55 protein-coding genes (2 of these 55 running past the window's edge) are annotated in these 56,335 nt (G+C 68.1%); 19 read left to right on the plus strand and 36 right to left on the minus strand.

Going from position 1 to position 56,335, the window contains the following annotated elements; genetic code table 11:
- Window positions 1–6,747, minus strand: partial view of a DUF2341 domain-containing protein gene (locus CLV54_RS07230; RefSeq protein ID WP_100344245.1) — the 5' portion only. 639 nt of this gene lie to the left of the window's left edge; only the first 6,747 of its 7,386 coding nucleotides appear in the window; it begins with the start codon at window positions 6,745–6,747; the stop codon falls past the left edge of the window.
- 665 nt (window positions 6,748–7,412) lie between these two features.
- Here CLV54_RS07230 and CLV54_RS07240 point away from each other — a divergent pair.
- The 3 genes from CLV54_RS07240 to CLV54_RS07250 all read left to right on the plus strand — a co-directional run bounded on the left by CLV54_RS07240 (window position 7,413) and on the right by CLV54_RS07250 (window position 10,289).
- The gene (locus CLV54_RS07240; protein ID WP_100344247.1) at window positions 7,413–7,661 is read left to right on the plus strand and encodes a hypothetical protein; all 249 of its coding nucleotides are present in this window, start codon (window positions 7,413–7,415) and stop codon (window positions 7,659–7,661) included.
- Window positions 7,662–7,732: 71 nt separating this feature from the next.
- A complete protein-coding gene (locus CLV54_RS07245) occupies window positions 7,733–9,898 on the plus strand; it encodes a heavy metal translocating P-type ATPase (protein ID WP_100344248.1) in 2,166 nt (721 codons plus the stop codon).
- Window positions 9,899–9,953: 55 nt separating this feature from the next.
- Window positions 9,954–10,289 (plus strand): metal-sensitive transcriptional regulator, encoded by a 336-nt coding sequence (locus CLV54_RS07250; protein ID WP_100344249.1) that lies wholly within the window; start codon window positions 9,954–9,956, stop codon window positions 10,287–10,289.
- 69 nt (window positions 10,290–10,358) lie between these two features.
- Here CLV54_RS07250 and CLV54_RS07255 read toward each other — a convergent pair whose 3' ends face one another.
- The 4 genes from CLV54_RS07255 to CLV54_RS07270 form a co-directional block, all read right to left on the minus strand.
- Complete coding sequence (locus tag CLV54_RS07255; RefSeq protein ID WP_245861460.1) at window positions 10,359–10,805, minus strand: sigma-70 family RNA polymerase sigma factor family protein; 447 nt, start codon at window positions 10,803–10,805, stop codon at window positions 10,359–10,361.
- A gap of 450 nt (window positions 10,806–11,255) precedes the next feature.
- The gene (locus CLV54_RS07260) at window positions 11,256–11,834 is read right to left on the minus strand and encodes a DUF1697 domain-containing protein (RefSeq protein ID WP_100344250.1); all 579 of its coding nucleotides are present in this window, start codon (window positions 11,832–11,834) and stop codon (window positions 11,256–11,258) included.
- 77 nt (window positions 11,835–11,911) lie between these two features.
- On the minus strand, window positions 11,912–12,313 hold the full coding sequence (locus tag CLV54_RS07265) for a RidA family protein (RefSeq protein ID WP_100344251.1): 402 nt from the start codon (window positions 12,311–12,313) through the stop codon (window positions 11,912–11,914).
- A gap of 49 nt (window positions 12,314–12,362) precedes the next feature.
- Window positions 12,363–12,824 (minus strand): SRPBCC family protein, encoded by a 462-nt coding sequence (locus CLV54_RS07270; protein ID WP_100344252.1) that lies wholly within the window; start codon window positions 12,822–12,824, stop codon window positions 12,363–12,365.
- Window positions 12,825–12,862: 38 nt separating this feature from the next.
- Between CLV54_RS07270 and CLV54_RS07275 the strand changes: the two genes are divergently transcribed.
- A complete protein-coding gene (locus tag CLV54_RS07275) occupies window positions 12,863–13,336 on the plus strand; it encodes a GNAT family N-acetyltransferase (RefSeq protein ID WP_100344253.1) in 474 nt (157 codons plus the stop codon).
- 84 nt (window positions 13,337–13,420) lie between these two features.
- Here the strand turns inward: CLV54_RS07275 and CLV54_RS07280 are convergent, their stop codons facing one another.
- Entirely contained in the window at window positions 13,421–13,882 is a 462-nt protein-coding gene (locus CLV54_RS07280; RefSeq protein WP_100344254.1) for a MarR family winged helix-turn-helix transcriptional regulator, read from the minus strand.
- Between the two features lie 48 nt (window positions 13,883–13,930).
- Here CLV54_RS07280 and CLV54_RS07285 point away from each other — a divergent pair, with 48 nt between their 5' ends.
- The gene (locus CLV54_RS07285; protein ID WP_100344255.1) at window positions 13,931–14,467 is read left to right on the plus strand and encodes a VOC family protein; all 537 of its coding nucleotides are present in this window, start codon (window positions 13,931–13,933) and stop codon (window positions 14,465–14,467) included.
- Between the two features lie 37 nt (window positions 14,468–14,504).
- Here the strand turns inward: CLV54_RS07285 and CLV54_RS07290 are convergent, their stop codons facing one another.
- Complete coding sequence (locus CLV54_RS07290; RefSeq protein WP_100344256.1) at window positions 14,505–15,047, minus strand: MarR family winged helix-turn-helix transcriptional regulator; 543 nt, start codon at window positions 15,045–15,047, stop codon at window positions 14,505–14,507.
- 75 nt (window positions 15,048–15,122) lie between these two features.
- Here CLV54_RS07290 and CLV54_RS07295 point away from each other — a divergent pair, with 75 nt between their 5' ends.
- Window positions 15,123–15,539 (plus strand): cupin domain-containing protein, encoded by a 417-nt coding sequence (locus tag CLV54_RS07295; protein WP_100344257.1) that lies wholly within the window; start codon window positions 15,123–15,125, stop codon window positions 15,537–15,539.
- 12 nt (window positions 15,540–15,551) lie between these two features.
- Here CLV54_RS07295 and CLV54_RS07300 read toward each other — a convergent pair whose 3' ends face one another.
- The 23 genes from CLV54_RS07300 to CLV54_RS07410 form a co-directional block, all read right to left on the minus strand.
- The gene (locus CLV54_RS07300; RefSeq protein ID WP_100344258.1) at window positions 15,552–16,502 is read right to left on the minus strand and encodes a diacylglycerol/lipid kinase family protein; all 951 of its coding nucleotides are present in this window, start codon (window positions 16,500–16,502) and stop codon (window positions 15,552–15,554) included.
- Window positions 16,499–16,882 (minus strand): hypothetical protein, encoded by a 384-nt coding sequence (locus CLV54_RS07305; protein WP_157802866.1) that lies wholly within the window; start codon window positions 16,880–16,882, stop codon window positions 16,499–16,501. The genes CLV54_RS07300 and CLV54_RS07305 overlap by 4 nt, the downstream gene beginning before the upstream one ends.
- Window positions 16,879–17,493, minus strand: coding sequence for an Asp23/Gls24 family envelope stress response protein (locus tag CLV54_RS07310; protein WP_100344260.1), 615 nt, complete (start codon window positions 17,491–17,493; stop codon window positions 16,879–16,881). Before CLV54_RS07310 ends, CLV54_RS07305 begins: the two co-directional genes overlap by 4 nt.
- Window positions 17,490–18,056, minus strand: coding sequence for an RNA polymerase sigma factor (locus CLV54_RS07315; protein ID WP_100344261.1), 567 nt, complete (start codon window positions 18,054–18,056; stop codon window positions 17,490–17,492). The genes CLV54_RS07310 and CLV54_RS07315 overlap by 4 nt, the downstream gene beginning before the upstream one ends.
- Window positions 18,057–18,179: 123 nt before the next feature.
- Window positions 18,180–18,446, minus strand: a complete 267-nt coding sequence (locus CLV54_RS07320; protein WP_100344262.1) for a GlsB/YeaQ/YmgE family stress response membrane protein — start codon at window positions 18,444–18,446, stop codon at window positions 18,180–18,182.
- Between the two features lie 70 nt (window positions 18,447–18,516).
- The gene (locus tag CLV54_RS07325) at window positions 18,517–18,690 is read right to left on the minus strand and encodes a CsbD family protein (RefSeq protein WP_100344263.1); all 174 of its coding nucleotides are present in this window, start codon (window positions 18,688–18,690) and stop codon (window positions 18,517–18,519) included.
- Window positions 18,691–18,750: 60 nt separating this feature from the next.
- Entirely contained in the window at window positions 18,751–18,972 is a 222-nt protein-coding gene (locus CLV54_RS07330) for a hypothetical protein (RefSeq protein WP_100344264.1), read from the minus strand.
- A gap of 131 nt (window positions 18,973–19,103) precedes the next feature.
- Entirely contained in the window at window positions 19,104–19,709 is a 606-nt protein-coding gene (locus CLV54_RS07335; protein WP_100344265.1) for a hypothetical protein, read from the minus strand.
- On the minus strand, window positions 19,706–20,284 hold the full coding sequence (locus tag CLV54_RS07340) for an Asp23/Gls24 family envelope stress response protein (protein ID WP_100344266.1): 579 nt from the start codon (window positions 20,282–20,284) through the stop codon (window positions 19,706–19,708). Before CLV54_RS07340 ends, CLV54_RS07335 begins: the two co-directional genes overlap by 4 nt.
- Complete coding sequence (locus CLV54_RS07345) at window positions 20,281–20,679, minus strand: hypothetical protein (protein WP_245861462.1); 399 nt, start codon at window positions 20,677–20,679, stop codon at window positions 20,281–20,283. The genes CLV54_RS07340 and CLV54_RS07345 overlap by 4 nt, the downstream gene beginning before the upstream one ends.
- Window positions 20,676–20,873: a DUF2273 domain-containing protein gene (locus CLV54_RS07350; RefSeq protein ID WP_100344267.1), complete on the minus strand. Its 198-nt coding sequence runs from the start codon at window positions 20,871–20,873 to the stop codon at window positions 20,676–20,678. Before CLV54_RS07350 ends, CLV54_RS07345 begins: the two co-directional genes overlap by 4 nt.
- Window positions 20,870–21,319, minus strand: coding sequence for an Asp23/Gls24 family envelope stress response protein (locus CLV54_RS07355; RefSeq protein ID WP_100344268.1), 450 nt, complete (start codon window positions 21,317–21,319; stop codon window positions 20,870–20,872). Before CLV54_RS07355 ends, CLV54_RS07350 begins: the two co-directional genes overlap by 4 nt.
- Before the next feature lie 180 nt (window positions 21,320–21,499).
- Window positions 21,500–22,069: a CbrC family protein gene (locus CLV54_RS07360; protein ID WP_100344269.1), complete on the minus strand. Its 570-nt coding sequence runs from the start codon at window positions 22,067–22,069 to the stop codon at window positions 21,500–21,502.
- 76 nt (window positions 22,070–22,145) lie between these two features.
- Window positions 22,146–22,853 (minus strand): SDR family oxidoreductase, encoded by a 708-nt coding sequence (locus CLV54_RS07365; RefSeq protein WP_100344270.1) that lies wholly within the window; start codon window positions 22,851–22,853, stop codon window positions 22,146–22,148.
- Window positions 22,850–24,109, minus strand: coding sequence for a M20 metallopeptidase family protein (locus CLV54_RS07370; RefSeq protein ID WP_245861463.1), 1,260 nt, complete (start codon window positions 24,107–24,109; stop codon window positions 22,850–22,852). Before CLV54_RS07370 ends, CLV54_RS07365 begins: the two co-directional genes overlap by 4 nt.
- Entirely contained in the window at window positions 24,106–24,819 is a 714-nt protein-coding gene (locus CLV54_RS07375) for a GntR family transcriptional regulator (RefSeq protein WP_170061962.1), read from the minus strand. The genes CLV54_RS07370 and CLV54_RS07375 overlap by 4 nt, the downstream gene beginning before the upstream one ends.
- A gap of 10 nt (window positions 24,820–24,829) precedes the next feature.
- Entirely contained in the window at window positions 24,830–26,029 is a 1,200-nt protein-coding gene (locus CLV54_RS07380; protein WP_100344272.1) for a dipeptidase, read from the minus strand.
- A gap of 53 nt (window positions 26,030–26,082) precedes the next feature.
- Window positions 26,083–27,126 carry an ABC transporter ATP-binding protein gene (locus tag CLV54_RS07385; protein ID WP_425430262.1) on the minus strand — a complete coding sequence of 348 codons (1,044 nt, stop codon included), beginning with the start codon at window positions 27,124–27,126 and terminating at the stop codon, window positions 26,083–26,085.
- Window positions 27,113–28,162, minus strand: a complete 1,050-nt coding sequence (locus CLV54_RS07390; protein ID WP_100344274.1) for an ABC transporter ATP-binding protein — start codon at window positions 28,160–28,162, stop codon at window positions 27,113–27,115. The genes CLV54_RS07385 and CLV54_RS07390 overlap by 14 nt, the downstream gene beginning before the upstream one ends.
- Entirely contained in the window at window positions 28,159–29,028 is an 870-nt protein-coding gene (locus CLV54_RS07395) for an alpha/beta fold hydrolase (protein WP_100344275.1), read from the minus strand. The genes CLV54_RS07390 and CLV54_RS07395 overlap by 4 nt, the downstream gene beginning before the upstream one ends.
- A gap of 4 nt (window positions 29,029–29,032) precedes the next feature.
- Complete coding sequence (locus tag CLV54_RS07400) at window positions 29,033–29,923, minus strand: ABC transporter permease (protein WP_100344276.1); 891 nt, start codon at window positions 29,921–29,923, stop codon at window positions 29,033–29,035.
- Complete coding sequence (locus tag CLV54_RS07405; RefSeq protein WP_100344277.1) at window positions 29,920–30,873, minus strand: ABC transporter permease; 954 nt, start codon at window positions 30,871–30,873, stop codon at window positions 29,920–29,922. Before CLV54_RS07405 ends, CLV54_RS07400 begins: the two co-directional genes overlap by 4 nt.
- Before the next feature lie 26 nt (window positions 30,874–30,899).
- Window positions 30,900–32,519 (minus strand): ABC transporter substrate-binding protein, encoded by a 1,620-nt coding sequence (locus tag CLV54_RS07410; RefSeq protein WP_100344278.1) that lies wholly within the window; start codon window positions 32,517–32,519, stop codon window positions 30,900–30,902.
- 422 nt (window positions 32,520–32,941) lie between these two features.
- On the opposite strand from CLV54_RS07410, the gene CLV54_RS07415 reads away from it, so the two are divergent.
- Window positions 32,942–33,724, plus strand: coding sequence for an SDR family oxidoreductase (locus CLV54_RS07415; RefSeq protein ID WP_100344279.1), 783 nt, complete (start codon window positions 32,942–32,944; stop codon window positions 33,722–33,724).
- A 31-nt stretch (window positions 33,725–33,755) separates the two neighbouring features.
- Here CLV54_RS07415 and CLV54_RS07420 read toward each other — a convergent pair whose 3' ends face one another.
- The gene (locus CLV54_RS07420; protein ID WP_100344280.1) at window positions 33,756–37,049 is read right to left on the minus strand and encodes a VWD domain-containing protein; all 3,294 of its coding nucleotides are present in this window, start codon (window positions 37,047–37,049) and stop codon (window positions 33,756–33,758) included.
- Window positions 37,050–37,261: 212 nt separating this feature from the next.
- Here CLV54_RS07420 and CLV54_RS07425 point away from each other — a divergent pair, with 212 nt between their 5' ends.
- The 4 genes from CLV54_RS07425 (at window position 37,262) to CLV54_RS07440 (ending at window position 40,612) form a co-directional block, all read left to right on the plus strand.
- A complete protein-coding gene (locus CLV54_RS07425) occupies window positions 37,262–37,723 on the plus strand; it encodes a hemerythrin domain-containing protein (protein ID WP_100344281.1) in 462 nt (153 codons plus the stop codon).
- A gap of 90 nt (window positions 37,724–37,813) precedes the next feature.
- Entirely contained in the window at window positions 37,814–38,359 is a 546-nt protein-coding gene (locus CLV54_RS07430; RefSeq protein ID WP_100344282.1) for a PadR family transcriptional regulator, read from the plus strand.
- Window positions 38,360–38,396: 37 nt separating this feature from the next.
- Entirely contained in the window at window positions 38,397–40,076 is a 1,680-nt protein-coding gene (locus CLV54_RS07435) for an ABC1 kinase family protein (RefSeq protein WP_100344424.1), read from the plus strand.
- 125 nt (window positions 40,077–40,201) lie between these two features.
- Window positions 40,202–40,612 (plus strand): hypothetical protein, encoded by a 411-nt coding sequence (locus CLV54_RS07440; protein WP_100344283.1) that lies wholly within the window; start codon window positions 40,202–40,204, stop codon window positions 40,610–40,612.
- Between the two features lie 20 nt (window positions 40,613–40,632).
- On the opposite strand, the gene CLV54_RS07445 is transcribed toward CLV54_RS07440, so the two are convergent.
- Complete coding sequence (locus tag CLV54_RS07445; protein ID WP_100344284.1) at window positions 40,633–41,661, minus strand: ROK family protein; 1,029 nt, start codon at window positions 41,659–41,661, stop codon at window positions 40,633–40,635.
- On the minus strand, window positions 41,658–42,962 hold the full coding sequence (locus CLV54_RS07450; protein WP_157802867.1) for an ROK family transcriptional regulator: 1,305 nt from the start codon (window positions 42,960–42,962) through the stop codon (window positions 41,658–41,660). Before CLV54_RS07450 ends, CLV54_RS07445 begins: the two co-directional genes overlap by 4 nt.
- Window positions 42,963–42,978: 16 nt before the next feature.
- Here CLV54_RS07450 and CLV54_RS07455 point away from each other — a divergent pair, with 16 nt between their 5' ends.
- The 6 genes from CLV54_RS07455 (at window position 42,979) to CLV54_RS07480 (ending at window position 50,035) form a co-directional block, all read left to right on the plus strand.
- The gene (locus CLV54_RS07455) at window positions 42,979–44,142 is read left to right on the plus strand and encodes an aldo/keto reductase (protein ID WP_211294467.1); all 1,164 of its coding nucleotides are present in this window, start codon (window positions 42,979–42,981) and stop codon (window positions 44,140–44,142) included.
- Between the two features lie 98 nt (window positions 44,143–44,240).
- A complete protein-coding gene (locus CLV54_RS07460) occupies window positions 44,241–45,218 on the plus strand; it encodes a substrate-binding domain-containing protein (protein WP_100344286.1) in 978 nt (325 codons plus the stop codon).
- Window positions 45,202–46,023 carry an ATP-binding cassette domain-containing protein gene (locus tag CLV54_RS07465; RefSeq protein ID WP_245861465.1) on the plus strand — a complete coding sequence of 274 codons (822 nt, stop codon included), beginning with the start codon at window positions 45,202–45,204 and terminating at the stop codon, window positions 46,021–46,023. The genes CLV54_RS07460 and CLV54_RS07465 overlap by 17 nt, the downstream gene beginning before the upstream one ends.
- A 113-nt stretch (window positions 46,024–46,136) precedes the next feature.
- Window positions 46,137–47,057 carry an ABC transporter permease gene (locus CLV54_RS07470; RefSeq protein ID WP_211294468.1) on the plus strand — a complete coding sequence of 307 codons (921 nt, stop codon included), beginning with the start codon at window positions 46,137–46,139 and terminating at the stop codon, window positions 47,055–47,057.
- Window positions 47,058–47,074: 17 nt separating this feature from the next.
- Window positions 47,075–48,880, plus strand: a complete 1,806-nt coding sequence (locus CLV54_RS07475) for a glycoside hydrolase family 35 protein (RefSeq protein ID WP_100344288.1) — start codon at window positions 47,075–47,077, stop codon at window positions 48,878–48,880.
- 105 nt (window positions 48,881–48,985) lie between these two features.
- A complete protein-coding gene (locus CLV54_RS07480; RefSeq protein ID WP_100344289.1) occupies window positions 48,986–50,035 on the plus strand; it encodes a Gfo/Idh/MocA family protein in 1,050 nt (349 codons plus the stop codon).
- A 97-nt stretch (window positions 50,036–50,132) separates the two neighbouring features.
- Here CLV54_RS07480 and CLV54_RS07485 read toward each other — a convergent pair whose 3' ends face one another.
- Entirely contained in the window at window positions 50,133–54,212 is a 4,080-nt protein-coding gene (locus tag CLV54_RS07485; RefSeq protein ID WP_157802868.1) for a LamG-like jellyroll fold domain-containing protein, read from the minus strand.
- A gap of 266 nt (window positions 54,213–54,478) precedes the next feature.
- Between CLV54_RS07485 and CLV54_RS07490 the strand changes: the two genes are divergently transcribed.
- Window positions 54,479–54,859: a hypothetical protein gene (locus CLV54_RS07490; RefSeq protein WP_100344291.1), complete on the plus strand. Its 381-nt coding sequence runs from the start codon at window positions 54,479–54,481 to the stop codon at window positions 54,857–54,859.
- A gap of 9 nt (window positions 54,860–54,868) precedes the next feature.
- Here CLV54_RS07490 and CLV54_RS07495 read toward each other — a convergent pair whose 3' ends face one another.
- Window positions 54,869–55,345: a hypothetical protein gene (locus tag CLV54_RS07495; protein WP_100344292.1), complete on the minus strand. Its 477-nt coding sequence runs from the start codon at window positions 55,343–55,345 to the stop codon at window positions 54,869–54,871.
- A 119-nt stretch (window positions 55,346–55,464) separates the two neighbouring features.
- Entirely contained in the window at window positions 55,465–55,896 is a 432-nt protein-coding gene (locus CLV54_RS07500; protein ID WP_100344293.1) for a hypothetical protein, read from the minus strand.
- 158 nt (window positions 55,897–56,054) lie between these two features.
- On the opposite strand from CLV54_RS07500, the gene CLV54_RS07505 reads away from it, so the two are divergent.
- Window positions 56,055–56,335, plus strand: the start of a protein-coding gene (locus CLV54_RS07505) for a hypothetical protein (RefSeq protein ID WP_100344294.1). The gene runs 412 nt beyond the window's last position; 281 of the gene's 693 nt are visible here — the first part of the coding sequence; its start codon is at window positions 56,055–56,057; the stop codon falls past the right edge of the window.

Raw genomic sequence — 56,335 nt, forward strand, 5'->3', positions numbered from 1 at the left:
CGCGTTCTTCGCCCGCACGGTCGCGGTGTAGTCGCCGGGGGCGAGCCCCGGGAAGCCGGCCGTCAGAACGCCCGCGTCGACCGTCTTCACGGTTCCATCGCTGAGCAGCACCTGGTACTGCTCGACGGCGGCCCCTCCATCCGATGCGGGCGCCGACCAGGTGACGGTCACGGTGTCGCCGTCGACCGTCGCCTGCACGTTCTGCGGCGCATCCGGAGCCTCGGCCGCCGTCAGTGTGAAGGTGCTCACGGCGCTGCGGGTCGTGTGCCCCGAGCCGTCGCTCAGCTGCGCGTACCACTCGTAGGGCACACCCGATCGGGCACCGAGCAGGTCCATCGACACGGGCTCCGCCCCGATCGTCGTCTGCGCCGCGCCGATCGTGGTCGGCGCTCCCACGGCGAGCGTGAGCGAATCGGCCGCGAGGGTGCGTGTCGTGGTGCCGCCGAGATCCATCTCGAGCACGTAGTTCTCGGTGTCCGCGCCGTGGAATCCGGGGATGTCCGACTCCGACACCGGCTGGTGCCAGGCGCCGTTCTCCGAGGTCGCCCTCTGCAGGTACGGCGAGTAGGTGTTGACGTAGAGCAGGTCGTTCTCGGTGTCGATGCTGAGGAACTTCATGAACTCCTGGCCGCCGTAGACCCGGCTCTGGTAGTCGGTGAGGATGCCGTAGACCCGGGCGCCATCAGCAGCCGTGCGCATGCCCACACCCGTGCCGGCGATGTGACCGCCGAGCACGAGCTTGACGTTCGAGAACGGGTCGACGAGCTGGCTCGTGATGTTGCCGTTCGCCCAGCCGTTCGTGCCCTGGTTGACCGCGTTGTGGCTCGCGATGATCACCGAGTAGTCCGGGTGGGCGGCGATGACACCGCGCGCCCAGGCGAGACCCGGGTCGCCGGCGTTGTCGGCCGACCAGAACCCGATCGCCAGCACGAGGAGCTTCGCTCCCCCGATCTCGGCCGTGTAGTAGTAGTTGTCGATGCTCTGAGCCTCACCGAGCGTCCACGGGCTGCCCTCGAGGCTCTCGGCGAGCCGGGAGGTCGGGAAGTACTTCGGCAGCATGACGCGGCCGTTGCGGGCATCGGAGTAGTCGTGGTTGCCCCACGAGACCATGTACGGCACCTTGGCGGCCTCGAGCTGCGTGATGCCGCGCTCGGCGTTCATCCACTGGTACTCCTGCGAGAGGTACTCGCGGTTGACGTAGTCGCCCGACTGGATCACGAGAGACGTCTTGCGCTCGTCGGCCTGATCGGCGATGTAGCGCAGCTGGTCGACGAACATGTCCGGCGTCGCCTGCGTGTACAACTGCGTGTCGGGCACGTGGTCGAGGCCCCAGTCGAAGTCCGCGACATCCGGCTGCGTCTCGTAGTCGTGGTCTGCACCGAAGGGGACCTCGGTGAGGCCGCGCCAGACGAGCAGGTGCAGCTTGCCGCCCGACACCGCGTGCTCGTCGGCCCGCGCCGTCACGTCGAGCGCGACCGCACCGCCCTCGGCGTCGGCCTCGCTGTCCTTGAGCAGCCAGGTGCCCGCCTCGGTGTCGTAGACGTAGGCGGAGACGCGGCGGTCGTCGGCCGTTCCTTTCCACACGAGGTGGAACTGGTCCTGCGCCGCCTGCTCCGGGGTGAGCGAGATCTCGTAGATCTGGTAGGGGTTCGCGTTCGATCCCACCGTCGTGGGCAGCAGCTCGCCCGAGACCGTGCCGCTCGCCGGGGTCAGCGCGTCGGGCACCCGGTCGCTCGACGATCCGCTGCGCACCACGACGTTGGAGCCGTCGAGGCTCACGAGGTCGTCTGCGTAGAAGGTCGTCTCGACCCTCTCACGGCTCTCGGTCTGCGGTGTCGCCGTGAGGGTGACCTCGGATGCCCCGGGGCCGGCCGTGCCCGCGGTGTCGCTCACTGCCGGCTGGGCGGGCGCCGTCGTGTCGCTCACGGTCAGCTGCACGCTCACGGGAGCCGAGGCATCCGCGGGCTCGGCGACGCTCGTCGCACGCAGCTCGAGGCTCTGCTCGCCTGCTGCGTCGACCGGCACGCGCACCGAGAAGACGCCCGCGTCGATGCGCTCGGAGAAGACCTGCTCCCCCGCGACGGTCGCCGTCAGGGTCGCCCGCTCGCTCACGGTTCCCGTGACCTCGACGAGACCGGCCTCGACATCCGTGCCCGACACCGGGGTGCCGACGAGAAGAGCGACGGACTCGGCCGTGCGACTCACCCGCTGGCCGTAGGCGACGATGTCGCCCCGGTAGTTGGCGTAACGGAAGGCCTCGAAGTCGGGCGTGAAGGCGATGCCCGCGATCTGCACCTCGTCGATGACACCGTGGAACGGCGACGAGATCGCGCCGGTGTTCGTGTAGTAGTCGCCGATCGTCGTGAGCACGGCGGGGTCGGGGTAGGTCGTGCGGTACTCGACCATCTGGCTGTGCACCTCGCGCCCGTCGACGAAGACCGAGTAGGTCATGCCGTCGTAGGTCTGCGTCACGAGGTGCGGCTCGCCGTCGGTCTTCAGCTCGAAGCGCGAGTTGATGTCGACGTTGTCGAACTCGAAGCTGTTGCCCGCGATGCGCGTGCCGAGCTTCGACTCGTTCTTGACCACACCCTGCCAGAAGGTCGCCTGGCCGTCGCCCGTGGCGCTCTCCTTGGCGATGACGGGCGCGCTGCCGCTCAGCGCGGCGAGATCGGCCGCGGTGAGCGAGTAGAGCCCGCTGATGCTGATGCGGTCGTAGTCGCCCCCGATGTCGCCCGGGTACTGCAGGCGGGAGCCCTCGAAGCGGGTCTCGCCCGTGCCCGCGTCGGAGACGTCGGCGGTGAGGTCGGAGCCCACGACGAGACCCGTCGCCGTGCCCGTGGAGTCGACCCGCTGCCGGCCGCTCGCGGTGTCGCCGGCGAAGTGCTCGACGAGCGAGTAGCCGTCTCTCCAGACCGCGGTCGGGTCGTTGGCCGCGGCGCCGCCGCCGAAGTAGGCCCAGACGACCGTCGCCGACTCCGCGGGCAGCTGCGGCATCCGCACCCAGACGGTGGACACCGCGCCGGGACGCCAGGTCTCGACCTCGTACGGCAGCGGCACGCCGTCGGGCGAGAAGAACCCGAGCGCGTCGGCCGAGCCGTCCGGGGTGTCGGCGATGCGCAGCTGCACGGGAGTGCCGGCGAAGTCGGAGCGGGTGTCGTTGCGCACCGTGATCGCCTGACGCTCGTCGGCATCCGGCTTCGCCCAGGCGACGACGCTGCCGTCGGCGGAGACGAGACCGGCGAGCTCACGCAGGCGGTGTTCGAGGGCCTCGAGGGCCCGCAGGTTCGCGAGCGCCTCACGCTGAGCCGAGTTCAGGCCGTCGACCGTCGCGCGTGCCGCGTTCACTGCGGCAGCGTCGGCGACCGTGACCGCCTCGAGCGCGGGGAGCGCGGCGATCTGCGCGTCGGCGGGCGAGAGCGAGCGGTCGATGCCGAAGCTCTCGAAGACGCGCGGGATGCCCTGGTTGCGGATGTCGTAGACGTCGACGGTGAGCTTCTCGTCGGCGACCGAGATGGCCGCGAAGTTCTCCGTGGCCTGCTCGCCCGTGCGATCGAAGAGCTGCAGGTACGACTCGAGGTCGAAGCCGTTCGCGCTCGTCGCCTGCGTGTAGTGCTTCGCACCGGCCGTGTTCGGCAGGAAGAAGATCGTGCCCTGCGGGTCGACGGTGTACTCGACGCGCTTGCCGTTGATGATCTCCGTGTACTTGGTGGCCTCCACGGCACGCGCGCCCTCGACCCCGGCGGGGTCGGAGACGAGCACCTTGGAACGGCTCATGACGTGGTCGTGGCCCTGCAGCACGAGGTCGATGTCGAGCTCGTCGATCACGGGCATGAGCACGGCGCGCATGGCCTTCACGTCGGGGTCGGAGATGTGGTTGGCCGTGGAGTACGGGCCCTTGTGGAGCGAGAGGATGAGCCACTTCGCACCCGCGGCGCGTGCTGCCGTGGCATCCGCCCGCAGCCACTCGAGCTGCGAGGGGGAGATCGCCTGCGCGCCGTCCTCATTGGAGTTGAGAACCATGAAGTGCGCGCTGTTGTAGGTGAAGGAGTAGTAGGCGCCGCTGCTCGTGTCCTGGCCGTTGGGGGCCTCGAGCGTGAAGTGGTCGGTGAGCGCGTTCTTCGACTGGTCATGGTTGCCCACGGCCGGGACGATCGTCGTGTTCATGAGGCTCGGGCGGGCCGAGTCGAGCATGTCGGTCCAGTCCTGCTCGACGTCGCCGTGCTCGACGATGTCGCCGTTGTGCATGACGAACTGCGCGTCGGGCACGTACTTGAGCGACTTGGCCATCGTCGCCGCCGAGAGCTGGGCCTCGCCCAGGTTCTGCGCCTGGGTGTCGGTCAGGTCGACGAAGGTGAAGTCGCCGCTGCCCGCGTTGGTCGTGAAGCTTCCGGCCGCGCTCCAGACCGCTTCGACGGCGTCGCCGAGGCGGTAGTAGTAGCGCGTGCCGGGGGTCAGCTCGGTTGCGATCGCGCGGTAGAAGGTCTCGCCGTGCTCGTTCGTCTCACGCGTGGCCGCGACCTGCACGGTCGAGGAGCCCTCGGGGAACTCGCGGTCGGTGCTGAGCACGACGGCGCCCGAGTCGCTCTCGATCGTCGAGTACCAGGTGAAGGCGCGCTGTGTCGACGGGTCGCCGTAGAACGTCGCCGTCACGCGGTTGGGCACCTCGCCCGGCAGCACGTACTTGGGGATGGGGTGGCCGAGCTCCTCGTCGAAGCGCCAGGCTGTCGCGAAGTCCCAGCCGATCGCCTCGTACGTCGCGCGCTGGGCGAGAGCCTCGGAGCTCGTGTCGGCGCCGTGCTGGTTCTTCGTGCCCGGCGCGGCGACGGGTGCGCCGCCGATCGTGATGGCCGGGTTCGCGAGGTTCTTCGAGGCGGTCCAGCCCTCGTAGCCGGTGTAGCCGACGACGCGGCCCGTGAAGCCGTCGACCTTGCCTGTGTAGGCGATCGATCCGGCGTAGGCGACGTTGCCCGAGAAGCTCGCGCCGTTGCTCGGGTTGCCCGGATACGAGATGGCGAAGCCCGCGTCGATGCCGCGTGTGCCGTTCGAGCCGCCCGAGGCGAGCACCGTGAGCTCGGCCTCGACCAGGTTGTTGGCGATGACGCCGCCGTTCTTCGTGTAAGCGACAGCGCCGCCGGGCATCTTGGCCGCCGTGGCGGTGACATCCACCCAGTTGTCGGTGACCCTGCCGCCGTCGAGCTCGGCGACCAGGCCGCTGACCTTCTCGGCGCTGCGACCGACCAGTTCGGCATCGAGGAGGGTGTTGCCGGTGATCGTCGAGCGGGTCGCGTAGACCGTGAGACCCGAGACGAACTGCGTTGCCGTGCCGTTGTCGGCGGTCACGCCGTCGAGCACGAGGTTGCGCACGGTCGCATCGGTGATCTGGCGGAAGAAGCCGAGGCTCTTGCCCGCGTCGCCGGGGCCGTAGACGAGGTTCGAGATGCGGTGACCGGTACCGTCGAGCACACCCGTGAAGGTGTTGATGCCCGGCCACGCCGAGCGGCCCGCGAAGTCGAGATCGGAGGTGACGACGAAGCTCTTCGCACCCGTGTAGAGCGCGTTGCCGTTGTTGAGCTGCGCGGCGAGGAACTCGAGGTCGTCTTCCGAGCCGATCTCGTACGGCGACTGCGCGGTGCCCTCGCCGAAGAGGGAGTAGACGAAGTTCGGCACGGGGTGCTGCAGGGTCTCGTCGAAGCGCCAGGCGTTCGCGAAGTCCCAGCCGAGCCCCTCGTAGGTGGCGCGCTGCGCGAGCTGCTCGGTGGTCACGTCGGTGCCCTGCTGGTTCTTGGTGCCGGGGCCGACGACCGGCGCGCCGCCGATCGTGATGGCCGAGTTCGCGAGGTTGTCGTTCGCGGTCCAGCCGTCGTAGCCCGCGTAGCCGAGGATGCGGCCGGCGAAGCCGTCGACCTTGCCGCTGTAGGTGATCGAGCCCGCATAGGCGACGTTGCCCGTGAAGGCCGAGCCGCCGCTCGGGTTGCCCGGGTAGTTGATCACGAGTCCGGCGTCGACACCGCGGGTGCCGTTCGCCCCGCCGCCGACGACGACCGTGAGGTCGGCGTCGACGAGGTTGTCGGCGATGGTCACGCCGTTCTTCGAGTAGGCCGAGATGCCGCCCGCCATCTTGTTGGCCGTGATCGTCGCATCCACCCAGTTGTCGGATGTCACGCCGCCGTCCATCTCCGCGGTGATGCCCGCCACCTTCTCGGCGTTCGGGGCGCTCAGCACGGCGTCGATGACGGAGTTGCCCGTGATCGTGGAGCGCGCGGCGAGCACCGAGATGCCGGCGACCCAGTCGCTGCTCGTGGGGTTGTTGGCGGTCACGCCGTCGAGCACGAGGTTGCGCACCGTGGCGTCGGTGATCTGGCGGAAGAAGCCCAGGCGTCCTGAGTTCGTGCCCGTGCTGTGGCCGTAGACGATGTTGCTGATGACGTGCCCGGCGCCCTCGAAGACGCCCGTGAAGGTGTTAATGCCGACGAACTCCGTGCCGGCGAAGTCGATGTCGGCCGTGAGGCGGTACGTGGCCCCCGCGTAGGACCCCGGGTCGCTGTTGATCGCGTCGGCGACCGCGCGCAGCTCGTCGGCCGAGCCGATCTGGTAGGGCGCCCGGGTCGTGCCGTCGCCGTCGAGGCCGGGGAGCCCGGCCGCGACCGCCGCCGGCACGATGCCGCCGACGGCGAGCACCACGGCGGCCGACACGGCGACGAGGAGACGAGTGAGCGAACGGGGACGGTCGTGCTTCGCGTGAGTCATCAAACTGCCATCGCTTAGAAGTCTTGCCGGCCCCCGCCAGACACGACACGCCATGGAGGACAGCTCAAGGGAGGAAGAGGGGCGTGCGCCTCACCGAGACAATCGACGGCAGTTGAATCTTCGGTGACCGGAGGCTGAGCGGCGATGAAACGGTTCACGTCTTGTGAGTTCACCGAGCTGTGCTACTCCTGACGTTCTCCTATGCGAACGGCCTGAGTATCGGCCCGCAGTCTCCTGGCTCGTCGCGGCGCATCTTCTTCGTCGCGGCGCCCCGAACACCCTGCGCCCCGACGAACACCGTGCGCCGCGACAACCCGCCCGTGCAGCCTCGGTCGCGGCATCCAGGGGCACCTCGGAGGGAACCTTCCCGAAAGGCCCGGCGAGCAGTCTGAGCACCGCGCACCGCGCTCCGAACGAAGACTTCGAAAGGCTGATCGTCGGCGTGCTCGGCACCCCACGCCAGTACATCGCTCCCATCGGTGACGTCATGGAGCTCCCAATCGTCGACGTTCCAGGCGAGTCCAACTCGAGAAGGCGCAGCCCACAGACGTACGCGATAGACGGCCGGGGCGGCATCAATATCTCCCACGGGAATACCCACCACGGGTATATGATTACTAATACCGATACCCCCTGTGGGTAATTTTCTGTCGAAGGAGAGCCCCATGCCGCACGATCACGACGACCAGCACGGCGAGCACGGTCACCACCACACCCCTGCCGGAAGCGACCTCCCCGGCATCGACGCCACCGATCTCGCCGAGTGCCCGGTCATGCCCGGCAGCATGACGATCACAGCCGATGCCGAAGCCGCCGGCCTCGTCCGCGAGCACAACGGCCAGACCTATTGGCTGTGCTGCTCCGACTGCGCCCGGCGCTTCGACGCGGAGCCCGCCGCATACGCAGCAGCCTGACGGCCGCCCGTTCGTCTCTCACCCGTCGCATCACGACATCCGATTACCCCTACCCTGTATAGGATTTGGCCATGAAAGACCACACTGTGGACCACGAGCACTCCCCCGCCGATCACAGCGATCACAGCGGTCACGACATGAGCGATCACAGCGGTCACGACATGAGCGGGCACGCCGGTCACGACATGAGCGATCATGCGGGCCACGACATGAACAGCCACTCGGGCCACGACATGAGCGGCCACGGCGGGCATGGCGGCCACGGCGATCACGTGGGCCAGTTCCGCAGGCTGTTCTGGATCATGCTCGTCGTCGCCGTGCCGGTCGTCGCCTTCTCGAGCATGTTCGCGATGATCCTCGGCTATCAGCTGCCCGCGCTGCCCTGGGTGGCGTGGATCTCCCCCGTGCTCGGCACCGTAATGTACGTCTGGGGCGGCCGCCCGTTCCTCACGGGCGCCGTCAGCGAGCTCCGGGCCCGCAAGCCGGGGATGATGCTGCTCATCGCCCTGGCGATCACCGTGGCGTTCCTCGCCTCCCTGGGGGCGAGCCTCGGCATCCTCGATCATGAGCTCGACTTCTGGTGGGAGCTCGCGCTGCTGATCGTCATCATGCTGCTGGGGCACTGGATCGAGATGCGCTCCCTCGCGCAGACCACCTCGGCGCTGGACTCCCTCGCCGCGCTCCTGCCCGACGAGGCCGAGCGGGTCGACGGCGATCGGGTCGTGACCGTCTCACCGGCGGAGCTGCGCGTCGGCGACGTCGTCGTCGTGCGCCCCGGCGGGAGCGTTCCCGCCGACGGCCGCATCGTCGACGGCCGGGCCGAGATGGACGAGTCGATGATCACCGGCGAGTCCCGCACTGTGAGCCGAGGCGACCACGATCCCGTCACGGCGGGAACGGTCGCGACGGACTCGGGACTGCGCATCGAGGTCACGGCGATCGGCGACGACACAGCGCTGGCCGGCATCCAGCGTCTCGTCGCCGAGGCGCAGAACTCCTCGTCGCGCGCTCAACGCATCGCCGACACCGCGGCCGGATGGCTGTTCTGGTTCGCACTGGGCTCCGCCGCGATCACCGCGATCGTCTGGACGCTGCTCGGCAGCCCCGACGACGCCGTCGTGCGCACGATCACCGTGCTCGTCATCGCCTGCCCGCACGCGCTGGGCCTCGCGATCCCTCTCGTCGTGTCGATCGCGACCGAACGAGCCGCCCGCGGCGGTGTGCTCATCAAGGATCGTCTCGCCCTCGAGAGCATGCGCACCGTCGACACCGTGCTCTTCGACAAGACCGGAACCCTCACCAAGGGCGAGCCCACGATCACCGCCGTCGAGCCCGTGGGCGGCTTCGACGACGACACCGTTCTCGCGCTCGCCGCCGCCGCGGAGGCCGACAGCGAGCACCCGCTCGCCAGAGCGATCGTGCGCGCCGCGATCGACCGGGGCGTGGCGGTGCCGAAGGCGACCGGGTTCTCGTCCTCCCCCGCGGTCGGCGTCACGGCGACGATCGACGGCCACACGATCCGTGTGGGCGGGCCGCAGCTGCTGCGCGAGGTGAACCAGGGCGAGGTCTCCGCCGCCGAGCGCTGGCGGCACGATGGGGCGATCATCCTGCACGTGCTCCGAGACGGCGAGGTGATCGGCGGCCTGAAGCTCGCCGACGAGATCCGCGAGGAGTCGCGCCAGGCGATCGACGCCCTGCACAGGCTCGGCATCGACGTGGTCATGATCACCGGGGATGCCGAAGCCGTCGCGCTCTCGGTGGGCGCCGAGCTGGGCATCGACAGAGTGTTCGCCGGGGTGCGGCCCCAGGACAAGTCGGCGAAGGTCGCCGAGCTGCAGGCCGAAGGCCGCAGGGTCGCCATGGTCGGCGACGGCGTCAACGACGCTCCGGCCCTCGCCCAGGCCGACGTCGGCATCGCCATCGGAGCGGGCACGGATGTCGCGATCGCCTCGGCCGGCGTCATCCTGGCCAGCGACGACCCACGTTCGGTGCTCTCGGTCATCGAGCTCTCACGGAGGAGCTACCGGAAGATGAAGCAGAACCTGTGGTGGGCCGCCGGCTACAACCTGCTCTCGGTGCCGCTGGCCGCCGGAGTCCTCGCGCCCATCGGCTTCGTGCTGCCCATGTCGGTCGGCGCGATCCTCATGTCGCTCTCGACGATCGTGGTCGCGCTGAACGCCCAGCTGCTGCGGCGTATGGACCTGCGCCCCGGCGCTCCCGTTGCTCCCACACGATGACCGCGGGGCGCCCGCCGGCCCCCATGACGGAAAGACCACGACAGGAAGCGAGACCATGACGACACCCGACGCGACGACGCCCAGCCCGACATCCGCTGACGACGCCGCTCCGCACGGCTACATCGTCGACAAGGACAAGTACCTCGCCCGGCTCAGACGGATCGAGGGCCAGGCGCGGGGCATCCACCGGATGGTCGACGAGGAGCAGTACTGCATCGACATCCTCACCCAGATCTCGGCGCTCACGAGCGCGCTCGAGGGCGTCGCGCTCGGCCTGCTCGACGATCATCTGAGGCACTGCGTCGTGGACGCGGCGATCCGCGGGGGCGAGGAGGCCGAGATCAAGATCACGGAGGCGTCGGACGCGATCGCGCGGCTGGTGCGCTCCTGACCGGCGGCGCCGGCGGGCATCGCGTCATCCCGCTCGCACGGGACCCGCTGCTCGCACGGCATCCAGTGCTCATACGGTGTTCCAGTGGCGACGCGTCTCGGGATGCAGCCGGATCCACACGAGGCTGATGAGCGGCCCAGCGAAGTCCACGGTGACGGTCGCGGTGGTCTCGCCGTCGCGGCTGAGCATCAGTCCGGCCTGGCCGTTGACCGAGCGCTCGGCGATGACGAGCCCGGGCTGTGCCTCCATGCCGTGCAGGAGCAGCGTGATCGCGTCGTAGACGCCGCCCACCACCCTGTTCGTCGGATGCCCGGGCTCGCCCGAGTCGACGACCACGGCGACGCCGGGGTGCAGCAGGGAGACGAGTCGCTCGGCGTCTCCGCTCTCGGCCGCCACGCGGAGGGTGCGCACCGCCCTGTAGTGGGCGGCGCGCGCGAGCCATTCCCAGACCGCAGCCCACGGCGTGGGAGCGGCCGCCCCTCGCATCCGGGTCTCCTCTTTCGATGTGAGTGACATGATGCCTCCACACGTCACGACCGGATGCACGCTGTCGTTGTGACGATCCGGGGTGGTCCCTCCCCGATCATCCGTCCGCCCGCCTCCCCGCGCAAGCCGTCCGGCGGGATGCGTCTCTCGTCCTGATGCGTTCGCACTCCCCCTCGAGCCGTGAGAGCGGATGGTGCGCGGGGAAGCCGTGCTGCATGGCGACGAGCGCCCATCTGTTCGGCGAAGTCGGTGTGGTGAGCCGCCGAACGGTCCCGGCGCAGCCGGATCGTCGACGTCGCCCGGGACGCCGCCGCGATGAGCACGGCAGGCGCCGTCGAGGCGAAGCCCGGCATCGCGTGATGCTCGGTGAACCAGTACCGCGTGGCGCCGATGGGCTCGGCGTGGGGGCCGCGAGCAGCGAGGCTTCCAGCGCCCCGGCCCGGATCTGACCGGGCGGGAACGTACCGGCCGCGGCATCCGTCATCGACCCCTCCGGCCCCGAGCGCCGGTCGTGCCCTCGTCGCCGTCGAGCAGCTGGAGCAGGCGCGTCGTCGTGCGCCAGTTGCGCACGGTCATCTGCCGGAAGACGGGCATGCCCATGAGACGTGTGATGCGGGTCGTGGTCGCCTGCGCCGCCACCCGCGAGAAGTAGATCGCGCCCGGACCGACCGCCACGGAGTCGACCCCGTCGCGCAGAGCGGGCATCTCGGCGTACACCTCCTCGGCCGTGAGCGGGTGCTTCACGAAGAAGACGTCACTGCGCAGGAGCTCCGAGCCGTGGTCCGCGGGCGCGGCGGCGATCGTCGCAGCGAGCTCGTCACGGGATCGGATGACGACGAGGATCGGGATCCCGAACCGCTCCTCGAGCATCCGCTCCGCCGCCTGCTCCAACCGCCGCGGGTCGTCGAGACCGGCTGTGAACAGCACGTTGCCGCTCTGGATGTAGGTGCGCACATCCTCGTACCCGGCCTCGCGGAAGCACTCGGCCAACTCCGGCATGCCGATCAGGTTCTTGCCGCCCACGTTGATCCCGCGCAGCAGCGCGACGAACGACGGCATCACCGGCGCCGACGCTCGGAGGCCGCCCCGGCCGCTTCTGCCGTCATCGTCGCACCGCTCTCATCGAGGTGTGGCCGTCACCGCAGCACGGCGGCGACGGCGTTGATCTCGACGAGCGCGCCCGGCACGCCCAGCCCGGTGACACGTGCCGCGGTCACCAGGGCCGGTTCGTCGGAGGCGAGCTGCGAGGCGATCGCCCCGTACCCCGCCGCGAGGTCGGCGCCATCGACGAAGAGCACCGTCCAGTGCACGACGTCGTCGAGCGTCGCACCGGCTGCGGCGAGCGCGATCTTCGCGTTCTCGAGCGCCCGGGCGGACTGCACCGCCACGTCGCCCTCGCCGATGAGCGAGCCGTCGGCGTCGACCGAGTTCTGACCGCCGACGTAGATGGTCGTCGCACCGGGCGGAACGACGGCGACGTGACTGAAGGCCGGGCTCGAGACGAGCCCATGGGGACGGATGCGCTGAATCGATGTCATGCCCCTACGATCGCATGGGCCCCCGACACCGCGCACCGGGGCGGTGGCGCTATCGCTCCAGGTAGGCGGCGAGATTCGCGAGCGACGAGGCGAGACCGACGGCGTGGTCCTCGGCGGAGATGCCGGCGGGCACGTCGTCGGCACGGACGTCCACCCGGGTCCCCTCGGCCACGGCGGCGACCTCCCAGGTCATCGTCATGGTGCCGGCGTAGGCCGGGTCATCCGAGACGAAGTCGACGGCCTGCACGACCCGTACCCCGGGCACGAGCTCGATGAAACGCGCGTCGGCGACATCGGAGTCGGCGCTCGTCTTCCCCGGTGCCGCCGAGGAGTCGGCATACGTCAGGACCAGCCGGTACGAGCCACCGGGACGGGCATCGAAATGCTCGAAGGTGCCGGCCATGCCGTCGGGCGGCAACCAGACGGCGAGCGCGTCCCGGTCGACGAGGGCGGCGTAGACCCGGTCGAGCGGGGCTGCGATCACCCGGGAGGCCTCGTCCGTGCGCGTCATGGTGTCAGTGTAGGACTCGGGACCCCCACGAGGCCGCTATGCTTTCCGGAATGTGGACGCTCGCCGCCATCTCTCCCGACTCCCCCCAGGCGCTCGAGCTGATCCGCCGCCATCGAGCGTATTCGGCCGCTCACAGCGTCGACCCCGCCGACGATCACGTACTGGACGTCACGGCGTTGATGGAGCCTACCGTGGCCTTCTTCGCCCTGCGTGACGACGACATCCTCGTTGCGATCGGGGCCCTCAAGCAGCTATCGACCACCCACGTCGAGCTCAAGTCGATGCACACGCGTGCCGAGCTGCGCGGGCAGGGGATCGGTCGCGTGCTCGTGGAGGCGCTGCTCGACGAGGCCCGTCGCCGCGGCTTCGAGCGTGTGAGCCTCGAGACCGGCGCGCAGGAGGGGTTCAGCGCGGCCCGACGGCTCTACGTCCGAGCGGGCTTCGTCGAATCTCCCCCGTTCGCCGACTACGTCGCCTCGCCGAACAGCGTCTACTACTCGCGAGAGCTGTGAGGGCCCAGAGGCGTTGACCCGGCGCCCGGCAGGGAACGTCTCCGAGACGCGCGGCATCGGCCGACACGGACAGGGGCCCGGCCACTAGATGTAGTCGGCATACAGCTTCCGGAGCAGACGCGTGAGCTCGGCCTCCTCGGTGGCCGACAACGCGCGAGTGAGCTTCCCCCGATAGGGCGGGAGGGCGGTGACGAACGTGTCGAGCACCGCGAGCCCGGCGTCGGTGATGGTCACAGCCTTCGCACGGCCGTCTGTGCGGATCGGCTCCGCCGACACGACTCCACGTTCGGCAAGCGCAGCGACGGTCTTCCCGATGTTCCTGGGATCCACGGCGACCCGCTTCGCCAGCTCTCCCTGCGTCATCGTCCCGAACTCGGCGAGAACGGCCAGAACGTTGTACTGCGCATTGCTGAGCCCGTGCGCCGCGAGAACCTCGCCCCATGCGGCGTCGACGATGGAGCCGACCCGGGAGAGCAGGAAGCCGAGACCCGATTCGAACCGCGGACGACGGGGCCCGGCATCCGACTCGACATCGCTATTAGACATAAAATATGTATATCATAAAGCAGCCGTCCCCACACGAAAGGCGCACTGATGACCGCGACACTGCACAACGATCGGCTACCCGCCGGCTACAACACTCTGAATCCGTTCGTCCTCGTCACAGGACCGGGCGGCGCCGCCGGTTTCATCGGCTTCCTCGGGGAGGTGTTCGACGGGGTCGAGCGCGAGAGCGTTCGCACCCCCGATCGCGACGGAAGCATCCTGCACGCCGAGGTCCGGCTGGGCAACTCGTCGCTGCTCCTCGCGGACTCCAAGCCCGGCTGGCCCTTCACCCCCGCGTTCGAGCAGATCTACGTCGAAGACATCCCGACCGTCCTCGAACGCGCCGAAGCCGCCGGCGCCGAGATCGTGACGCCTCGCAGCCCCTTCTACAACGGGCTCAACATCGCCCGCCTGCTCGATCCGTGGGGAAACCTGTGGTGGATCTACGAACCCGCATCGGCGAACCACGACCCCGCGGCATCCGCTTCGGCCGACATCTCCTGGCAGGATCGGGATCCGAGCGTCGTGTACACGACCCTCATGGACGTGATGTCCCGGCTGGGACCGAGCACCGGAACGCGGTAAGCGCCGCATCACGACGACTCGGGGCGGCGATTCCGGGTCAGTGGAGTCGTCTGCTCGCCGCGTCGGCGGAGGCGGAGGCGGAACGCAGCAGGACACGGAGGTGGCCGTCCAGCGCGTTCCGGGCCTCATCGCCGAGATCGGCCATGAGGCGACTCAGATTCGCAGCGTGCGCAGGGAGTACACGATCGATGACCTCGCGCCCCCGAGCAGTGAGCGCGACGCGGAAGCTGCGCCGGTCGATCGGGTCGAGCGTGCGCTGCACGAGACCGGATGCCTCGAGCTTGTCCAGGCGATTGGTCATGCCCGCGCGGGACATCATGACCATCCGCGACAGCTCCGACGGCGTGAGGGTGAAGGGATCGCCCGATCGGCGCAGCGCTGTGAGCACGTCGAACTCTCCGCCCTGCAGGCCATGCTGCGACAGGAGCCGCTCGACGGACGCGTTCACGAGGGCGGCCAGCTGGGTGATCCTCGCCAGGACCGCCATCGACTCCAGATCGAGATCGGGGCGCTCATGGCGCCACTGGTCCAGGATCGCGTCGAGCGCGTCACGATCCTCGAGAATGCCGTCCTCCGTCATATTGTCATGTTATTCGATAACTGATAATTTGATGTCGAACTATTAGACGACGAATCAATTGGAACGGAGCTCGTTATGCCCCTCACGCCATCGCCGCAGCTGGAATCGGTGCTCGTGCGTGCCGCGACCGTCGAGGTCGTCGGCAGCGCCCCGAGCTCGACCGCGCTCTTGGCCGACTTCGAACAGACCGGCGGTCACCTGAGCGCCAACCGCACCGCACTCGGGCCCGGGCAGGACGGGCCGCCGCCGCATTACCACTCGACGTCGGCGGAGCTGTTCTTTATGATCTCGGGCGCCCTCCGCGTGCTGGCCGGCGACAGGGTGGAGGTGCTGATCGTCTTCACACCCGGGATCGAGCGCTTCGAGTACTTCCGGATGGTCGAGCGCATCCAGAACGGGCAGGCGAGCCCCCGCGACATCCTCATCACGTCCGAACGATTCGACAATCACTTCACGACCAGCCCGCTGTGGCCGTCGAAGCTCGTGAACTAGTCAGGATCCGCGTCACGAACGGATCCGCACGGCTCCCGCTTGCGTGGTGATGCTGACGCGTGTGCCTTCGCCGATGTCCTCGCCGTCGATCTCGACCATACGCGGCTCGCTCAGCTCGATCTCCACGGTCGCGGCTCGGCGGTGTGTGCTGCTCTCGCTGCTCTCCGCCGTGTCACCGCCGGTGATCAGGCGCTTGATCCCGTTGTCCCAGATCATGTTCCGGGCCGTGTCGGCCCATCCGGCGATGCCGTCGGCGTTCAGGATGAGCAGGTCGAGTTCGCCGTCGGCGGGATCCGCATCGGGGAGGAGGGTGATCCCGCCCTGGATGGTGCCGCAGTTGCCGACGATGAGGGTGTGCGCGCTGATGTCCTCGGCTGCGCCGCCGTCGAGGCCGAGGCGCAGATCGATGACGTCGCTCGCGGCGACGGCGCGCCCGAGGGACTCGACATAGGCCAGCCATCCGGCTTTCGCCTTGAGCTCGTCGTCGGTCTCGGTGATCATGTGGGCGTCGATGCCGAACCCGGCCATCACGACGAACGCGTGCCTCTCCGTGCCGCCGACGAGGTCGATGTCGGCCCAGCCGACGTCGAACGGCTTCGCGGCGGAGGTCAACGCGCGGGTGAACGCAGCCGGCACGTCGCCGATGGGCACACCCAGGTTTCTGGCGAGAAGATTGCCCGTGCCGAGCGGCACGATCCCCAGCTCGGCGCCGGAACCCGACTCCGCGAGATACTCGGCCACGGCACGGACGGTTCCGTCGCCGCCCGCGGCGACGATCAGGGACGCACCGGCGTCGGCGGCCGCAGCAGCGGGCCCCTGACCGGCATCCTCCGTGCTGGTCTCGTACCACTCGGGGTCGAGGGCACCCTCGCTCGGCTCCAGTTCGTGCAGAGCGGCTTCGAGTTCCTCCTTGGTCGTCTTGGACGGGTTCCAGACGATGGCGATACGTTGTTGTGCGGTCATGCGGGGTTCCCTTCGGTCGTGAGCGCGGTCTCGTCGATGTGCGCGGTCTCGTCGATATGGACCACGGTGAGATGAATGTCTGAATCCGGCATGCCGTGTGCGGCCAGATGCAGGGAGACCGCATCGGCTGCGGCACGGGCCGTGTCTGCTGCGGCAGCCGTCGTGCGAACTCCTATCGAGATCGCGACGTGCACGCCGCCGTCGCGCTCGTCCACGACGATCGGAGAGGCGCCGTCGCCGAGGCCCAGTGCGTACGCCCCCGCCTTCAGCACGGTGACGACCGCGGATTCGGCCGGGTACAACGCGACGACTCCGGGTGCTGCACGGACGACCGTCTCCAGCTCCTCCGTCAGCGCGGTGACGACTTCGGTGCTCATCACGCCGGTCCTCCTTCCCGTGCCAACGCAGGATGGACGTCCTGGATGACGATGTCGATCGCGGCGATGTTCAGCTCCGTATGGGAGGCCAGGCGTCGTCCGATCTCCGTGCGCAGCTCGGCGGCGAGAATCGCCAAGGGTCTTCCATAGGCCACGCTGACGTCGACCTCGACGCGGATGGGGGCACCGGGCGTCGTGACGTCGCCATCGAGGCGGCTGCGTCCGATCAGCAGTCCGGGCATCGTGCTCTCCGTTGCGCGGATCAGGCCCCGCACTGCTCCCTCGGTGATGCCCAGCTCGGCATGGTCGGGTGCGGTGAACGGGATGCGCCGGCCGGCGCGGGCGTCGAGGACGATCCCTCCCAGGATCCTCTGCACCCAGTCCTCGTTCGCCTCGGGCTCTGCTGCGGTGTCCGCCGCGACCAGCTCGGGGGTGAGCCGGTGAAGACGTTCGAGGGCGTCGAGGGCGAGCTGGCAGCCCGCGGACTGCTCGATCGACGGATCGACCGGGGTGCGTCCCGCATCGAGATAGTCAGTCAGCTGCTCGATGGTGTGACCGTCGAGATCCTCCGGTTCGAAACCCAGGCGGTCTGGACCGTCGTGTTCGCGAGTCATCGCCAGTCCTCCATCCGTACGAGCATATGCCGCCGGGCCCGTGCCAGCAGCCCGCGCACCGTGGATACGGGGATGCCGAGCTCCTCGGCGATCTCGTCGTAGCTCATTCCGCCGATCTCGCGCAGCACCCAGCATTCGCGCTGCGGCGCTGGAATCTCCTGGAGGGCGTCGCTGAGTGCGGCGATCCCCGCTCGCGCCTCGGCCACCCGAGGCGGGGAGACGTGCGCGGGGGCCGCCTGCTCGAGCTGATCGATATCGATCTGCGGGCGGATGCCGCGGATGCGGTCGATGGCTTTGTGGCCGACGATCCTCATCAGCCAGGACTTCACCCTGCTCGGGTCGTCGAGGTCGGGCAGACGCTGCCATGCGGTCACGAACGCCTCCTGCACGATGTCGTCGACGTCGGCGTTCGCGTTCATCATCCGCCGGGTGTAGGCACGCATCATGGGCGTGTACCGGCGGACGAGAACGGCGAAGGCGGCGACATCCCCGTCTGCGGCACGTCCGGCGACGATGCGATCGTCTGCCTGCTCGAGAAGACTGCTGAAATGGCCACGGTCCACGGTGGACCCCCCTTCACCTGCCACGCCCTCGCCGATGAGGGGTTGGCCACGGCGTCACTGTCGCGGCCCTGCCCGCAGTTTGTCTGGATCGTCGACGCTCTGTCGAACAATTTGTAGAATCCATCACGCTTTTGCACGCCGACCGACGATGAGACCGTAGATCAGCAACACGATCAGCGAGCCGCCGATCGCGAGCAGCCAGGTGGAGAGGGAGAAGAACGACTCCAGGTTGACGTTGAAGATGAGCCCGCCGAGCCACCCCCCGAGGAAGGCGCCGATCACTCCGAGAAGGAGTGTGAGGAACCATCCGCCGGCCTGTTTGCCAGGGATGATGAGCTTGGCGATCGCACCGGCGATCAAGCCGAGAAGCAGAAAACTGAAGAATCCCATCAGGGTGTCCTTTCGAAAACGTTGAGCGGTGGGGCTGCGGGGCGAAAGCGCTTCGCCCCGCAGCACGGGTCTATTTCGTGAACGCGTCCTTCACGTTCTCTGCGGCGTCCCGGATGTTGCCCTTGGTCTGGTCGGCCTTGCCCTCGGCGACGAGCTTGTCGTTGTTGGCGACGTGTCCCGCGGCCTCCTTGGCCTTGCCGACGACCTTGTCCGTCGCCGCCTTGATCTTGTCCTCTGCACTCATATCCGTTCTTCCTTTTCTCTCTGGGACTCCCCGTACGGGAGCCCACGTCTATCGGTTCGATCAGTTGGCGAGCCTGCGAAGCTGCTGGCGCCTGTCCTTGACCGATTTGCGCACGGACTTCGCCAGCCGCTTGCGCGACTTCCGCGCCTCCGGGCTGGTCCAGAGCCGCTCGAGCTGGTGGCGGAGGTCTTCGTAGTCCTTTCCTCGGGACTTCGCCGACTCGACGCCGATCAGATATGCCGCCGCCGCCACGACCGCGATGATCACCAGGTTCTTCCGCATTCGCTGTACCTTCCTTGCGTCTCTCGTTGATCGTGCTCACCGGACTGTCGATAAACAGCCCCTCCCCAAGACGTGTCGCACAGGGCGAACGTCACAAACTCACGGGACGGGCACGAACCGGGACGGCATCCCTACTGAAGCCGGGTCGCCCGGGTCGCCCGGGACCGGAATCCGCCGCTGATCTGGATCAGTGCCGGCAGCTCACGCCCGAGGAGTTCGTCGAGGGCGCTCAGGGTGCTCTCGACGAGGGCCGCGGCATCCTTCGGCGACACACCACGCCGGCAGGTCACGGAGACCTTGAGCACGACCGTGTGACGCACTCGGTAGGTGGACACGTGCGAGGAGACGAACTCGGGATGCGCGGTCAGGGAGTCCTGGACGGCATGCTCGGCGACGGCCGCATCGACGACCGTGCTCCCGTGCTCGCCCGTGGGCTCGCTGATCGCGATGCGCGTGTGGCCACGCCCCTGGCGTGCGATGAACACGATCAGCACGATCACTCCGATGGCGAGCAGCCCGAGGACGGCGGGCATGATCCAGCTGATCCCGGTGTCGCCCAGCGGTGTCTGCTGCAGCCAGGCCGCCACTTGTTCGCGCACCGGACCTCGGATGTCGTCCCACCCGTCTCGGATCATGGGGACGAGCGCAACAGCCGCAGCGGCCGCGCCGACGATCAGGAGCAGGAGCCCGCAGACGACGATCAGGAGCCGGTTGGCGACGCGATTGGTGCTGTTCATGCGCCCACCTTCGCCTTCTCCGAGATCCGCACCCGCGCTCGCACCGTCGGGTGGAGGCCGTATGAGGCGAGTTGCTGCGTCACGGCCTCGGAGACGGCGTCCCGGTTCACGGGAATCCCCGATGTCGGGGTGAGATACACGACCGCGCGCCGGTGGGACACCGACACCGTCGTGTTGTCGGGGTCGACGTTGCCCGCAGACGATGCGTGACGGGCCAGCGCGGAGGCGATGACCTCGTTGTCGACCACGGTCGCGGCACGCTCAGTGCCCAGCACGTGCCGGGCGCGGCGGCCCTGCGTGAGCGCCGCGATCGTCAGGACCAGTCCGAGGGCCGCTACGACGATCCCGGCGGTCGCGACGATCCCGCCCGGCAGGTCGCCGACTCCCAGGGCCGAGGCGAACATGTCGGCCGGAGCGGCCAGCAGAGCCGGCTGCCCGAGGAGGGCGAGCACGATCTCCGTGCCGACCCAGACGAAGACGACGATCAGGATCACGGCCAGGGTGATGGCGAGCACGGATCGCGGCGAGCGGGTCTCACGGCGGGTGACGCGTGCGTAGATGGGGTGGGCGCTCATGTGACTCGTGCCTCCGGTTGGATGTCCACGTCGCTGATCCGCACGGTGACCCGCTCGATCGCCGATCCGGTCAGCGTGGTCACCCTCTCGCGGATGACCCGTTGCGCCTGAGCGGTTCGATCCAGAACCGAACCTCCCGCACGCCGCACCGCCGAGGGGTCGGACGTCACCAACCCCAAGGACACGACCCGGATGGGCGTCGACACCGTGAGGGCGAGGGCGCCCGCATGATCGGCCAGTTCGACGGCGACATGCCGCACGTCGACCCCGAGGGCCTCGGCCGTCACCGCGGTCACGACCCGGTTCAGCGCCTTGGACGCCACGCGGGTACGGCCTCTCGCCCCCTCGCCCGACGGCGTACGGACCGCGGATGCCGGCATGGCTGTCACCGTCATGACGACGAACGCTTCCCGCGGAACGCGTCGACCAGGCCGGCGACGTTCAGCTTGCCGTCGATGATCCGGCCGATGACGGCCCCGACGATCATCGCGATCGCCACGAAGAAGAACGCCCAGAACCCGATGACGATCCATGTCAAGGCGAGCACCGCCCCGATGAGGATTCCCGTTCGGGTGGCCGAGGAGGTCACTGGACCCGCGCCTCGGTGTCGTCGTTCTTGTCGTCGGAGGGCAGGTGCACGTCGTTGACGGTCACGTTCACCTCGGTGACCTCGAGCCCGACGATGGACTCGATCGCACGGATCACGCCGGAGCGCACCCCGTCGGCGACGTCCTGCAGCGGCGCGGGGTACTCGGCGACGATGGTGACGTCGACGGCGACCTGGGTCTCGCCGACCTCGACGCTGATGCCCTGCGCCTGGTCGGTTCCGGCGACGGCTTCGCGAATCGCGCCGAACGCCCGTGCCGCTCCACCGCCGAGGGCGTACACGCCGGAGGCCTCGCGGGCTGCGATCCCCGCGACCTTCGCCACGACGCTGTCGTTGATGACGGTCTTCCCGAGCGTGTGTGGCGTTGAGCCGACACCGGCGGTCGCGGGAGTGGAAGTGGTGGGGTTGGAACTGGTGGGGTTGGCCATGATGGTCTCCGTATGCTCAAGCCGCCCGGACCATCCGGGCGTCACTTGTTACGACGGAAGGCGCGCCCTATTCGTCACACATGTTCGCAAATCGTCTGCGACATCCATCTCGGCGATCGATGGAGTGACAGCGCGCAGCCCGATCGAAGGCGCGGAGGAGGCGGTCCGTCTCCCGGGAGGTCAGCTCGCGTCGACGTGCAGGCGGTGCGCTCCGCATTCGACGCACTGGAACAGGTAACCCGCAAGGTCTCCCTCGCGGCTGAGAGCGGTGCGCAGAAGCTCCGGCGACCACCCCAGCCCGCCATCGACATCGTCGGCGAAGTCGGGCTCGCCGAGATACTGCGACAGCTCGTCCGCTCCGATGAAGCCGAGGAACGCACACGGCCGGCCGCAGTGCGCCCGCCACTCCTCCTGCTGCCACGACGGATACGACGGCGTGCGTGTCGCCACCTCCTCCGCGTCGGCTGCATCGACGGTGGAGGGCTCGCCCTCGTCGTGAGAGACCCCCTCGATGCCGAGGTAGTCGGAGAACTCGCCGTCGAACACACGCGCAGCAGAGCCGTCCGCGACGCACCATGCGCAGATGTACGCGGGGTCCTCCCGCGAGTAGAACGACGAAGCGTACTTCAGCTCTCGCTGCACCCCGCAGACGTCGCACTTTCCGGCCACCCGCTCGAAGATGCCGAGCTCATACGCGTTGGGGCTGAAACGAAAGTACGGGCGCCCATCGGCAGACGTCGTGTCGGTCACCCGACGATTATGTCGTATGACGATCGCGTCTCAGCCGAGCGGGGAGAGGGCGTCCGGATCTCGCTGGTGTCTCGAGCTACCAGGCGACCGGCCCGCGCTCCGAGACGAAGGCCCCGGTCGGCCCGTCGGGTGGTGTCTGCGCCATCCGCACGATGATCTCGGCGCCCTGCTCGACCGTCTGGATGCCCGTGCCGCCGTTGAGGTCGGTGTTGGTGTAACCCGGGTCGACGGCGTTGACGCGGATACCGGGGAACGCCTTGGCGAACTGGATCGTGAGGGCGTTCACCGCGGCCTTCGACGTCGGATACGCGACACCGGGATAGAAGTGAGTGGAGCTGTCGGGGTCGCTGAGATCCGTCAGCGAGCCGAGCCCGCTCGAGAGGTTCACGATCACGGGCGCGGCCGACTGCTGCAGCAGCGGAAGAAAGGCGTGGATGACCCGCACCACCCCGACGACGTTGGTGTCGAAGATCTCGCGCACGACGTCGGCCGTCGTGTCGGCCGGTGTGACGATGCCGTTGTCGGGCAGACGCCCCTCCACACCGGCATTGTTGACGAGCACGTCGAGGCCGCCCTCGGCATCGATCCGCGCGGCGGCAGCGGCGACGGACGCGTCGTCGGTCACGTCGAGTTGAACGAACCGGGCGCCGAGCTCGCCGGCGGCGGCGCGGCCGCGCTCCTCGTCGCGGGCGCCGAGATAGACGGTGTGCCCGGCGGCGATGAGCCGGCGGGCGGTTTCCTTGCCGAGGCCCTTGTTCGCCCCGGTGATGAGTGTCGTTGTCATGACTCCAGTCTCCGCCACGAGCGGGCGCTCTCGGCGAGACGATCGGCTGCGAGGCTCGCAAGGAAGAGCGCGTGATCGGCGAGCACGCCGTCGTCGAAGCGGGCCTCGGCCGAGTGGAGGGGCGCCCGCTCCCCCGGGGCGAGGTCCGGCATGCCTGCACCGAGGTGCCCGTAGGAGCCCGGCACCCGTTGGAGCACCCGGGAGAAGTCCTCCGACGACATCCTCGGCTGAGCCATCGACTCGTAGCGATCGGATCCGAAGAGACCGGCGGCGGTCCGTGCCCAGAATCCGGCCTCGGCGGCGTCGTTCACGGTCACGGGCAGCCTGGGCGAGAAGACGACGTCGGCGCTCAGACCGTGTGCTTCCGCGATACCGCGCACGAGCCGCGGCAACCCGTGGGCGAGCTGCACGCCGACGACATCGCTGAAGGAGCGGATCACCGCCGTGAACTCGGCCTCGGCCGGGATCACGTTCGGCGCGGACCCGGCCTGGAATCGACCGACCGTGAGCACAACAGGATCGAACACGTCGAACCGCCGGGTCACATAGCTCTGCAGCGCCGTGACGATCTCCGCCGCGACCTGCACGGGATCGAGCGCCTGATGTGGGCGGGAGCTGTGCCCGCCCTTGCCGTGCACGATCACGCCCAGTTCGCTGATCGCCGCCATGTACGCCCCGGGCCGGTTCGTGAACAGCCCGGACGGCAGCTCGGATGTCACGTGCAGGCCGTATGCCGCGACGGGAGGCTCGCCGGCCGCTTCGAGCACGCCCTCCTCGAGCATGACTGCGGCGCCGTCGTGCCCCTCCTCGCCGGGCTGGAACATAAAGATGACATCGCCGTCGAGCTCGGCGCGCGCGGCTGCGAGCAACCGCGCAGCGCCGACGAGACCCGCCGTGTGCAGATCGTGCCCGCACGCGTGCATGGCACCGTTCGTCGAGGCGAACGGCAGGCCCGTGCGCTCCACGATCGGCAGGGCGTCCATATCAGCGCGGAGCAGCACGGACGGTCGATGGCCGTCGTCGGCCCCACCACCGCGGAGCACTGCGACGATCGAGCTCGTGCGTCGTCCGAGAGAGACCTCGAGACCGAGCCCGGCGATCGCGTCGAGCACCCGCGCCTGGGTCGCGGGCAGCTCGAGACCGAGCTCGGGCCCCGCATGGAGGGCTCGGCGCAATGCGATGAGCTCCCCGCCGAGGGCGGGAGCGGCATCGAAAGCCAGGCGTACCGCCGACTCCGGCCCTGCCGAAACCGTCACCGGGTGATCCGCATCCGCACGACGTCCGTGCGTTGCAGCGAGATGCCGAATGCGAGCGGCTCCCCGTCGTGCGCGGAGGTCACCTGTTCGGCGTGCAGCACCGGCGATCCCGGCGACAGACCGAGAACCTCGGCCTCCTCGCCGGGGACGAGAACCGACTCGACGTCGGTCACCGTGTGGGCGACGACGTTGTGCTCGTGCCGGTTGAGAAGCTCGAAGAGGTCGACGTCGATCGAGAGCATGGGGTGCGGGTCGATCGGCCGCCCGCGAAGCACCATCGGCAGGTACTCCGTGTGCAGCGCCGACGGCGTTCGGTCCACGATGAACAGACGCCGCACCTTCCAGACCTCCGAACCCGCCTCGATCCCGAGCGCCGTCGCGGCGACGTCGGGCGCCTTCGTGGGCTCGCACGAGGCCGAACTCAGCTCGACCACGCGACCCGTCGTCTGCACCCGTTCGCGATAGGACTGGATGACCGACATGTTGAGGGTTGCCGGTGAGCTGACGAAGGTGCCGATGCCCCATTTCCGGTGCACGATCCCCTGCGAGGAGAGTATCCCGAGGGCTTCCCGCACACTCCCCCGGCTCACATCGAGCCGTTCGGCGAGTTGCACCTCGTTCGGCAGCTGCTCCCCGATGCTGTGATCGTGTTCAATCAGTTCGCGCAGTTTCGTCACGGCGCTCAGCACGACCGTATCGCGTTTTACCACCTGTACGTCCCTACCAGACCTGATCCAGAACGCGCATGATGTTCCCTCCGAGCACCTTCGCGATGTCTTCGTCACTATATCCGTGCTTGACAAGCCAGCCCGTTATGTTCGTGAAATTCTCGCCGGGGTTCTCGAGGCCGTCGACGTACTCGATCGGTTCGTGATCGGGGTGGTGGTCCTGGTTCTTGGCGTAGTTGTTGGCGTAGGCGCGGTGCACTGCCATGTGGTCGCCGAACATCGTGTCGGGGCCGAAGGCGACATGATCGATCCCGACGAGGTCCACGCAGTAGCTGAAATGATCCATGACCGAGTCGAGCGTGTGCTTCGGGTGCGCCGCGGAGATCGTCGTGTTGGGGGCGGCCTCGAGGCCGATGAGCCCGCCGCGCTCGGCGCAGGCCGTGATGACCTCGTCGGGCTTCATACGCGCGATCGGCCACACCGAACGGGCACCGGCGTGCGTGATCATAACGGGCACCTCGGAGTGCGCGATCGTGTCGAGGGAGGTCTTGTCGCCGGAGTGCGAGATGTCGATGAGGATGCCGAGCTGGTTCATCCGATGCACAGCCCGCTTGCCGAACATCGTGAGTCCCCCGTCACCCTCCTCCGAGAGCCCCGAGCCCAGCATGTTCGTCTGCGAATAGGCGATGCCCATCTGCCGAAGGCCGAAGCCGTAGAGGATGTCGATGCGATCGAGCTCGTTCTCGATCATCGTGGCGCACTCGAAGCCCGCGATGAGGGCGAGCTGGCCCCGGGTGCGCGCTGCGTGGATGTCGGCGACCGATGTCGCGAGCACGATGTGGTCCTGCTTGGCGAGATCGGCGAGACGATAGCCGAGGGCATAGATCATGTCGTCCCACTTCCAGCCGTTCTGGCTCGTCACACACGATGCCCCGGCCATGAAGTTGTCGATGAAGGCCGTGAGCCCCGAGCGGGCCATGCCCTCGTATGCGGTGCGCTGACGGCCCGTGCGGTTGTACGGCCGGATCTCATCGCCGTTCTCGGGGAGCACGATCGCGTGCTCGTGGAGGGAGAACACCACCTCATCGGCGAAGATGCGCGTCACCCTCTCCTGTTCCTCAGCCGTGAGCTCGAGACGATACGCGGGCACTCGGCCGAGCTGCTTGGCGAGGGCGAACTCCTCGTAGTCCCGTCCGGGTTCGAGGTAGTCGTAAGCGGCGTATCCGGTGTAGTTCGGGGCTGCAGGCTGCATGATCTTCTTTCTTTCTTGTGATGGTGGAACGGCGCCATCTCTCGCCGTGGTTCTCAAGCGCTGAGCGGAAAGTGGCAGGCGACGAGCTGGGGGCCTTCGCCGTCCTTCCGCTCGAGCTGCGGCTCCTCCGAGGCGCAGACGTCCTGCGCCTTCCAGCAGCGGGTGCGGAAACGACAGCCGGACGGCGGGTTCACCGGGCTCGGCGGATCGCCCGCGAGCAGGCGCCGTGAGCCGGTGCCACGCAGTTCCGGGTCGGGGATCGGCACCGCCGACAGGAGCGCGCTCGTGTACGGGTGTTCCGGACGCGCATAGACATCCGCGCGATCGCCGAGCTCGGCGACGCGACCGAGATACATCACGCCGATGCGGTCGGAGATGTGCCGGACGACCGAGAGGTCGTGAGCGATGAAAACGTAGGCGAGTCCGAGCTCTCGCTGCAGGCGCTGAAGGAGGTTCACCACCTGCGCCTGGATCGAGACGTCGAGCGCCGACACGGGCTCGTCGCACACGATCACCTCGGGCTCCAGCGCGAGCGCACGGGCGATGCCGATGCGCTGCCGCTGCCCGCCGGAGAACTGGAACGGGTATCGTTCGAGATGGTCCGGATTCAGCCCGACGAGCTCGACGAGCTCCTTCACGCGCTCGAGGCGCTTGGCCCGCGGCACCACGCCGGAATGTATCTGGAACGGCTGCAGGAGGGTCTGCTTGAGCGTGCGCCGCGGGTTCAGGGACGCCATCGGATCCTGCAGCACGATCTGCACTCGACTGCGCAGCTCGGACCACTCCTTGCCACCCGCCGCATGCAGATCGCGGCCTCGGAAGCGAACGGCTCCGGAGGTGGGCCGCTCCAGGCCGACGATCGTTCTGGCGAGAGTGGACTTGCCGCACCCCGACTCGCCGACGATGCCGAGGGTCTCCCCCTTGCGCAGCTCGAAACTCACACCGTCGAGTGCGCGCACGACCGCTCCGCCGCGGCCGGCGCGCCCGTGCACCGGGAAGTGCTTGACGACGTCGTCGACCGAGAGCACGATCTCGTCGTCTCCCACGCTCCTCGTGCCGCTCTCGACGGCGATGGACATCGGCTCAGGCTCCGGCATGGAGAACCTCCTCACGTCGATGGCAGGCGCTCACCCGCGCGCTGCCGGTTCCGGCGCTCTCAAGGGCGAGCAGCCCGGGTCGTTCCACGGCGCAGAGCTCGATGGCCACGTCGCACCGGGTGCGGAAGGCGCAGCCGACGCCGAGATTCAGCGGGTTCGGCGGCGAGCCGGGAATGGCCCACAGAGTCGCCTCCTGCCTGTCGACGCGGGGAACCGAGCGGAGCAGTCCGCGTGTGTAGGGATGAGCCGGGCGCGCGAACAGCTCACGTACGCTTCCGTACTCGACGACACGGCCGGCGTACATGACGACGACGTCGTCGGCGACCTCCGCGGCCACGCCGAGGTCGTGGGTGATGAGCACGAGCGACATACCGTTCTCACGCTGGAGCTCGGTGAGCAGTTCCATGATCTGCGCCTGCACCGTCACGTCGAGGGCGGTCGTCGCCTCATCGGCGATGAGAACACGCGGCTCGAGGGCGATCGCGAGCGCGATCATGATCCGCTGGCGCATGCCGCCGGAGAACTGATGCGGATAGTCGTGGGCGCGGCGCTCCGGGGCGGGGATGCGCACCTTCGCCATGAGCTCCACGGCACGGTCCCAGGCAGCCCGGCGCGAGAGCCCGCGCCGCACGCGCAGGAGCTCGGCGAGCTGTCCTCCAACGGTGTACACGGGGTTCAGGGCCGAGAGCGAGTCCTGGAAGACCATCGCGAGCCCCTCGCCGCTCACCTCGCGGCGCACCTCCGGCGACGCCGAGAGCAGATCCACGCCCTCGAACCACACCTCGCCGGCCGTGATGCGTCCGGGCGGGCTGTCGAGCAGTCCCATGATCGTCTGAGCCGTCACCGACTTGCCGGAACCGGATTCGCCGAGCACGGCGAGGGTCTTGCCGACGGGAACGGTGAGGTCGACATCCTGCACGGCCTTCACGATCCCGTCGCGCGTGACGAACTCCACGCTGAGACCGCGCACCGCCAGAGCCGCCTCATCGCCGTTCGCGGCGCGCGGCGCGCGGAACACGGCGGCGCTGTCGGTCATATGAGTGCCCCCGCCAGGAAGTCGCGCACGACGCGCTGGAAACGCTCCGGCTCTTCGAGTTGCGGCGAGTGACCCGACTCCTCGAAGATCACGAGCTCAGCACCGGGGATCAATGAGGCGATCGTCTCGGAGGCCTCGACGGGGGTGCGCCAGTCATGGCGACCGACGGTCACGAGCGTCGGCTGCACGATCTCCGGCAGGCGGTCCTTCAGATCGTACGCCGGCATGTTCACGCCGAAGGCCTGGTTGTGCGTGGCATAGTGATAGAGGGCCGAGGCCGCCTTTCGCTCGACCGCCGCAGGGTCGTGACGGTGATCGTAGAGAGGGAGCACCGATCGCCAATAGCGCTCGAACTCGGCGTTGTCGGCGAAGTTCCCGGTGCCGATGCGGGAGACGGTCCACTCGTCGAGTTCGACCCCGTCGGCCACCCTGGCGCGCTCGACGGCGAGGCCGGTGTGGCTGTTGTCCGCGGCGGTGTCGCGCAGCACGAGCGCACGCACGTGCTCGCCGTGCGCGAGGGTGTACTCCAGGGCGAGGAATCCGCCGTACGAGCCGCCGGCCATCACAATCCTGCCGAGGTCGAAGCGCGTTCGGATCGCCTCGATGTCGGACACCCACTGCGCATGGCTGTAGGGGCCGATGTCGTCCGACCGGCCGGAGCCGCGGGCATCGAAGGCGACGATCCGGTACTCGTCGGAGAACGGGCCGAACGAGGCCACCGGCTCGGCTCGCGACGCTATACCGGGGGCACCGTGGTGAACGATGATCGGCTGAGCATCGTCATCACCGAGGATCTCGATCTCGAGCCGGGCGCCGTTGATGATCTCCGTGTAGCGACGGCTGCGTCGTTCTGACGTTCCATTCATCGCCTCAGTTTCCTTTCGTACGCGGGTCGCGGGAGTCGTTGTAGCGGATGCCGGCGATGGTCGCGGCGAGAACCAGGAGAAAGATCGCCAGGCACGGGAAGAGCGTCTGCCACCATGCGGTGGCGATGACGCCGGAGCGCTGCGCGTTCAGCAGGATGCGCCCCCACGACCACGATGTCGGATCCCCCATCCCGAGGAAGCTGAGGCCCGCCTCCGAGATCACGGCCCTCGCCGCGGTGAGGAGCACGCTCACCACGATGAGAGGGACGACGGCGGGCAGCAGCTCCGTGAGTATGATGCGGATGGGGCCGGCGCCGAGCACACGGGAGCCGTCGATATAGGGCATCCCGGCGACGACCTGGCCGTTGGAACGGATGAGCCGAGCCACCTCCGCCCACGACAGGACCCCGATGACGACGACGAGGGTTGTCACGCTCGGCCCGGCGAGCGCCGTGACGAGGATCATGAGCGGCAGCAGCGGCAGCGAGAGCATCACGTCGATGACGGTCGTGACGATCGGGTCCGCCTTGCGCACGTAGGCTCCGAGCAGACCGATGCCGGAGCCGATGACGATCGCGATGAGCGAGGCCATCAGACCGACCGTGACGCTGATCCTGGTACCCCAGACCACCTGGGCGAAGATGTCCTGCCCGAGATCGTCGGTGCCGAACCAGTGCGCGGCGTTCGGCGGCTGAAGCAGATCAGTGCCGAGCCCCTCCGGCTTCGCGACGAGCAGCGGCCCGAAGACGCCGACGAGCAGGAAGACGACGAGCATGGCGACCGAGAGGTAGCCCGACGGCTTGGCGAAGAAGCCGCCACGCCGCCGCCCGTCGACGGCCAGCACAGTGGCGGTCGAGACGGACGGCTCCTCGGCCGGCAGGAAGGGATTGGTCATGAGCGGATCCTCGGGTTGAGCAGCATGGATACGGTGTCCGTGAGCAGATTCGCGAGGATGACCGTCACCGCGAGCATCACGAATGCGCCCTGGAGCAGCGGATAGTCGAGCTGCTGGACGGCATCGAAGATGAGCCGCCCGACCCCCGGATAGGCGAAAACGGTCTCCGTGAGCACGGCGCCGCCGATGAGGGCGCCGAGTTGGAGGCCCATGAGGGTGAGGGCCGGGAGGATCGCATTCCGCAGCGCGTGGCGCCACACCGTGCGGCGCTCGCTGAAGCCGCGAGACCTGGCGCTCTTGACATAGTCCTCTCCGAGCACCTCGATCATGTTGGTGCGGAGGGTGAGCGCGTAGGGTCCGATCTGCACGAGCACGAGCGTGAAGAGCGGCAATGCGAGATGCTGGAAGAGGCTGAGATAGGCGGCGAGACCTCTCGTATCCGGATCGATCGCGCCTCCGATCGGGAACCAGCCGAGAACCGAGCCGCCGATCACGAGCAGCAGCATCGCGAGTCCGGGGATGAACACGGCGTTGCTCGTGACACCGAGGAACTGCACGGCCTTGTCGATGAAGCGACCGCGGCCGACAGCGGCGTAGACACCGAGCGGAATGCCGATGAGGATCGTCAGCACGAACGCAGAACCGGCGAGCAGCAGGGTCCACGGCAGCCGATCGAGCAGGATGTCCCCCACCGGCATGAGCTGACGGAACGATGTGCCGAGGTTACCGGTGAGCAGCTGACCGAGATAGAGCAGGTACTGCACGCCGAGAGGCTTGTCGAGTCCGTACTGCTCACGCAGGCCTTCCTGCATCTCCGGTGTCATGTCGCCCTCGACGACGAGGAGGGTGGGATCCGAGGGAAGCAGGCGCAGCAACAGGAATGTGATGCTGACCGCGATCCACAGTGTGAGGACCGCTCGCCCCAGTTTTTTCGCCAAATATGCGAACACCTTCTTCTCCTACCCTCCCCGTTGCCCTAGGAGACCGGCTCGACGTGCGAGAGCGAGTACCCCGTCACCATGCCGAGCAGGTCACTCGGCGAAGGGACGAACCCCGTGAACCGGTCAGACCGGTAGGCGAAGTTGAAGTCCTGCACGTAGAGCGGCTGCAGCAGGGCCTGGTCGTATACGTAGTCGGCGATCGCCTTCACCTTCGGGATGCGCGCGCTCTCGTCGACCGTGCCTGCTGCGTCGTTGATGAGAGCGTCGAGCTGCGGGTCCTCGACATGGTTGTAGTTGATTCCGCCGGGGTTGCTCGACAGGTAGACGCTGCGCAGCTGGTCCATCGGGTTGTCGTAGACGGCGTGCTCGGAGAGGATGATGTCGTACTCGCCGCCCTTCTGCTGAGCGAGGAACGTGTTGCGTTCCGCGCAGCCGATGGTGATGTCGATGCCGGCCTTCGCGGCGTCGCCGTGCACGACCTCTGCGACGCGGGTCATGTTGGGGTTGCTCCCATCGCAGATCATCGAGAACGAGAGGTCGTCGAACATTCCGTCGCCGTCCGCATCGGCGTAGCCGGCATCCTGGAGCATCGTCTTCGCAGCACCCGGGTCGAAGCCATAGGGCTCGAGACCTGTGTCGTAGTAGTCCGGGAAAATCGGCGAGACGGGGCCGACGATCGGCTCACCAAGCCCTTGGAGAATGGTCGCGATGATCGAGTCGGTGTCGACCGTCTTCGAGATCGCCTCGCGAACAGCCACGTCCCCCAGCGCGCCTTTCTGAACGTTGTAGGTGATGTCGGCGTAGCCGAGGGAGCCCACCTGCTCGAGGCCGATGTTGTCGTCGCCTTCGAGCGATTCGGCCGCGGATGCTGTGACGGGCGGCGCCATGAGGTCGATCTCGCCGTTGCGCAGCGCGAGCGTCATGGTGTTCACATCCGGATAGACGACCCACTCGATCGTCTTCACAGCCGCGCCCCCATCCGGAGCGTACGGATAGTCCGGGTTGGCCTTCATGACGTAGCGCTGACCCTTGGTATAGGAGTCGAGAACATAGGCGCCCGCCCCGACCCATCCACCGGGCTCCTGATCGTTCGTGAACTTCGTGAGGTCGCCGGCATCCGCGAAGATGTGCTCGGGGGCGACGGGCATCCAGAACGAGATGCCTTCGGCGAAGGTCGCGTAGGGCTGGCTGAGGTGGAACTCGACGGTCGTCGGGTCCGGCGTCTCGATCGATGTCACCCACTGGAGCTTCGCTGCGACGTTGCTCATGTGGTATTGCATGATCGACTCGGCAGAGAACTTGACGTCCTCCGAGGTGACGGGCTCGCCGTCGGACCAGACGAAGTCGTCGCGGAGTGTGAACACGGCCGTCATACCGTCATCGGTGTACTCGTAGGAGTCGGCGAGCTCCGGCACCTTCTGCGCATTCTCATCGATGCGCTGGAGATGCGGGTACATCGCGTTCAGAACCCAGTTGTCGGTCTTGCTGAGCGTTTGAAACGGGTTGAAGTTCGTCACATCGGTCGTCGTGCCGATTCGCAGGGTCGTATCACCGTTCGTAGCCTCGTTTGTGCTGCCGTCCTCGTTGAGGGCACAGCCTGTCATCGCGAGCACACCCGCAATGACCAGTGCGGTGCTCCATTGTCTGATCTTCATCGCTGTGGTTCTCCTGACTTCTCGATTGCCTTCTCGATCACATGAGTCCGGCGATGCCACCGGAGCGCCCAACCATGTCGTTGGTCGTCGGACCTCTTTCCTCTAACGAGTCGTGAGTATAACACCATGAAATCACCGCCATATTTCGGGTTCGGTCACATGTTCAGCAGGGCCGCACCAGCGCGGAATACTCTCTCGTTCGGGCCCTCGATCCTCGCCGCGGGGAGGCCGACAGGGCTCGGCATTCGGCTCATAAAAGGCTTTTGACGAGGATATTCAGGGCGGCTCCGCTCATAACGCATACCGGGCACCGGGTCGACGGCTCGCCCGCGTCGGGCCCAAAGTCCCTATTCGCCCGCCGCCCCCGCCCATAGCCTCGGAAGTGCGGCATCGCGCCGCAGCTTCGAACGAGGAGAGACATCATGACACGCACCTTTGTCGTCACCGGCGCCGCAAGCGGAATCGGGCGGGCGACCAGTCAGTTGCTCGAGGCACGCGGGGAGAAGGTCATCTCGGTCGACCTCCGAGACGCCGACATCGAGGTGGACCTGTCGTCCGACGAGGGCGTCGAGTTCCTCGCGAGCGAGGCGGCACGGCTGAGCGGAGGAACGGTCGACGGGGTGCTGGCGATCGCCGGCCTCGCGCAGCCCGTTGCGAAGACCGTCGAGATCAACTATTACGGCACCATCGCCACGCTCGAGTCGCTGCGCCCGCTGCTGCTGACCTCCGCGGCGCCGCGTGCCGCGCTCGTCACCTCGATGGCCTCGCTGTTCCCGCCCGACGACACACTCCTCGACGCGCTGCTCGACGGAACCCGCGCGACAGCGATGGAGCGCGCGGAGGAACTCGCGGCGGGAACCCCGGAGCAGTCCGGGCTGCTGTACGGCACGAGCAAGCGGGCTCTCGCGCGCTGGCTGCGCCGCACCGCGGCATCCGCCGACTGGGCCGGCGCCGGCATCCCCCTCAACGGTGTCGCGCCGGGCGTCGTCACGACCCCGATGACGGCGGGACTCACCGCGTCCGAAGCAGACCGAGCGGCCCTCCTCACGCAGGTGCCGATGCCCCTGGGCGGGATCTTCGGACCCGAGGCCGTGGCAGACCTGCTCGCCTGGCTGGTCGGCGAGTCGAACGGGCACCTCTGCGGGCAGATCGTCTTCATCGACGGCGGCAGCGATGTCGTCATCCGGGGCGACTCCACCTGGTGACACTGCGGCGATCGCCGAGACGCGCGTCCCGCTATCCCGCGACCTTCACCACCACCGGCTGCGGGGCGGCATCGCGCTTCACGAGCACGACCGTCGAGCTCGTGCCCGTCGGGATCAGGGTGGTCGGCCCGTGACGGCAGACGGCGTCGAACGGGACGAAGTACCCGGCCGCCTGGTCGTCCGCGAAGGCGCTCGTCGATACGAAGTAGCAGACGCCTCCGAGACCCGACATGTCGAGGTCGGTGAAATCCGTCGGATCGGGCTGCAGCACGATGGTGTCTCCGATACCCGACATCGAGGTCTCGAGCGTGAACCCGTCGACGGACTTCGGCGACAGCACGGTCGGCGTCGGGTCTGCGAACACCTCGACGGTCGCCGCCACGGGATCGACCGAGTCCGTCTGCATCGAGACCAGGTAGTCGCCGTCGGTCGTCACGAGGCCGTAGTTGGTGCCCGGTGTGCCCTCGTCATCCTCGTCGGGAGCCGCGACGGCCGCGGGGCCGCAGAGGTACAGGTCTCCGGTCATCGCATTGGGACCCACCAGCGTGACCCACAGGTTCGCTTCGCCGGCGCAGCTGATCGCGCGTGCCATGACGATGGTTCCCGCCTTCAGCTTGATCCTGGCGGTGGTGCCCTCCGCGAGCACGGCGGCGTCGGAGATCGTCGCCTCGAGGGTGGCGGACGGAACACCCGCCTTCGCGGGTGTGGCCGGTTCCCCGCCGACCGGACCGAGATCGTCGTCGCCACCGTCGTCTCGGCCGCCGTCCGCGTCGCCACCGCCGCCGGAATCACCGGAATCAGGCGAGCCGTCACCGTTCCAGTCGATCGGGAAGGACGCGACGGCCTGACGGACCATGCGGTTCTCCGTGAACACACGATGCAGATCCGCAAGGCCCGGGATGCTGGTCGCAGAGAGGTCGTAGGCACAGGCGTCCACCTCGGCGGTGGTGGCGCGGGCCCCGAGCTGATCGCGGCAGCCGTCCCGGCTCTCCGCGCTCACCGCGACCGCTTCCGGCAGGGGCTTGACGAACGTCGCGAACGACTGGCCTGAACCGTAGTCGAACAGGCTCGTGGCCGCATCCACGCGCCACGCCTGCGCGAAGTCCGTCTCGATGTCCTTGCCCGCGCCGAGCACGGTGCCGTCGGGGAGCGCGAGATCGTCGAACAGGTTGTGATCCGCGGCGCCGAGCATGCCCACCATCCGCTCGGCCCTGTCGGGTGCGAGCCGAGCGGTGACCGAGAATCCCCACCCCCACATCAGCTCGACCGAGCTCCCGTCGGGCCACTCGAGCGTCCAGGTGCGGAAGTCGTCGTCGTTCCTTCCTCTGCTCACCTTCACCTCGCCCACCGAGAACCGGTCGTCGCCCACGACATCGCCGTCGACACGGATCGTCACATCCGCATCGAACGTGAAGTCTGCGCCTTCGAAGGTGACGCGCCTCCCCTCGCCGACATCCACAGCCACCGCGCTCGTGCCGACGGCACCCGGTGCGACGATCGTGTCGACCTCGTGAGCGCTGTAGGGCTCGTGCCGTGACTGCACCTCGAGGCCTCCCTCGGGATCGCGCATGGTGACGAACTCGGCGAGCGAGTTCGACGTGTAGGTGTAGCCGTCGAAGGTCGTGTAGTGCGGGTCGCCGTTGGCGGTCGCGGCCTCGGTGCCGTCATCGCGCTTCTCGCAGTACGTGCCCGGGTCCCACTTGTCGTTCTCCACCTGGACGAAAGACGCGACCTCTTGCAGCTCGAAGCCGAACAGCATGTGATGGCCGTCCATGACGATCGCATCGGATGCCTGTCCCTCGGGGCACCGGCACCCACTCGCGTCGAAGCAGAACCGCGCCTCCTGGCCCTCGGCGACATCGACCGTGCCGTCCTTCGCGCGCGTCGTGAACGCGCCGCCGACGGGCAGCACCGTCGCGATCCCGACATCGTTCGTGAACGTCGCGTCCCGGACGATGTGGGTGAAGTCACCGGCCTGGTGCACGCTGAACGATCCGATGCCGACGGGCGCGGACGCGAGCGGACGGACGTTGTCGGCCGGACCGGTCGCCGCGTTCCTTCCGGGCCACGCCAGGTACCACGACGGATCACCCGAATACGCCCTGACGCGTGCGCCCGCAGCCCCGGCGCGCAGGAGCGTCTCGACATCGTTCAGGAAGCCGACCGCCATCGAGTCTGTCGTGTTCTCGCTGCCGTAGCGGAAGATCGCCTTGTCGGCTTCGTAGGGATCGGCCCCGACCGCGTGATCGGCTTCGAACAGAGGCCACGCGGCATAGGACAGCGCGGCGAGCGGCGTCCGCGAAGCCGAGAACCAATCGGACCACATGAAGTCGGCACGCGGAGTCGCGACCGTGCGGTACAGATCGGCGGCAGCCCAGTTCGCCGCGCCGTCGAGCGCCCATGCCGGTGCCTTAAGACGCTGCGACCACTGGAACTGCAGTGCGTGGAAGAACTCGTGCGCGAAGATGTACTTCAGCTCCTGGGTGGAGTACCGGCCGGTGTTCCACACATTCGGGAAGACCCGGATCGTGCACACGGTGCCGACGCACCACGTGTCCATCGACGCCTTGCCGTTCGCGGCCCGCGACAGGGCGATGGTGAGCTGGAGCGTCGGGAAGTCGGGCCGGAAGCGCTTCCAATCGCCGTAGACCCGCGTGCTGATGGCTCTGAGCCTGGCGCCTATCGCCGCGGCGGGCGGTGGAGCGAGCGCAGCGCGAGGAGCGGCGAGATCGACCGGGGCGGCGGGGGTCGTCGATGACGCGTCGACACTCGCGGGAGCGACGGACGAGGCCCCCGACTCGCCCTCGGCGGAGTCATCCGGGATGTCGCCGAAGGTCGGATCGGCGATCGCCGTCTGGAGCTCGGCGGGGTCGATCGCGAACGTGTCCGCGGGGTCGGCTTCGAGGGTCTCGAGTGCCGCCCGTTGCTCCTCGGTGAGTTCGTCGCCGTGACGCGCCGAGAGAGCGAGTGCCCACGTTCCGCTCTGCCCCGGAGTGTCGGCGACGGGCAGCTCGGACGCGCTCGCCCCGGGGATGCCGCCGTAGCTGAGCGCGAGCGCGTCGACGACCTGCTGACTGGTCGGGCTCCCACCGCCGGCCGTCGCCTCCTCGATCTCGATCGCCAACTGCTCGTCGCGTGTTCGCGGCTCCCAGGGCTCGGGCATAAACGCGTCGAGTGCCGGGAGCTCCGAGAAGTCGACCGGCGTGATGGATGCGTCGTGGTCGTCGGATTCTTCGGGTCCCGACGGGAAGCACGCGGCGAGCCCGCCGACCACGGCGACCACGATCACGGCGCCGACGAGACGTCGATGGCGGCTTCGCAGCATGGCATCCCCCTCGACGACGAAACAGACGCATCACTGAGAGCGGGCAACGGAATCGATCCGCCCGGAGTTGGACTCTACCGACTCGATCCTCCGCCTGCCAAGCAATCCGGGGCAGCGTTCACGGATCCGTAACCGGATCTCGTCACGAGCGGCGGGTCGGCCGGCCCCCGGGCGCACATCGAGCGCGACAGCCGGAAAGCTAGACTGCGACGGTGGATGCCGACCGCCTGATCGTCTGGGACGCCGAGCTCCGCGCGGCCCACTCCCGGCTCCGCAAGGCGCTCGCCGTGACCCAGGAGGCCGTGGCCGCAGGGGATGACGCCCCGGATGCCGCATCCGATCTCCTGCTGTACTGCACCGGTTTCTGCGCAGCACTCGACGGGCACCACCGGAGCGAGGATGCCGCGCTCTTCCCCGCTCTCGTCGCGGAGCATCCGCAACTGGCACCCGTCGTCGAGAAGCTCGTGCAGGATCACTCGATGCTCAGCCATCTGCTCGGCGCCTTGCGCACCGCCCTGGACCGCCGGGACGGGGCCGCGGAGATCACGAGCCATCTCGACGGCATCGGCGCGATCATGGAGTCGCACTTCCGCTACGAGGAGCGCCAGATCCTCGAGCCGCTGCGCTCCCTGCGCCTGACCGGCGATCCCGCCGACGCTCTTGGCCCGCTCTAGGGGCAGTTCCTCAGTCCGACTTTCCTGTGAGCCCTGCTCGGTTCGCCGTATATCGTTGAGTATCGTTCACGGTTCACGGAAGAGGTCATCATGAGTGGTTCGTTCTCAGCCGACGGATTCGGCACCGGCAGTCACACCGAGGCGCTCTGGCAGGTGATGACGCAGTTGCGCTCGACCTTCGAGAAGCGCGTCGGCACCCGGGTGGGTCGAGGCGATGTGCGGGCTGCGGTGCTCGCGCTGCTCGCCGAGCAGCCCATGCACGGCTACCAGATCATCCACGAGATCGAGGAGCGCAGCGGCGGCAGCTGGAAGCCCAGCGCCGGCTCGGTCTACCCCACGCTGCAGCTGCTGGCCGACGAGGGTCTCATCGGCGCCGAGGAGTCCAACGGACGCAAGACCTACACGCTCACCGAGGCGGGTCGCGAGAAGATCGCGGATGCCGGTGCGCCGGCGCCCTGGGATCCCGAGAGCTCGACCGACGGCGCCCGGTTCACCGCCCTGCCCAAAGCGGGCGTCGGGCTCGCCCAGGCGGCCGCACAGGTGGGTCGCACGGGCTCGCCGGAGCAGATCCAGCAGGCCGTGACCGTGCTCGACGAGGCGCGCCGCCGGCTCTACTCGATCCTCGCCCAGGACTGACCGGGTGCCGTCGGCCCGCCCGGGCCGGGGAGACCCGATGCCCGGCACAGGAGACATCCGCACCCGCTACCGCCGCATCCTGCGTTTCGCCGGCTGGAATCTCGCCGTGACGTGGTGGTTCGAGCTGGTCCTGCCCCGCATCGGGCTCGGAAAGCTCGCAGAGCGCACTCGCTCCCGGCGCATGCGGCGCTTCGCACAGCGCTTCCACGTGCTCGCCGTCGAGCTCGGCGGGCTGATGATCAAGGTCGGGCAGTTCATGTCGTCGCGGCTCGACGTGCTGCCGCCCGAGATCACGGCCGAGCTCGAGGGGCTGCAAGACGAGGTGCCGCCCGTGCCGTTCGCCGCGATCCGCGCGCTCGCCGAGGCGGAGCTGGGCGTGCCGCTGCAGCGGGCGTTCGCGACGGTCGACGAGACCCCGGTCGCCGCGGCATCCTTGGGGCAGGCGCATCGCGCCCGGCTCGCCCCGCTCGATGCGACCGACACCGGGCTCGACGCCGTGGTGATCAAGGTGCAGCGGCCGAACATCGATGCGATCATCGACGTCGACCTGGCGGCTCTGCGCAAGGTGGGCGGATGGCTCAGCCGCGTGCGGATCGTCTCCGACCGCGTCGACATGCCGGCGCTCGTCGAGGAGTTCGCGCAGACGAGCCTCGAGGAGATCGACTACCTGCACGAGGCGGCGAGCTCGGAGCGCTTCGCGACGGAGTTCGCCGACGACGAGCGGGTGAGCGTGCCCGCCATCGTCTGGGAGCGGACCACTCGACGCGTGCTCACCCTCGAAGACGTGACGGCGATCAAGATCACCGACACCGAGGCGCTCGCCGCGGCCGGCATCGACCCGGCGGAGGTGGCGCCCGTCTTCGCGGCGGTCATGTTCGACCAGCTGTTCACGAACGGCTTCTTCCACGCCGACCCGCATCCGGGCAACATCTTCGTCACCCCGGTCGCCGACGGCCCCGCCGAACGGCCGTGGAAGCTCACGTTCATCGATTTCGGCATGATGGGCGAGGTTCCCCCGAGCACCCGCAGCGGCCTGCGGAAGCTGCTGATCGCGGCCGCCTCACGCGACGGCACGGGCATGGTGGAGGCGATCCGCGAGGTGGGCGTGCTGCTGCCGTCGGCCGAGACCTCGGAGCTGGAGCGTGCCATGACCCAGCTCTTCGCCCGATTCGGCGGCATGGGCTTCGCCGAGCTGCGCGAGGTGGACCCGCGGGAGTTCCGCGAGTTCGCCGATCAGTTCGGGCACGTCGTTCGGTCGCTGCCGTTCCAGCTGCCCGAGAACTTCCTCCTCATCATCCGGGCGATGTCGCTCACCTCCGGGGTGTGCAGCGCGCTCGATCCCGCGTTCAACCTCTGGAGCTCCATCGAGCCGTATGCGGCGCAGCTGCTGCGCGACGAGAGCGGCAACGTCGTCCAGGATCTCGCGCAGCAGGCGTTCGAGACCGCCGGCATCGTCTGGCGCCTGCCGAAACGACTGGATGCGATCGTCACCCGAGTCGAGGACGGGTCGGTGTCGGTCGCGAGCCCGCGCCTCGAGCGGAGGGTCGCCCGGCTGGAGCGCACCGCGCGGCGGCTGGTGTCGGCCGTGCTGTTCGGCGCTCTGCTCATCGGCGGCGCGGTGCTCCACGCGAACGACGCCGTGCTCGGCACGGTTCTGATGGTCGCGTCGATCATCCCGCTGCTGCACGCGCTGTTCGCCGGCCTCCGCGACCGCTGACCCGCCGATCCGCTGGTCCGGCAGGGCTTCCCGGGTCGATCGAACCGAGCAGGATTGAAGAAGCCCTCCTCTCGGGTGCAACCTAGGGTGGATGCAATGACGCAGTCCGACGAGAGGAGCAGACCGTGAGCACCGTCTTCAGCAAAGAGGAGAAGGCCGCGATGCGCGCAGCCGCGGCCGAGGCGAAGGCCGCCAAGGCGGGCGCCGACCTAGAGGCCGCCTGTCTCGCCGCCATCGGCGAGATGACCGGCACCGACAAGGAGCTCGCCGAGACGCTGCACCGGCTGGTCACCGAGAACACCGAGCTGAAGCCCAAGACCTGGTACGGCCAGCCGGCCTACACCAACGCCGACGGCAAGGTCGTGGTGTTCTTCCAGGGCACAGCCAAGTTCAACGCCCGGTACGCCACCATCGGCTTTCAAGAGGCCGCGAACCTCGACGAGGGCAACCTCTGGCCGACCTCCTACGCCGTGACCAAGCTCTCGGCCGCCGACGAGAAGATGATCGTGGCTCTCCTGAAGAAGGCCACCGGCTAGGTCGTCGACACACACCATGTTCACCTCCGAGTCGGTGTGCGTGTACCGATCGAGCCCCCGTCTACCGAGGGCTGCACCGGGAGTGAGGTGTGCTCATCCGCAAGGTCGTGGATGAGCGTTCTGATCTCGTCCTCGGCGAAGTGGTCCGCCACGAGCAACGTGGCTCCGATGATGCCGCCGAACGATGCGAGCACCGACACCGCGATCTCGGGGACGGGCCGCCAGGTGAGGAGCTCCTGGAGACGTGCTCGTAGAGCACCGACGAGCACGTCTCCCGCCTGTGAGAGACCGCCCCCGAGCACGATCAGGCCCGGATCGAGTACGGCGATCGCACCATGCAGACCGTGTGCGAGAGCATCGACCGCATCGTTCCAGACGGTGGCCGCGAGGTCGTCGTCGGGAATCCCTTCGGCGATCTCCTGAACGCTCTCCGCCGTCCCGCCGCCGGCTCGATAACGGCGAAGGATGCTCGTGGCGCCTGCATAGGCCTCGACACAGCCGGACTGCCCGCACAGGCAGGGCTCCCCACCGGGCCTGACGATCACATGGCCCAGTTCGCCGGCCGAACCGGTCGCTCCTCGGGCGAGAGTCCCTGCCGAGATCACCGCTGCCGACACTCCCGTGCCGAGGGGCACGAAGAGGACGTCGCTGTTCGGAAAGGCTCCACGCCCGCGAAACTCCGCCGAGGCCGCGGCGCGGGCATCGTGGTCCACGCGCACCGGCAGCGCGTAACGGCTGCTGAGCGTGGAGGCGAGGGACAGATCCTGCCAACCGAGGTTGGCGGCGAACGTGACCACGCCTCTCTCGGCATCGACAGTGCCCGGAGCGCACACCCCCATCGCCTGCGGTCGGTGGCCGGCACGGCGCGCGTCGCCGAGCACGTCATCGAGCACGGACAGCACGCTCGCGAGGGCGGTGCTGGCGTGTCCGAAGGTGGGTTCGACGCGTCTCGCGAGGATCCTCCCGTTCCCGCCGACGGTGATCGCCTTGATCGTGGTGCCGCCGATGTCGACTGCGATGTAGACATCGGGGTGGTCGGCGGCGATCATGCGCTGTGTACCGCCTCCGCCTCGGAGAGGAGCGCGTTGACGCGTTCGGGTTGCAACGCCGTGTCCAGAGCGAGACGGAGGCCGCCCGCACTGCCCAGTCCGGTCTCGGGCCGAGACGTGCGCACATCGAGGTTCTCGGTCATAAGAGGCAGACACGTTCGGAACAGCTCTGCCCTGATGGCAGCCGTCAACGGCGCGCTGTAGCACATGGTGCCGCCGAGAACCAGCTCCCGCGGGTTGAAGAAATTGACGAAGCTCGACAGCGCCGCCCCGATCTCACTGCCCGCCTCGCGCAGAACCTGGACGGCCCTGGCGTCCCCGTGCTCGCCCATCTGCACGAGCTCTTGCGTGGAACCGACCGTCAAACCGTCTGCACGCAGACGCGCGAGAAGCGCTCCCCCGCTGGCAACCGACTCGAGGCAGTTCACGACGTTGCACGAGCAGAGTATCGCCGCCTGTCCTTTCGCCTGGGTGTGCGAGATCTCGCCCGCCGCTCCGCTGAACCCTCGATGGAGCTTGCCTCCGCTGATGATGCCGCACCCGATGCGTGTGCCGAGCTTGATCGCGAGAAGGTGCGCCGACTCCGGCTCCACCTCCGCTGGACACTCAGCGATCGCGTAGAGGTTGGCGTCGTTCTCGACGATGACGGGGACATCGGTCATCGTGGCGAAGAGGGTGGAGAGGGTGGCATTGTTCCATGCCGGCATAAAGGCCGGCGAGACGATGCGGCCCTCCGGCTGCCGGACGGGCGCGGGCACCCCCACGGCGAGCGCGACCATCTTGGTCAGTTCGAGATCGGTGTCGTCGACGATGCCCTGGATCGTCCGCCAGAGCCCGGAGACGGTGACCCCCGGATCTTCGTCGATCACGTCAGTCGAGCACAGCCGGTCGGCCAGGATCAGACCCGCCAGATCGGCGACCGCGACGCGGACATGGCTCGCACCGAGATCCAGGGAGACCACGAACCCCTCGGCGGCGTTGACCGAGAGGCGTCGCGCGGTGCGCCCACCTCGGCCGGACACGCCGGATTCGATCACGAGCCCGCCCCGCAGCAGATCCTCCACTTTCAACGAGACCGTCGACGGCGCAAGCCCCGTCACCTTGGACAGTTCCGACCGCGACCGCGCGGTTCCCTGACGGATGAGCTGGAAGAGGTCTCCAGGGCTGCTCGCTGAGGTCGCGGGAGAAGTGGGCATCGGGGAGATTGTCACCATATCGTCACTATACATTCGACAATCGAATATTACGAGTTGATTTCTGTATTGATATTTGCGGCCATTGCCTAGTACGGTCCGATACACAAAGAATTAATAGTGGGTGTCAGGACAGATGACTCCCTCGGGACGGCCGCATCGCGTTCGCCGTCCGGGATCGAAGAAACAACCCGACACCCGGAACGAATCAACACGTCGAACAAGGGAAGCAATGATGGAGTATCGGCAGCTGGGAGACTCAGGGCTGATGGTGTCAGTGCTGTCGCTCGGAACGATGACGTTCGGTGGCGAGGGCGACTATCGGATGATCGGGAGCACGGGTGTCGAGGACGCTCAACGGCAGCTCGATATGTGCCTCGCCGCCGGGGTGAATCTCATCGACACCTCCGATGCCTACTCGTTCGGGCGGTCCGAGGAGATCATCGGAGAAGTGATCAAAGCCCGCCGGGACGAGCTGCTGATCGCGACGAAGGTCAGATTTCCGATCGGACCGGGACCGAACGACGCCGGACTGTCGCGCCATCACATCATCCGCGCCTGCGAGGCCAGCCTGCGACGTCTGCAGACCGACCACATCGACCTCTACCAGGCGCACAACTGGGACGGGGTGACGCCGGTCGAGGAGACGATGGCTGCGTTCGACGCCCTCGTCTCGTCCGGCAAGGTGCGCTACATCGGCTGCTCCAACTTCGCCGGCTGGCACGTCATGAAGTCCCTCGCCGCATCCGAGCGGAATCGGCTGAGCGGCTACGTCAGCATGCAGATCCATTACACGCTGCAAGCGAGGGAGGCCGAGAACGAGCTCATTCCGATCGCGCTCGACCAGGGTCTCGGCGTACTGGTGTGGAGTCCTCTCGCCGCCGGGCTGCTGTCCGGAAAATATCGCAGGAACGACTCGGCCCCTGAGGAGGGCCGCCACACGTTCGAGGAATGGGATGAGCCTCCCATTCACGACACGGAGCGCCTCTACGACATCATCGACGCTCTGATCGCGGTCGCCGAACGGCACGGCTCCACCGCTGCGGTCGTTGCACTCGCCTGGCTCCTCCGGCGACCGGGCGTGACCTCGGTCCTGCTCGGAGCCCGGACCGACGAGCAGCTGTCCGGCAACCTCGAGGCCGCGTCGTTCGAGCTGTCCGACGAGGACCTCGACCTGTTGGACTCCGTCAGCAGGGTGCCGCTCGGCTACCCGTACTGGCACCAGGCGCGATTGGCGCGGGACCGCCTCTCCGAGGCCGATCTCTCGCTGCTCGGCCGCTACATCTGAACACGAGAGCCGATCTGCCCGCATCGATCAGGTTCCGGGCACCCGCCTCACCCGAACAATCACCAGGATTCACCCGACAAGCAAGAGGAGAGCAAGAGATGAACAGAAAGATCGCCGTTCTCGGCGCAGCAGCCCTCGTACTCGTCGCCGGATTGACGGCCTGCAGTGGCCAGGCCGATCCAGGCTCGACGACGTCCGCGGGCGGACGCCTGATCTACATCCAGACGGCGGCCGACGCCTTCACCATCCCCCTCGGTTGCGCGGCGAAGGAGCGCGCGGAGGAACTCGGATACACGCTCGACATCACCGGCCCGCTGAACTATGAGACAGCGGATCAGGTCTCCGCGGTCGAGGCGGCCACGGCGAGCGCGCCCGACGGCGTGCTGCTGCAGCCCATCGACCGCGATGCAGTCGTCCCGGCAGCGACCGCGATGAAGGAGGCCGGTATCCCCTTCGCCGAGGTGGACACCGTGCTGTCCGACGACTCCCTGTCGGTGTCGAGGATCGCGTCCGACAACGTCGACATGGGAGCACAGAGCGCCAAGGAGATGGGCACCAGGATGAACGGCGAGGGCACGGTGCTCGTATTGGCCAACTCCGCGGGCCTGTCCTCGCTGGACCAGCGCGTGCAGGGATTCGTCGACGTGATGAAATCGGACTACCCGGGCATCACCCTCCTCGGCCCCCTCTACTCCGACGGCTCCGTCGGCGCGGCCCAGCAGAACTTCAGCTCGTCGTTGGCGGCCAACCCCGACCTCGGAGGTGTGTACGCGACCGATCTGCTGAGCCTGCAGGGAGCGGCCACCGGGGCTGACGAGGCGGGCAAGCACGATCTCGTCCTCGGCGTCATCGACGCTTCGGACGAGGCCGTGCAGTTGCTGCGCGACGACGTGCTCACCTTCATCGTCTCGCAGAACCCCAGCGAGATCGGTCGCCAGGGTGTGGAGCAGGTGGTCAATGCGATCGAGGGCAAGGACGTGGAGGCGAATGTGGTGGTCTCGTCCGGAACGATCACGAAGGACACGGTCGACGACCCCGAGGTGCAGGAGTACATCTATCGTGAAGCAAGCTGCTGAGCGAGGGCCGGATGAGGTGGAACGGACCGACGTGACCACCCCTGTGCTCGAGGCCGTCGATCTTCGGCGGAGCTTCGGAAGCGTCGAGGCTCTGCGTGGCGCCTCTCTGACAGTCAAGCCTCGGGAAGTCGTCGCGCTGATCGGGGACAACGGAGCCGGCAAGAGCACACTGGTCCGTTGTCTCTCGGGCGCGGATCGCCCCGATTCCGGCAGGATCCTGGTCGATGGCGGGCCCGCGGAGTTCGATTCTCCGGTGGCCGCCCGGGCGCAGGGCATCGAGACCCTGTACCAGGATCTCGCCGTCGCCACCGATCTCGACGCCGCCACCAACATGTTCCTGGGACGCGAGCTCTACAAAGCCGGCTTCCCCCGCTTTCTCCATGTCCTCGACAAGGCCCGCATGCGCAAGGAGAGCGACACCGTGATGAGGAGCCTGGGCGTCGAGATGCGAGACGCGCGAATTCCCGTGCGATCCCTCTCCGGTGGACAGCGTCAGATCGTGGCGGTCGCGCGCGCCGTGACCTGGGCCAAGCGTGTGGTCTTTATGGACGAGCCGACGGCCGCACTCGGCGTCCGGCAGCGTGCACTGGTGCTGGACGCGATCCGGCGTGTCCGGGACCACGGGATATCCGTGGTTCTGGTCAGCCACAACATGCCCGAGGTGCTGGAGGTCGCCGATCGTGTGGAGGTATTGCGACTGGGGCGACGCGTCGCGCGTTTCGACAAGGGAGAGGCCAGTGTCAACGATCTTGTGGGAGCCATGACGGGCGCATTGGTCACCGAGCCGGAGGATGAGCAGTCGTGAGTCAGCAGACCTTACCGAAAGAGCGTCCGGTCGAGACGGTCGTTCCCGTCAGGCGAGGAAGGGCTTCCCGGTCCAGAGGGTTCGAGCTTCTTCCGATACTGGGAGCACTCCTCGTGATCGGAGCCGTCTTCTCCGCACTGAGACCGGATGCGTTCCTGAATCCCTTCAATCTGGAGTCGATGGCGAAGGCGGCCGCGCCTCTGCTGGTGATGGGCGTCGGAATGACCTTCGTGATCATCACGGCGGGGATCGACCTCGCCGTCGGGTCGGTGCTGGTGCTCTCCGGCGTCGTGGCCGCGCAGGTGATGATCGCCATTCCGAGCGGACTCGGGATGGCACCGTGGGCCGGCTACCTCATCGGCGTCGCGGCGGGTATCGTCGTCGGCATCGTGGTGGGGGCGGTGGCGGGCACACTGGTCGCCCGGGCCAAGATCACGCCGATGATCGTGACGCTCGGGACGATGGGTGCCTCGCTCGGCGTCGCCCAGCTGCTGACGAGAGGCGTCGACGTGAGCGGTGTGCCGCCCGAGTTCGCGCGGGGGCTCGGCCAGGAGAAACTGTGGGGCATCATCCCGTGGATCGTCGTCATCGCCGTCGTGGTGTGCGTGCTCGGATGGCTCGCGCTCACGTTCACGCGGTTCGGGACGTACACGTTCGTGATCGGGTCGAACGCCGAGGCGGCTCGACGCGCAGGGATCAACGTCAACCGTCACCTGATGATGGTGTACGCCCTGTCCGGCGCCTGTGCGGGCCTGGCCGGTGTCATGTCCCTGGCGAGGTTCTCGAGCACCACCCTCGCGGCGCACTCCCTGGACAACTTCGCCGTGATCACCGCCGTGATCCTGGGCGGCACGAGCCTGTTCGGCGGCATCGGGTCGATTCAGGGAACCGTCGTCGGGGTGTTCATCCCGGTGTCGCTGGCGAGCGGCCTGGTCATCATCGGCGTCCAGCCGTTCTGGCAGAACATCGCGGTGTCCGTCGTGCTCGTGGTCGCCGTGCTGATCGATCAGATCCGGCGATCGCGCAGAGCCTGAACGAGGAGGGACGAAGCATGGAGCAGAGACGAGTGGGAACCTTCGCAGCGGGAGACACGGGCCCGCAGCGGATCCTTGCGGGAGGAATCCACTATTTCCGGATCGCCCCGGGTGACTGGCGTCCAGCGCTGCGGCGACTGCGGGCGATGGGGCTGAACAGCGTCGACACCTACATCCCCTGGAACCTGCACGAGATGCGGAAGGGGGAATTCGACTTCAGCGGCATCCGCGACTTCGCGGAGTTCGTTCGGCTGGCAGCCGAAGAGGGCATGTACGCGATCCTGCGCCCGGGACCGTACATCTGCTCCGAGTGGGACAACGGAGCGATACCCGCCTGGCTGCGACAGGACCGGACGACGCTGCGCACCGCCGCTCCCGTGTTCATGGACGCGGTCTACCGGTGGTACGACGAGGTGATCCCTCGTATAGCCTCGCTGCAGTCCACCCGGGGAGGCAGCGTGATCGCGCTCCAGGTCGACAACGATTTCGGGAGACAGGGAACCGACCCCGAGTACTACCCCCTGCTTCGCGATGCCGTCCGTGAGCGCGGCATCGACGTGACCGTCTACACGATCGAGACCCCGGGCTACCTCCATAATCTCGGCACCGCGCAGTCGGCAGATGGCATGGTCCCCACCATCTGGACGGAGGCGGAGTCCCACGTGGACATCGCCTCCTTCCGGGAACGGTGGCCGAATCATCCCCTCTTCGTCTCGGAGTTCGTCTGCGGCCCGATCCAGCACTGGGGCGAGCCTCATCTCGTCCATGATCCCGATTATGACGCGCAGCAGCTCGAGACGATCCTCGCCTCCGGGGCGGACGTGAGCCTCTACATGGCGCACGGCGGAACGAACTTCGGCCTGTGGAACGGGGCGAATGCGAGCGGAGACGACTACCGGCCGGCAGTGACCTCGTACGACTACGACGCTCCCATCAGCGAACACGGCGAGCTGACTCGGAAGTTCTGGACCTTCCGGGAGGTGCTGGGCCGATACCACGACCTGCCCGACGTCCCGGAGGATCTACTGACCCCGCGCACTCTCCCCACTCAGACGGCAGTGCCCATGTCGCCGGCAGGCAGCCTGCTCGGCTCCGCCGAAGCCGTGGCGTCTCAGCGGACGACGACCCTCTGGCCACCGACTTTCGAGGATCTCGGTCAGACAACGGGGTTCGTGCTCCATCGACGCGTGCTCCCGGAAGCGGATCGCTCCCGCGATTTGGTCCTGCATGGCGTGGCGGACCGGGCACTCGTCTTCGCTGACGGCGTCCTGCTGGGCGCGGTGGAGCGCGGCGGGCCGGGCAGAGTGACGATCCCCGGGGGCGGAACCGCTCCTCTTACGGTGGAGATTCTGGTGGAGAACCTGGGTCGCGTGAACTTCGGGCCGTCGCTGGGAGACCGGAAGGGGATCGTCGGGGGCGTGCAGCTCGACGACGCCTGGTTGCAGGAGTGGGAGACTTTCGGCCTGGAGCTCAGCGAGACGATCGACCTCGGCGCGCTGTCCAATCCTTCCGCCTCCCACGCCTCCGGCCCGGCGTTCTACGTCGGTACCTTCGATCTCGCCGAGAGCGGAGTCACGGCCTTCCTTCGCACGCCCGGATGGCAGAAGGGCATCGCCTGGATCAACGGCTTCTGTCTCGGCAGATACTGGTCGGTCGGCCCGCAGCTCACGCTCTACGTCCCTCCTTCGGTGGCACGGCAGGGCAGCAACGAGATCGTCCTGCTCGAGCTCCATCCGACGGACATCCCCGGCGACCCAGAGGTGGTCCTGGTCGGCTCTCCGGATCTGGGATCGTCGGTCCCGTGGCAACCGCCGCAACGCTGAGGGGCTTCCGGATGTGGGACAGGATCACGTGCCGTCTACCCTGGCCCGGCGGATCGCCTCGAGACCATCCGACAACACGACAAAACGACACGACAAAGGTGTGAGATGACTGGCTCAGAGGTAAGGATCGGAATCGTCGGGGCGGGGACCTGGGGGGAGACGCACGCGCGGATCTATCAGGCCCACCCCGCGAGCAAGGTGGTCGCGGTGTGCGACAGCAACGCCGGCAGGGCGAGCGGACTCGCCTCCCGGCTGGGCATCGACTCCTGGTACGACGACTACGAGGAGATGTTCACGAAGGAAGGGCTGGATTCCGTCGCCATCGTGACCCCCGACTTCGCTCATGCCGAGATCGCTATCGCGGCCGCGCGGCACGGTCTCCACATGCTGATCGAAAAGCCCTTGGCGACGACGCGCGATGACGTCTTCCGGATGATCGACGCGATCACCGCCGGAGAGGTACGCGCGATGGTCGATCTCCACAACCGCTTCAGCCCGCCGTTCAACGTCGCGCGCCAGAGCGTCGCCGACGGAGAGCTGGGCGAACTCCAGACGGGTTACATGCGTCTCAACGATGCGAAGTGGGTGGCGACCGACCTGCTGCCGTGGGCGGCGCAGTCTTCGATTCTCTGGTTCCTCGGCAGTCACAGCGTCGACACCCTCCGATGGTTCTTCGACGACGAGGTGACCAGGGTCTACTCGGTCTCGCGATCGGGGCTGCTCAAGGGTCTCGGCGTCGACACCGTCGATTCCTACCTGACCACGCTGGAGTTCGCCGGCGGCGGCATCGCCCACATGGAGAACGGGTGGATCAACCCCAACGCGATGCCGAACATCAACGACATCAAGTTCACCGTGGTCGGCGACAAGGGAATGATCTCGATCGATGCATCTAGCCACAATCTGATTCAGAAGTACACCGAGGAGAAGGTGACCGTGCCCGACGTCCTCGTCCGCGACCACGTCTTCGGTTACCCAGCCGGCTTCGCCTACCAGTCGATCCGGTCATTCGTCGACAGCCTCGTCTCCGGGGAGGACTTCCGGGTGAGCCTCCCGGACTCGGCGAAGGTCAGTCTGATCGTGCTGGCGATCATGGAGTCGGCGAAGAAGCGCCAGCCCGTCGAGGTCGACTACGGCGTGATCACGACGGGCTGAGCCAGGACGGCCGACCTGCCACGCTCGAAGCGCTCCGCGACCGCACCGGTACCGACCTAAGGCTGCACGAGGCGACCCCGACTCGGGATTGCACGCCTCAGCTGAGGGCGGTCAGCGTGAGCGTCGCGCGATAGGTGCCGTCCTCCTGGTCGGTCGGGATGCGCAGCCGCAGCTCGGCACCGAGCAGAGCCGAGCCGAGCACATGGCCCGACGACGCCGAGCCGAGGGCGGATGCCTCGCCCAGACCGCCCTCCCCGCTCAGGTCGGGCTCGACGGCCGCTCCGGCGATCGCGCCGCCACCGCCCTCGACGAGCTGCGGAGTCCACCCGAGGAAGCTGCCCGGGAAGGAGCCGTGACCCGGCGCGACGAACTCGCCCACCTGCGCGGACACCGACCAGCCGGGTGCGCCGGAGCGGGTGTCGGTGACACGCACAGGGTTGAGCACGCCGGCCGCCTCATAGTGGTCGCCGGCGAACTCGGCCGTGCCGAGGTCGACGAGGTCGTTGCCGCCGGCGATGTTCCAGACGAACTCACCGGGGCCACCACCACCGTGCTCGGGCACGACGACCTGCAGCTCCTGTCCCGATTGCGAGTCGGCGCCGGCGGCCGTGAACACGTCGAACTGCACGACGCCCGCGTCGGCGGTCGCGACATCCACGCTCGTCGCGAACCAGGCGTAGACCGCGCCGGGCTCGAGTCCCTGCCACACGACGGTCGCTGGCTCGCCCGAAGCCGCCGTCGTCTCGCCGATGACCGGCGCGTCGGCGTCGGGGGCGAACACGACGACGCCGTCGGTGCCGAAGCCCGTGACGCGGGCCGCAAGCTGCACGGGCACCTCGAAGTCGTCCTGCTGGCCGTTGTATTTCGTGCCGGTGTACTCGCCGGCACCGAACTCGTCGAGCAGCGGCGAGTACGTGTCGACGCTCATGGTCGAGCGGTCGAGATGGAACTGCAGCATACGGAAGAAGCTCGCACCGAAGTTGAGCTTCGTGTTCGAGCCGTATCCGCCGATCTGCGTGAGGCCGAGCTGATCCGATCCGACCTGGTAGCCCTGGTAGTCGGCAGTGAGCTCGACCACGTTGTGCCCGGGCCGGGCGACGTCGTGACGGATGACCGTGCCGACGCTCGTGTGCCCGCCGAGCACGAGGAACACGTTGGGGCTGTTCCGCAGCACGGAGTCGAGGATGCGCGGGCCGTCGGCGCCGAGCGATCCGCCGCGTCCGTCGGGTGCGCTCGACCCGTTGGCGTAGCCGTGCGTGAGCACGATAGCGTTGCGGCCCGAGTGCTGCTGGAGCACGTCGGTCGCCCACGCCGCCTCCTCGTCCGTCACGCCGTAGCCGAGCGACACAGCGATGAAGTCGAGCCCGCCGGCGCTGAACAGCGTGTAGCTGTTCGAGCCGTCGCCCGGCCGCCACGGTTGATAGCTCGCCCCCGCAGCCTGCCATGCGGGCGTCTCGGCGAGCGCCTCGTAGCGGTCGGGACCGAAAGCCTCGTTGTAGAGCCCGTTGGCGGTGCCCGACTTGTTGTCGTTGTCTCCCGGCAGCGTCGAGCTGATCACGCCCGAGCCCTCGAGAATGGCCTGCGCGCCCGAGGCGAAGGCGTACTCGCGGCGTGCGAGGTCTTCGTCGGTGAAGCGGGTGTCCCAGCTCTGCACGATGTCGCCTGTGTGGCCGGCGAAGGCGATCTTGCGTTCGGCGGCGTGATCGGCGATCCACTGCGTGGCGTCGGTGTACGCGCTGGCCCATACAGCCCGCTCCTCCGCGGTCGGCTTGCCGACGGCGCCCTCCGAGAGGAACTGCGTGTCGGTCTGGTGCACGAACGCGAAATCGTAGTCCGCAGGGTCTTCGAACGCGTCGTCCACCGGCTTAGCCAGATCGTCGGCGAACGGGTCGAGGCCCACGACGAGCAGATGCACGGTACCGTCGTCGACGTGCTGGGCATCGACCGGGGCCGTCAGCACGACGTCGCCCGCTTCGCCGGACCCGCGGGCGAGCTCCTGCCAGGTGCTGAGCGCGGTGTTCCAGGCGAAGAGCACGGCGACGCGGTCGGGGTCGATCGTGCCCGTCCACCGCACGTGGCGGCCGTCGGATCCGGGAGCCGCGACGTCGAATCGCTGGAACGGGAGCTGCTGATGCGCGAGCGGCGTTCGTGCCTCGGCGCCGTCGCCGGCGCGCAGCGGACCGTCGATGGGCGAGCCCTGCTCGTAGGCGAAGTCGAGTGCGGACGGCACGGCGTCGACCACGCCCTGGAAGCTGCCGTCGGGCTCGGCCACGACCGCCTGTGCGAAGGTCGTTGTGACGTCGCCGCCATCCGCTCCGGTGGCCGTCGCGCTGAGCGTCGCCGCGCCGGGTGCCTGCTGCACGGTCGAGACGCCGCCGGGTGCGAGGATCACCGTGGACGTGAAGGTCACGACGTGCTCGAAGACTCCGCCGAACGCGTCGCGCGTGACGATGCGCAGACTGTGCTCGCCGGCGGCGAGCCCCTGGCCGATGACGTCTCCGACGCGAACAGGCGCGTCGTCGAGGGTGAGCTGCGGCTCGCCCGACAGCAGGCCGGCATTCGCGACTGTGATCTCGATCGCCGTCGGCGCCGTGAGCTGTGCGCCCTGCGCCGGCACCGTGGCGGTGACGACCGGGTCTCCTGCGGGCCGGTCGGCGAAAGCGGCGGCCGCGAGGTCGGCCGCCTCGGTGGCGCCGATGGCGCGCCCGTAGATGCGGGCGAGTCCCACGCGGGATACCGAGTACTCGATCGGTGCATTGCCGGCATTGATGTCACCGCCGATCACGAAGTCGGCCGCTCCTGCTCCGGGCATCTGCAGCGCGCCTGAGGTCGCGGCCTGCCGCACCTGCACGCCGTTCACATACAGGCGCGCGACGGCGCCGTCCCAGGTGAGGAGTGTGTGATACCAGCGGCCCTGCTCGATCGGGCTCTGGAAGGTGTGGTTCGTGCCGGCCACGTTCACGAGCGTGCGGATGTTGCTGCCGCTCACACCGATGCCGAAGCCGCCGAGCTCCTTGCCCGAGCACATCGAATGCGTGCCCGACACCGGCAGCGGCTCCTCGATGCGGAAAAGGCACTCGGCGCTGAAGCCACCCGCGAGGCGGTCGTACTGGTCGCGCACCGGGTATTGATACGCGCTCGCCCCGTCGAAGGATGCCACGTCACGACCGAGGCTCCCATCCTCCACGACCGCGGGCGAGCCGGTCGCACGCGCGCTCAGCTCGCGGGCGTGCTCGACCGGGGCACCCGCGGCGAAGTCGACGTCGAGCACGTCGGCGGGCTGTCCGGGCTCCACCGGTGGATCGGTCGGATCCGTGGGGTCGGTCGGGTCCGTCGGATCCGTGGGGTCGGTCGGATCGGTCGGATCCGTGGGGTCGGTCGGGTCCGTCGGGTCCCCGCCGGGGACGACCCCCGCCGCCGCCGCGAGCGCCACGGCCTGCTCGGCGGTGAGCGCGGTCGACCAGACACGCGCCGCCGCGATGCGACCGGTGGCGAACTCGGTGGCCGCGCGGCCCGCGTTCACGTCGCCGCCGATCACGAGATCCTCGGCCGAGCTGCCGGGCACGCGCAGTGCCCCGCTCGTCGCCGACTCCCCCGCGAGCTCCCCGTTCAGATAGACACGTGCGGTGGATGCATCCCAGGTGAGAAGCGCGTCATACCAGCGCCCCGCCTCGATCGGCGCCGTGACCACGTGGTTCGTGCCCGCGATGTTGACGAGCACCCGCAGCTCGGAAGCGGCGACCGAGATGCCGAAGCCCCCGTTCTCCTTGCCCGCACAGAACGACTTGGTTCCGCTCACGGGAAGGCTCTCGGCTGCGAAGACGCATTCCGCGCTGAAACCCGACGCCATAGCCGGATACTGGTCGCGGATGGGGTACTGGTAGGCGCTCGCCCCGTTGAACACGGCGACCGCGCGGCCGAGGTCCGCGTCATCCGCCACCGACGGCAGGCCCGTGACGCGGAACGGCTCGATCCCGCGCGCGTGCTCGACCGGCGAACCGGAGACGAAGTCGACGTCGAGCAGGTCGGCCCCCGGTACCGTCCCGACGTCCGCCGTCGCCACCTCGCCCGGAAAGGCGATGAGGCCGGCCGCGTGCGCCATCGGCACTCCCGCCGCCACCAAGGCGAGCGCGACGCCTGCGGTCACGATCATCCGTGTTCTGCGTCGTACATCCATCGCTGATCCTCTCGCCGAGTGCGCCCGGCGCGCCGACCGGGTCAACCGACAGGAAATCGACCCCAGGTGAACCCCGCCACACTCGCACATGAACAACGGATGGCACCCATACCAACGCACACCCCGGCGACAGCCGACCGACGCCGTTCCGGCGGGCCAGCTGATCCCAGCCCGGGCGTCCTGTCGGCGTTCACCGTCGGCAATTGCGGCTGCGACCGCGAATGGGTCCCTGTTCACGTCACGGGCCCGGCGGCATACTGATGTGCATGGGAATCCGTCGCCTCGCCGGCGCCGCGGTCACGGCGGCCGCGCTCGTCGTCGGCATCTCGGGCTGCACCGCGGGGGCACCCGATGTCGATCCCGTCGTCGTCGATGTCGCCGAGCTGCAGGGCACAACAGTCGAGGTTCCGCTGAACAGCACCCTGGTCATCGTCACCGAGCTGTCCGACGTCGACAGCTACACGGCGGACATCGACGATCCGGCGATCGCCGAGTTCGCCCGGGGCGCCAAGACCGGCGAGGTGAGTTACCGACCGGTCCTCACGCCCAAACAGGTGGGCGAGTCCGAGGTGACGCTGTCGAATGAGGACACCGGTTCACAGGATGTGGAGTTCACGCTCGAGGTCACGCCGATTGCGGTCGGCTGACCGAACCCGTCAGCCGAACAGGCCGCCGAGGAACCCTTTCTTCTGCTCGTACCCGGCCTGCTCGAGCAGGCCGAAGAGCGGGCCCTTGACGCGGGAGTCCTCGAACTCGTAGCTGTAGCTGTGCGCGGAGTCGCCGCCTTCGACGTGCGTGCCGGCACCGGCGCCCCAGGAGAAGCTCTTCTGCTTGCCCCTGAACGTGCTCGCCGAACCGCCGAACGATATCGACCCGTCGGTTCCGATCGATCCGTGCTTCTCGCCGTCGTCCTTGCGCTCCTCGAAGGAGTACTGCTCCTTCTCGGTGTTGAGGTCGACGGTGAGCGCGTACTCCTTGTCGATGGCGCCGCCACCGAGCAGGACGGCGAACGCGACGTGGGCGACATCCCAGTGCGCCACGATCTGCGCGCCGTTCATCTCGTAACGGATGGGTTCGTTCGGATCGTTCAGCTGTGCGACCGCCGCGGCGATCCGTTCGAGTGTCCAAGCCATACCGCCAGCCTATCGTCGAGCCACATCGGCGAGAGCCTGATGGCCGCCCTCCGCATCCGCCATGGCCACCCGAGCATCAGCGTCTATCGCAGCACGTGCAGCTCCGATACGCGGCGGCGTCAGGCGTTGCTCAGGAGCTGCTCGGTGGGCACGTAGTCGATCTTCCAATCGACATAGACCCCTGCGATCCCGTCCCGCGTGCAACGCAAGCCGACCGACACCCAGCGAACCTCGCCCTGGGGATCGAGAGCGAATCCGGTGGCGGCGGTGAACACCTCGTTGCCGCACGAACACTGCGCCTGCTCGACCTCGTCCACGTCGTCGAAGTGCTCCCCGGAGTCCGCGATCTCCGCTTCCGCCTCGCACTCCGTGCAGATCCGGACCGCAACACCCACCTCGTCATCGAACACGAGCGCAAAAGTGCGGTTCCCGCAATCGCAGGCCGCTTCGATCACCCGATCGATGGGATAACCGCCGGCGGCGAACCCCTCGATACTCGTGCGCAGCTCGTCGAAGACAGGATCAGTGGAATCGTCGGCGCGGGAATCCATGTCATCAATCCTCCCGTATCCGGCACATCGCAGAGAACGGCGGTCCAGACGGCCTGCCGACGGGCGGAGAAGTCCCTGCTCGCGGCCGTGGACGTTTTCCCCCGAACCGTACATGTACTCAGTAGAAGCTCGGACAGCGAGCGGACAGGAGCGGGAAGATGTCCAACATGATCGAGGACCGTGTCGAGGGAGACCCCGAGCTCGACAGGCTCGTCGCCCTGGCGGCACGACCCACCAGGGAGGCGACGAGCGAGATGCGCGAGCAATTGGCGTCCATGGTCGCGGCCGCCGTCGAGTCGGGCCGTGACAGCCGGCGCAGGCGTCTGTCGATAGGGGCCGCGGTGGCCGTTCCGATCGTGGTCCTCGGCGGCGCGGGTGCGGCGTTCGCAAGCACCGGCATCGACTGGTCGATGTTCTTCGGCCACGCGACCACCTGGGC

The organism is Compostimonas suwonensis (assembly GCF_002797855.1).
Classification (GTDB): Bacteria; Actinomycetota; Actinomycetes; order Actinomycetales; family Microbacteriaceae; genus Compostimonas; species Compostimonas suwonensis.

Coding starts and splice junctions, on each gene's coding strand:
- CLV54_RS07320 (WP_100344262.1), bottom strand. CDS start 18,446: ATGGGATTCTTCAGTTTTCTGCTTCTCGGCTTGATCGCCGGTGCGATC.
- CLV54_RS07415 (WP_100344279.1), top strand. CDS start 32,942: ATGACACGCACCTTTGTCGTCACCGGCGCCGCAAGCGGAATCGGGCGG.
- CLV54_RS07340 (WP_100344266.1), bottom strand. CDS start 20,284: ATGAGCGCCCACCCCATCTACGCACGCGTCACCCGCCGTGAGACCCGC.
- CLV54_RS07390 (WP_100344274.1), bottom strand. CDS start 28,162: ATGACCGACAGCGCCGCCGTGTTCCGCGCGCCGCGCGCCGCGAACGGC.
- CLV54_RS07345 (WP_245861462.1), bottom strand. CDS start 20,679: ATGACGGTGACAGCCATGCCGGCATCCGCGGTCCGTACGCCGTCGGGC.
- CLV54_RS07285 (WP_100344255.1), top strand. CDS start 13,931: ATGACCGCGACACTGCACAACGATCGGCTACCCGCCGGCTACAACACT.
- CLV54_RS07490 (WP_100344291.1), top strand. CDS start 54,479: ATGGGAATCCGTCGCCTCGCCGGCGCCGCGGTCACGGCGGCCGCGCTC.
- CLV54_RS07325 (WP_100344263.1), bottom strand. CDS start 18,690: ATGAGTGCAGAGGACAAGATCAAGGCGGCGACGGACAAGGTCGTCGGC.
- CLV54_RS07300 (WP_100344258.1), bottom strand. CDS start 16,502: ATGACCGCACAACAACGTATCGCCATCGTCTGGAACCCGTCCAAGACG.
- CLV54_RS07290 (WP_100344256.1), bottom strand. CDS start 15,047: ATGACGGAGGACGGCATTCTCGAGGATCGTGACGCGCTCGACGCGATC.
- CLV54_RS07245 (WP_100344248.1), top strand. CDS start 7,733: ATGAAAGACCACACTGTGGACCACGAGCACTCCCCCGCCGATCACAGC.
- CLV54_RS07500 (WP_100344293.1), bottom strand. CDS start 55,896: ATGGATTCCCGCGCCGACGATTCCACTGATCCTGTCTTCGACGAGCTG.
- CLV54_RS07495 (WP_100344292.1), bottom strand. CDS start 55,345: ATGGCTTGGACACTCGAACGGATCGCCGCGGCGGTCGCACAGCTGAAC.
- CLV54_RS07250 (WP_100344249.1), top strand. CDS start 9,954: ATGACGACACCCGACGCGACGACGCCCAGCCCGACATCCGCTGACGAC.
- CLV54_RS07460 (WP_100344286.1), top strand. CDS start 44,241: ATGAACAGAAAGATCGCCGTTCTCGGCGCAGCAGCCCTCGTACTCGTC.
- CLV54_RS07260 (WP_100344250.1), bottom strand. CDS start 11,834: ATGCCGTCGTTCGTCGCGCTGCTGCGCGGGATCAACGTGGGCGGCAAG.
- CLV54_RS07275 (WP_100344253.1), top strand. CDS start 12,863: ATGCTTTCCGGAATGTGGACGCTCGCCGCCATCTCTCCCGACTCCCCC.
- CLV54_RS07400 (WP_100344276.1), bottom strand. CDS start 29,923: ATGACCAATCCCTTCCTGCCGGCCGAGGAGCCGTCCGTCTCGACCGCC.
- CLV54_RS07445 (WP_100344284.1), bottom strand. CDS start 41,661: ATGATCGCCGCCGACCACCCCGATGTCTACATCGCAGTCGACATCGGC.
- CLV54_RS07280 (WP_100344254.1), bottom strand. CDS start 13,882: ATGTCTAATAGCGATGTCGAGTCGGATGCCGGGCCCCGTCGTCCGCGG.
- CLV54_RS07485 (WP_157802868.1), bottom strand. CDS start 54,212: ATGGATGTACGACGCAGAACACGGATGATCGTGACCGCAGGCGTCGCG.
- CLV54_RS07335 (WP_100344265.1), bottom strand. CDS start 19,709: ATGAACAGCACCAATCGCGTCGCCAACCGGCTCCTGATCGTCGTCTGC.
- CLV54_RS07355 (WP_100344268.1), bottom strand. CDS start 21,319: ATGGCCAACCCCACCAGTTCCAACCCCACCACTTCCACTCCCGCGACC.
- CLV54_RS07295 (WP_100344257.1), top strand. CDS start 15,123: ATGCCCCTCACGCCATCGCCGCAGCTGGAATCGGTGCTCGTGCGTGCC.
- CLV54_RS07480 (WP_100344289.1), top strand. CDS start 48,986: ATGACTGGCTCAGAGGTAAGGATCGGAATCGTCGGGGCGGGGACCTGG.
- CLV54_RS07410 (WP_100344278.1), bottom strand. CDS start 32,519: ATGAAGATCAGACAATGGAGCACCGCACTGGTCATTGCGGGTGTGCTC.
- CLV54_RS07265 (WP_100344251.1), bottom strand. CDS start 12,313: ATGACATCGATTCAGCGCATCCGTCCCCATGGGCTCGTCTCGAGCCCG.
- CLV54_RS07430 (WP_100344282.1), top strand. CDS start 37,814: ATGAGTGGTTCGTTCTCAGCCGACGGATTCGGCACCGGCAGTCACACC.
- CLV54_RS07420 (WP_100344280.1), bottom strand. CDS start 37,049: ATGCTGCGAAGCCGCCATCGACGTCTCGTCGGCGCCGTGATCGTGGTC.
- CLV54_RS07255 (WP_245861460.1), bottom strand. CDS start 10,805: ATGTCACTCACATCGAAAGAGGAGACCCGGATGCGAGGGGCGGCCGCT.
- CLV54_RS07475 (WP_100344288.1), top strand. CDS start 47,075: ATGGAGCAGAGACGAGTGGGAACCTTCGCAGCGGGAGACACGGGCCCG.
- CLV54_RS07380 (WP_100344272.1), bottom strand. CDS start 26,029: ATGCAGCCTGCAGCCCCGAACTACACCGGATACGCCGCTTACGACTAC.
- CLV54_RS07435 (WP_100344424.1), top strand. CDS start 38,397: ATGCCCGGCACAGGAGACATCCGCACCCGCTACCGCCGCATCCTGCGT.
- CLV54_RS07270 (WP_100344252.1), bottom strand. CDS start 12,824: ATGACGCGCACGGACGAGGCCTCCCGGGTGATCGCAGCCCCGCTCGAC.
- CLV54_RS07385 (WP_425430262.1), bottom strand. CDS start 27,126: ATGCCGGAGCCTGAGCCGATGTCCATCGCCGTCGAGAGCGGCACGAGG.
- CLV54_RS07240 (WP_100344247.1), top strand. CDS start 7,413: ATGCCGCACGATCACGACGACCAGCACGGCGAGCACGGTCACCACCAC.
- CLV54_RS07395 (WP_100344275.1), bottom strand. CDS start 29,028: ATGAATGGAACGTCAGAACGACGCAGCCGTCGCTACACGGAGATCATC.
- CLV54_RS07310 (WP_100344260.1), bottom strand. CDS start 17,493: ATGACTCGCGAACACGACGGTCCAGACCGCCTGGGTTTCGAACCGGAG.
- CLV54_RS07330 (WP_100344264.1), bottom strand. CDS start 18,972: ATGCGGAAGAACCTGGTGATCATCGCGGTCGTGGCGGCGGCGGCATAT.
- CLV54_RS07365 (WP_100344270.1), bottom strand. CDS start 22,853: ATGACAACGACACTCATCACCGGGGCGAACAAGGGCCTCGGCAAGGAA.